A 57,671-nucleotide genomic window follows, 5' to 3' on the forward strand; every position below is an offset into this window, starting at 1 on the left:
TGCCATCCTGCGTCTGATTGAACCAACAGATGGTGAAGTATTCTTCGAAGGCAAGGATGTACGGAAGCTGCCGCCAGAAGAGCTGCGTCGTTTCCGAACGGATATGCAGATGGTGTTCCAGGACCCATACGCCTCCCTTGATCCTCGATGGACAGTACAGCGTACACTGGAGGAGCCGCTGCTTACCCACCACAATCTGGGCAAAAACGAGTTAAAGAGCCGAATCGAAGAACTGATGGAAGTGGTCGGATTATCCCCCTACCAGGCACATCGCTTTCCGCACGAGTTCTCGGGTGGACAACGCCAACGGATCGGGATTGCCCGTGCTCTCGCTTTGAATCCCAAATTCATTGTGTGTGACGAGCCTGTGTCAGCGCTGGATGTGTCCATTCAGGCACAGGTGCTGAACCTGATGCAGGATCTGCAGGAACAATTCGGGCTGACGTATATGTTCATCTCTCATGACTTGTCTGTCGTTAAGTTCATCAGTGATCGTGTGGCTGTCATGTATCTGGGCAAAGTGGTCGAGCTTGCGCCAACATCCGAACTGTTTACCGAGGCGCTGCATCCATATACCAAAGCATTAATGTCCGCTGTTCCGGTTCCTGATCCGAATGTGCAAAAGGAACGGATCGTCCTGGGCGGCGATGTGCCCAATCCGGAAAATCCACCGTCCGGCTGCACCTTCCATACCCGCTGTCCGTATGTGAAGGACGAATGCCGCTCCGTCATCCCGGAGCTGCGGGAGATTTCACCAGGGCGTCAGGTGGCGTGCCATTTGTATTAGAGTGATCATTCGAACTGAAAAATACGTTCAGAAATTGCAAACAAACTCCCGGTTTACTTGGAGCTCTGTTTGCATTTTTCTTTTTATATCTGCTCTGCTGCCTTTATTTTCTGACGATAGAATCTTCATATTAAGAAATGGGTAAAAATTTATCTCGCTTTAACCGATATAAACACAGAGAAAGCAACATGAAATGTAATGATTCATGATCAAGATGACTATAAAAAGCTTCTATTGAAACTGAAAACAAGAAGGGTATGAAAACATCTATGGATGAGGAAGTTCAAATTCAATACATCAATTTCTCGGTCGGAAATCAGATTTGTGCGCTTCGAATTGATGAAGTTCATGAAATTATTAAAATGCTCCCGGTAACCACCGTTCCTTTTGGCAGTCCTGAGATCAAGGGTTTCACACCCTTGTACGGCAAAGTGGTCTCTGTTGTGAGTGTCCGCGTCCTGCTCGGCATGCCTGACGAGGAGCCTACACCTTCGACGCGTATCATTGTTGTACCTTACCACGACGATTATGTACCGCTCGTCGTCGATTCCGTGGATTCCGTGGTGATGTATGATCGGTTTGAAGAGCCTACGGAAGAATATCGACGTTACACAACGGGCATATTCAAGGAAATCGCACACAATGACGATCATGAGGCGGGCATTCTTAATTTGGATGTATTGCTCGGTAATTTAACCAAATCGCAGTAAACGCAACGTTGAAATGTTATATACAAAGCACATATCCGCTTGATTTAGATAATGCTCCTTATCCCTTTTTGGGAACGAGGGGCATTTTTTAGTGTGATCACCTAATCGTTGAATGCAATGACGTGGTGTGTTTCACCTTTTAACAGCCATACATAATATAGTACGAAGTGGTTTGAAGATGGTTTTTCGAAGTGATGTAGCACTTTTTATGCGTAAACGTTTTTAAATCCGAGCATTTTCGTATATGATGGAGAGTAACAATGCGAAGGGATGACGGGAGACTGTAATGATGCAATCGCTGTATGGAGTATGGCTTGGTGACGTATTTTTTTGTTTTTCCGGTGAAACATCGGAGCCACGTGTGGATGCGTGGAGCCACGTGGTACGGAAGCTGAATTTTGGCGACGGGGGTCGTCTGTTTCAGCCTGCCGCTCTGCGCCTTGCGGAGCTTCGTTGGCCCAATCCGATGCGTAATGCCGCGGAAGCGAAGGGTACGAAGCGGCGTCAATTGCTCGGACGGACGTTGGAAGGGCTGGCAATCTCGCCTAAAGATACATTCAAGCTGCTGCTCCATTGGGACGAAAGTATATTGAATGCGGCAGGAATTCAGGCCGGAGAAGAGATTCGCTATTGGGTGAAAGCAGCACAGTTTACACAGGAACTGCTGCTGCGTGGAGAATTTGCTCCATCCGCTGAGTTTGCGGCCAAGACGGGTGCGCGTCGGCGCACCGGACAGGAAACACTGACAGGTGTATGGCGTCCGCGTCTGCTGCAGGAAGCGGATGTGGAACGATTCCGGGAGTTGGCGGAATCCATGCCGCCGATCGGATTGTCTGCACCTGGAGCATACGCATCTTCTGAACCGGAATCACGGGAGGAAGCGGGAGCAGCCGTATTATTTTCATTTATGAGCGGAATGATTCATGCGGTTGTCACGAGTGAGATGGAAAGCATGGACAGTGAGCTGTCTCGTTACCGCACGCCATTCCGGCGTGGGTCCTCTCCGGTAGCAGAGCTGTGGTGGAATAGTCTGATCTCGATGTTCCGCCCGGTGACGGTGCAGGGACCTACGGAAGAAATGGCAGAACTCATTGGAACGCTGCAAGAAGCTGGCGGTACGGCGAGACCCGTGGTAGGCAGTGAAGAAACGGCTCCCACGGAAGGGGAGCTGAAGCTGGTACTGCGGCTGGAACCGCCCCTTGGTGATCATGAATCATTGTGGGGGATTACCTTCTGGGCAGACAGTGTGCAGGAATCTGGGCTGAGATTGCCTGCGCGCACAATCTGGGCACATCCGGAACGAGATCTGGACCGAGGTAAAGTGCGTTATATTTCAGCTGCAGAACAGTTCCTGATGGCGTTGGGGCATGCATCAGAACTGGCACCGGAGCTGGAAACGGCGCTTCTTCATGCACGACCGGAAGGAATGAAGCTGGAACAGCAAGCCTTTTTTGAATTTTTGACCTATGCTGTGCCTCGTCTGCAGAAGGCGGGAGTAACCGTGTTAATGCCTTCCCGCTGGAGCCGAGCAGGGAAACGCCGCGCTGGGCTACGTCTGCAAATGCTCAATCGTGGCATAGAAAGACCGGTCGGGGCCCCGTCTGCACTGGGCATGGAGCAGCTGGTTGCCTTCAAGGCAGAACCGATGCTGGACGGCAAACCGGTTACGGCGGAGGAGCTGGCTGCCCTTGCAGAAGCAACGGTGCCTTATGTGATGTTCCGCGGCGAATGGATTGAAGTGGATACAAAAGAGATTCGCCAGGTTCTGCGTTATATGAAAAAAGAAGAAGAACAATATATGCCTCTATCCGAATGGCTGCATCTGGCAGCGGAAGAAGGCGAAGATACCGCATGGAAGGGACTTTCCGTCTTTGGTGCGGAATCCGAGGGGCTGCTGTCCTTTTTGCTCGACGGGCAGGTGCTCCGCAGTATTGAGCCTCGTCAAGTTCCGGCAGAGCTGCACGGCGAGCTGAGACCCTATCAAGAGCGGGGATACCAATGGTTATCCGCCATGCGTGAGCTTGGGTTCGGAGTATGTCTTGCCGATGATATGGGACTGGGAAAAACGATTCAGGTTATCACCTGCTTGCTGGACTTGAAACAGGAGGAACAGCAAGCCGCGGCAGATGAAGCGCGTGAGCACGAAGCGTTTATGGGGATGGAAGAAGAGTTCGGGAACAGTGAACAACCGCATGTGCATGATGCGCATCTGCCTGCACTTATTGTGTGTCCTACCTCGTTGCTCGGGAACTGGCAGCGTGAGCTGAAGCGTTTTGCTCCGAATCTGTCGTTATATATTCATCATGGCGGACAACGGTTGCACGGCAATGCCTTCCAGGCGGAAGCACAGTCCCATGATATTGTGCTGACGACCTATCATCTGGCTGGCCGGGATGGCCCGGATCTGGCTTCATTGCACTGGTCTACCGTTGTGCTGGATGAGGCGCAATATATTAAAAATTACCGTACAAAGCAAGCGCAAAGCGTCATGCGTCTGTCTACGCCGCATCGCATTGCGATGACGGGTACGCCAGTGGAGAATCGACTAAGCGAGCTGTGGTCCATTTTCCAATTCCTCAATCCGGGGTATCTGGGCACGGCTTCTACATTCCGCCAGCGCTATACCGGACTGGGCCCATCCGAAGAAAATGCAGCCTCTTTGCGTGAGCTTCATCGGCTTGTATCGCCCTTTATGCTGCGCAGGCTGAAAAGTGATCCGGATATCCGCAAGGACCTGCCGGAGAAGCTGGAACTGAAATCCTATTGTTCCCTGACACCAGAACAGACCGTTCTGTATCAGCGGGTGGTGGATGATCTGATGGGCGGATTGGATGGACGAAACGGTATCGCTCGTAAGGGAATTGTGTTGTCATCACTGACCAAGCTGAAGCAGATCTGTGACCATCCGGTGCTGGCGGACAGCAGCCGGAAGGAACATGGCAAGGCTGAGGCATCCGGCAAAATGGAACGTTTGCTGGAATTGCTGGATGCAATCCGTGACAACGGGGAGTCGGCGCTGATTTTCACTCAGTATGTGGCGATGGGGGAACTGCTCGTATCCCGGCTTAAACAGCGCTATGAGGAAGAACCTTACTTCCTGCATGGCGGCGTATCGAAGTCGCAAAGAGATGATATGGTGGAAACCTTCCAAAAAGGGGAGGGGCCATCCTTGTTTGTCCTGTCTCTTCGTGCCGGAGGTGTGGGCCTGAATCTGACGCGTGCCAGTCATGTCGTTCACTACGATCGGTGGTGGAATCCTGCGGTGGAGAATCAGGCGACAGACCGGGTATTCCGGATTGGGCAGAATCGAAACGTACAGGTGCATAAGCTGATCTGTCAGGGTACCCTGGAGGAACGGATTGATGAGCTGATTGAGAGTAAAAAGGCACTTTCTGAGCAAGTGGTCGGTTCCGGTGAGAACTGGCTGACCGAGATGTCGGACGATGAGCTGCGTGGCCTGATCTCGCTTCAGGGCGAGACATGGCTGTAAGTTGCTAGGATAAATAGTACATGCAAAATATTGTGACAGGAAGGGGGATTGTTGTGAGCGAAAAATGGAATGTAGAGCTGCATATGTCCCCCGGTGGATGGACAGCAGAAGTTAGTGCGGCTGCTAATTCAGGCAAAGAGGCATTAGCAGCCGCAGGCAAGACCGAATCAGCCGAAGGCTTGTTTACGGTAACAGGCACGCTGCCGCAGCTCAGTGAAGCTGAACGCGAGGCTGTGCTGGAACAGCTGCGCAAGCGCCCGCTGGCGCTGTACGCGCTGCTGCGCGGCGGCCCTGCCCCGGCGGAGCAGGGCGGGCTGCTGCCGCGGTATGCGCCAAGCGAGGCTGAGCACGGCACAGCCGCTGGCAGCTCGCTAAGCGCGGGCGGCGCAGCGACGTGCACCTGCGGCCGCCCGGGCTGCGCGCATGCCGCGGCCGCTGAGCGCGCCGTTGCCGCGCGCTTCGCGGCCGAGCCGCTGCTGCAGCTGGCGCACGCCGGCTTGCCGCGCGAAGCGTTGCTCGCCGGCGTGCTGGGATCATGGGCGGAAGAACTCGCCCGGGATCCCAGCGGCCCCGGCCGCGCAGCCGAAACGGCCGGCCGCCCGCAGGCGCGGGGCGGCGAAGGCGGCGCAGCCGTCGGCGAGTGGATCGCCGAGGCAGCCGCGGACGGCGCCATGCACCAGCCGGGGCCTGGCTTCGGCGCCGTGAAGGTGCGGCTGGCGCAGCCGGGCAAGCCCCCGGCAACGCCAGAGCTGGCGGCCCTGCTGCCAGGCGTGCCTGCCACCGCAGGGCTGGCATTGATCCGCGAGCGCGTAGCTGCGCGGATGTGGGAGGCTGTCCAAAAGAAGAAGAAGGACAGCCCGGCAACCAAATGATGCACCATTACGAGCGGGGGGAGATCTTAGATCATCCCCGCTTGTTTGTGCTGTGCATCGGCGTAATCCTTTTGATCCAAAATGGATATATACATTTCTAATTCGCTTCTATGGCGTTGAACCTTGGGATAGGGCTCTAAAAGTCCAAAAAACGACCGTACAAGCTGTACACCCGGCATATCTTTAGGGTGACCTCCTCTCAAGGAGGTCTTTACCGGTGGAGCTTCGCAGCAATTTGAGGTATACTGTCGCAGGGGAAGACAAGCCCACATGCACGAATACGGCAATTATTATTACTATGCGATAGGAGTTTTTACATGAAATTACGTACAGGACGACAGCGCCACATTGCGGTTATGCTGTCCTCACTTATGATATGCGCCGCTTTGTTATCTGCTTGCCAGGACGGCTCAGGCTCGGAGGAGAACCAGAATCTGAACGCAGCAGGAAGCGCACAGCAAGAGTCGGACGGTACCACGGTTCATTTGACGGAGGATACTGGCAAGGATGGCAGCAACACAGGTGGGGCTGACAGCTCATCTTCGGACAATAACAATGAAGGTACAGATAGTGGTTCCGGCAATGCATCAACTGGGGGAGCGGGTTCTTCTGACGCAGGCAATGGAGCCACCACAGCAGAGAATTCCCTTATGGAGAAACGCAGCATTAGCGCGCTGCAAACGACGATTGATGCACAAGCGGTAGTGACCAATTCAGAAGCGATGACCGTGATCGTTAACAAACAGCGCAGCTTGCCAGAAGGATACGAGCCGGATGATCTGGTGGAGCCTAACGTACCGTTCTCCTTCGACGGGCCGCATGAAAAGCGTCATATGCGCAAGGAAGCTGCCGAAGCGTTGGAGAAGCTGTTTGCCGGTGCCAAAGCGGACGACATTGAGCTTCGTGCGGTATCTGGATATCGTTCTTATCAGCGCCAGGTGTCGATCTATAACAACAATGTCAAAACCAAAGGTCAAGAATACACGGATCGTGTAAGCTCTGTGCCAGGCCACAGCGAACATCAGACCGGACTAGCGATTGACGTTTCCAGTCCAAGTGTAGGCAATGCCATAGAAGAGGTGTTTGGCACATCGAAAGAAGGCCAGTGGTTGGCTGAGCATGCAGCAGAATATGGGTTCATCATCCGTTATCCAAAAGGTGAGGAAGCGATAACCGGCTATGTGTACGAGCCATGGCATATTCGCTATGTTGGCACTGATTTGGCTCCTGATATTGTGAAAAGTGGACTGACACTTGAAGAATACTTTGACGAAGCTAATATCAAGCTGTAAGCCTGATGCTTCATCTTTTGATTGAGGAATAGGATCTCAATCTCCAAAGCCGCTGAATGATTCAGCCCCTGTCCAAGGCACGGGAAATCACTCAGGGGCTTTTTGATTTGAGCTAAGTTCAGCTAATATCCTATTTATTTGCTTGTTCAGCAAGTCGGCAGGCTGATATAATTCATGTTTAATCAGGAATCGAAATCACAGTTAAAGCGAGGGGAAGCAGAATGAACAGACAGCAGGTGTTTACCGGTTCTCCTTGGGAGCCGCTTGTAGGATATTGCCGTGCCATTCGTGTTGGCAACCGAATTGAGGTTGCGGGTACTACAGCCATGCAGGATGGTGTTGTGGTTGGAGCAGGAGATCCATATGCACAGACGAGATTTATTTTGCAGACCATCGAAAATGCACTGAAAGAATTGGGAGCAGACATGTCTCATGTCGTGAGAACCCGCATGTTTGTTACTGACATTTCCCGGTGGGAAGAAGTGGGCAAGGCCCATGGTGAATTTTTTGGTCAGATCCAGCCTGTCGCCACGATGGTGGAGGTCAGTGCACTCATTGATCCTTTGCTGATGGTAGAGATTGAGGCAGAAGCGATTGTTGAAGCACAAGCTGAAGTTAAAGCCGAAATAACAATAACGGAGTAGAGCTATTGCGTACATATATACGAAATGCAGGATCGAGAAATAACCTTACCCCAACCTCCATGAAGGAGGAAGCAAGGGATAAGGTTATTTTTGCATTGATATAGTGTAATCTAGCTCTACTGAGCCCTACGCCTAAATTAGGGTAGGCTTCTTTACTGAGAGCTTATTTCGCTTCAGGTTGATCCGCTGGTGTTTCGATGACCACTTTCCAAGCCGTTCCGATTGGTGGCAGGCTGCGAGTCAGGACCGGGCTATAGAATCCAATCACTTTAGCACCTTTGGTCAGTTCCTCTGGTTTGATCGTTTCCCCTTGATGATTCACAAGTTTTGTATCTTTGCTAATGTTAAGGATAACATGGTCAGGTGCTGTCTCTGTCAGGCGGGAGCCAGAAATCTCGATCTGAGTACCATTATTTTCTGTTGTTTTTACATTTTCAATTGTGCCTGCTGTACCCAGAACTTCTTTGGGTTGTGCTTCGGATTCAGAAGCAGCAGTATCCAGTACAGTGACTTTGTAAGTAGGGGTTTGCGGCGGTAAACTGAGAGTTGCAATCTCTGAATGCTCAGCTTCCACGTTCATGCCAATGGTCAGATCAGTCAGCTTGATATCCTTGCCATCCGCGGATTTGAACACGGTATCCTCACTAACATTAAGTACAATACCGTCTGTAACGGCACCGCCGATATGGATGGATTGATACTTGCCTTTACTGTTAATTCCCGTAATGACCCCACGCTCAGTAACGGTTTTCACTTCCTCTTCACTGGAAATGGTTACTTGGTTACCTGTTGTATTCACTTGTGCGTGCAGTACTTTATCTGCAAAAGAAGCGGGTACAAACAATGTGCCATTTGTGATTTCAGGTGCTGTTCCCAGCTTAAGCAGCATTTTATTGACTGAATACTGGTCTTTGCCTGTGGTTACAAGTGTCCAGAGGGTACCTTTGGTCAGCTCCGCAGATTTGTTTTCCTTGTTCCATTTCAGTTCAATGCCAAGTGCTTCGGTGAGATCACGCAGTGCGATCATGGGTACTTGACCATCCTTGTTCCAATAACCGTCTGTCATCGGAGCACCGTTCACAGATACTTTTACAGCTTCAGTTGCTTTGCTATCGGCTGATACGGAAGTTGAATTAACAGGCTGAATGCTGTCCAGGTTTGCTGCGTATGCGGCTCCCCCGCCCAGGGCCAAGGACAGGACCATCAGGGCACTAACTTTTTTCATGTTGTTGTTCATCGTTGATTTCATCCCTTCTCATCTTGGTTATGACGCGGTAAACTCCTATTAAGGCCACGTTCCATCCTTATAGACGGGACAACTTCGTCCAGTGTTGCACTTTAAGGTAATTAATGTGAGCAGCATGGTAGTCTATTATTTGAAAAACATGCCAGATTCCCGGTTATAAGAAGCAGGATGCGGTTAAGGATCAATGAGTGGAAAACGTGTGATTCAGACGTGGAATTAACCCTGGATTACATGGGGGTGGGGAGCACCCAGATAAGAGGAGGGGGAAGTCACATGAGTGATATGTTAGTGGCGCTTTACCATTTGCCAGAGCAAGAGAGTGGACTGAAAAAGTTGGAGGAGTCCTCTATTGTTATCCGTAGAGCCATTGCACCAGAGAAGCAGGTTGTGCTGGATTGGGTGAAATCCCATTTTAGCCAGCCCTGGGTGGATGAATGTGATGTAGCTTTTGCACGTCAACCTGTGACTTGTTATATTGCACTTGAGCATGGGAAGATGATCGGCTTCGCTTGTTATGAAGCAACATGTCGTAATTTCTTTGGTCCAACAGGTGTGGGTCAGGAGGCACGGGGCAAAGGTGTCGGTACAGCGCTGCTGTTGGCCTGTATGCATGCCATGAAGGCAGATGGTTACGCTTACGCGATTATTGGATCGGCGGGACCCGTGGATTTCTATGCTCAGACCCTGGGGGCCGTGAAGATCGAAAATTCAACACCAGGGATTTACAAAGGCATGCTCCGGGCAGACTAGACGATATTCATGTTCTGGAAAAGGAAGGGAGGAAGAAGATGACCACGAGCAAAATGCTGCATATTGGCATGATCGGCACAGGCTCCATCTCGGATCTTCATATGAGGTGTTATGCCAAGAACGAGAATGCAGTCATTTACGCCATCTGTGACCTGAACGAACAGCGTGCAGCCGCGGCTGCTGAGAAGTATGATGCACAATCTGTGTACACCGATTATCGGGAGATGCTGAAGGACCCGCATGTGGATGCCGTTAGTATCTGTACATGGAATAATACACATGCCGAATTTGCGATCGCTGCCCTGGAGGCAGGTAAACATGTGCTGCTGGAAAAACCGGTAGCAACCAATGTGGAAGATGCGCTGCGGATTGAAGAGGCTGTGAAGAGAAGCGGATGTACCTTTGTCGTGGGCTTTGTGCGTCGTTATGACAACAATATGCAGATGATGCGCGGTTTCATTGATGCCGGTGAGTTTGGTGAGTTGTACTATGCCAAAGCTTCTATCCTGCGTCGCTTGGGAAATCCCGGAGGCTGGTTTGCGGACAAAAACCGTTCCGGCGGTGGCCCGCTCATTGATCTTGGCGTACATATTATCGACCAATGCTGGTATCTGATGGGCAAACCGAAACCTGTTTCGGTGAGTGGCAATACGTATCGAAAACTGGGCAATCGTGCCCATATCGAGCATCTTTCTTTTTACAAAGCCGCAGATTACAGTTCTGCTGTCAACAATGTGGAGGATATGGCGAATGCACTGATTCGCTTCGAGAACGGGGCTTCTTTGGCCGTAGATGTGAGCTTTACCCTGCATGCACGTGGGGAAGAATCTTCAGTCCGATTGTACGGCGAGCGCGGTGGGTTTGAGCTGGAGCCGGAGACGTTAATCGTCACCGAGAAACACAATACCATCCTTAACATTGAACCCCAGACAGACTATAAAGGTCTCGATATTCATGGTGCCTTCCAGAATCAGATTGATCACTTTGTGGATTGCTGTCTGAATGGTACCGAGCCCATTAGTCCCATTGCGGATGGTGTGGCTTCGACAAGGATGCTGTGCGGAATTTACGAGTCAGCCGAAAAGGGTCAGGAGATTCGTCTGGACTGATATAGAGGTAGAATTTAATGTGGTATTAAAGGGTGTTGTTTCTCCATCTTATCTTTGGAGAGACAACACCCTTTGGTGGATTCACTGATCGTGATCAGACAAAACGGATGTACGTTTATTTTTCGAACCCTTCCAACACGATTTTGCCAATCGCAGTGCCCGATTTACTTTTTCGGTAGGCTTCCAGCAGGTTAGCTGCATTAATGGGTTCAATCCGTTCTGCCATCGTTGTATGAATCTTGCCAGCCTCCACCAGATCTGCGATTTCATTAAGCAGAAGATGCTGTTCAATCATATCATCAGTCTGGAACATCGGGCGGGTGAACATCATTTCCCAGACGAGCGTTACGCTTTTTGAGAATAACTTTTGAAGTTCGGGTGGTTTTTCGAAGGGTAGAATGGAGCAAATTTTCCCCTGAGGCAAAATAACGTCTGCCATCTGTTCCATATGCTCATCTATATGATTTAGCACGAAAATGTATTGTACATCAGCGAGTCCAAGATCTTTAAGTTGTGGTCCAAATGGTTGATGATGGTTGATCACGTGGTCTGCTCCGTTTGATTTTGCCCAAGAGACGGATTCGGGACGAGAGGCAGTTGCTATAACTTGAAGTCCAGCGAGCTTGGCTAATTGAGTAGCGATCGAGCCGACGCCTCCCGCTGCCCCGATAATAAGCATGCTATTGCCTTCGTTATCCGATGCATTCCTGGAAATGCCCAAGCGCTCAAAAAAAGCTTCTCCTGCCGTAAGGCTTGTCAGAGGTAAAGCTGCTGCCTGGGCAAAATCCAGATTTTTCGGCTTTCTGCCGACAATGCGTTCATCTACTAAATGAAACTCACTGTGTCCGCCTGGGCGTATATTGCTCCCCGCATAATATACTTCGTCACCAACGTTGAACAAATGGCAATCGGAGCCGATGTCCACTACCACGCCCGCTACATCACGACCAGGCACGGTCAGGGATAAGTCGTTCGGTTGTTTGGAAAGATGCGACCTCCAATCCGTCGGATTGACAGACACCGCCTTCACCTCAACGAGTAAATCCTTTCCTGTAGGTTTGGGTTTCTCCAGTTCTACCTCCTGAAATGGCGGTATGTCAGTCTCTAGCCCGGGTTCGTAATATCCGAATGCTTTCATCATGATTGGGTTTTCCATCGCTATAGTTATCCTCCTCGCAGAAATAAGTGTATATATATAAACATATATCATAATATCAAAAATAAACAGTAGTATCATTTTTGGTTTATAGTATCAATAATGATACTATTGGAGTTAAATTTATAAAAAAGACTCCCACCTCTCCTGAAGCAGACAGGTCGTCTGGTTTCATCGGAGCGAGGAAGTCTTTGATAAAAAAGTTCATTTATTCAGCGGTGAGTTCTCATACCCTGGATCATCATAATCCGTATCTTGCAGCCGTGAAAGTACATTCATGCTCTCAATCGCCTGCCGGGTATCCGAAGTGCCATGGTCGTAAAGAAACGTGTACAGCAACGTCATGCCATCTGAGAATTGTTCTGTTGCTTCGTCATGATCCGCCGATTTGTAGGGTACCGGAGCTCGTTGCAGTGTATAGGCGTCTTCATCCTCCAGCACTTTCATCAGGTCTTTCAGCCGATTTAACTGTTCATCGTTCACCATGACTTCAAACGGAGTTGATTCGTTCTTGGTCTGTTCAATAAGATTATGGGTTACCGATACATAGTAATGCTTTTTGCCGTCCAGCATAATCCAACCTCCATTCTAAAATGGAAAAAAGACGCTTCTACTGTTAATAAACAGCAGGAAGCGTCCTGAAACGAATGGCTATCGTTTGCCTTCGTCTTACTCATCAATGTGCTCAGTTACAACCGACCATCCATTGCCTATGCCATCCAAACGACCTTGTTCAAAAAAATCAATTCCATTAACTGTGATACTCACTGCAACCATTTCCGGTTCATTTTCTACGGGATCTACAACAATAAATCCTTTGTTCAATAAATATGTGATCGTTCTCTGTCTCTCTATGTGTGCATCCGGATAGAATCTTTTTTTGGGGACGATACAAGAAGGGTTTTCAGTAAACCATATCGTATACAGTTCTTGTAATATATCGAATCTTTCTTGTATCCGCTCTTTAATTACAGCTTCCAGTTCCATAACTCACCTCTTCTAATTTGTGCAAAGGGGCTATCTCGAAAGGGATGCTCCTCTCGCTCCAAGCGTTAACGAACCTACCGCATACTAAAAGACTAATTCTCAAAGATTACATATTTTAACGAACTTCAGTGACCTTATTTAGGTAAAAACGGACGTGCGAACCTAAAAATCGGTCAACATTGAAGAAATAAGGTCACTATGATTCGTTACACCTCAGTTTTGCGCAAATCGGAGCAAATAGCGTGTGCTAGGTTCGTTAAACCTAACTCATCTTCCGAACCGGCTAGTTACCGGAACCTTCCGTGTACCGGCCTCCATCGTGCCTGAACATAGTGGACAGGGCGGAGGACCAGAGGTCGCTTTTTTGGATGAATTGGCAGAAGAACCATCCGGTTTCTGGCGCAGCCACGCTTTGCAGGTGGACGAGCTGCACTTCCAGATTGCCACGGTCTCCGTGCGTTCTGTCTTTCCTGAGGAATGCGACCCAGAACGGTTTGATGAAGACGAAGCGGCCTGACTTACACCCGTGGTGCTGAACGCCGTGTGATTGCGAATCACCCCGCTGCCGCGCCGCTCACTGAGACGATCCTCGTCTCGTTCATCGAGTACTTCCAAATCACGCCGATCACTTTGACGGATCGCGCTACGCTGACCTGCACTTCGTAGATCTGAACCACGCTGAACGGGACTCATTGCATCCCGTCCCTGCGGCCGCGATCCTGAACGGACGGATGCTGCATTTCCATTTCTAGTTCTACTCTCATTGCCGTTAGCTTTACCATTCGTGTTCCCGCTACCCTTCCAGCTGCTGCTACCACTGCCGTATGACGTGTGATTGCCAGTCTGGCCATCCTCGCGGTTTTTGCGTTTATCCGGTACCTCCATGCCGAAGGCTTCGAGCAGAAAGCGGGAAACGTCCGCCGGTTTTCCGTGATGACTGGCGGGAGAAGTGATGTATAAGTACTGTTTGGCCCGTGTGATTGCGACATAGGCGAGACGTCGCTCCTCTTCCAGAGCCATATCCAGTTCGGCATCTGTCTGCTGCACCGTAAGAGCAGCCTTCTGGTCTTCAGGGATATCCTGCCGCAGTGCCGTGCTGTGAGGCACGATTCCTTCGCTGGCGCCGATCCAGTATACACATGGGAATTCAAGTCCCTTGGCCCGGTGAATGGTCATCAGTTGGACTGCATCGCTGTCCTGTGAACGGCGCAGTGATTCCATCTCGCGGTGTCTGCGGGAGAGTTCATCGGCGAATTGGATGAACTCTTCAACGGTTTCGAATTTTTTGGCGGCAGCTTCGAATTCGTCCAGTGTCTCCAACATCGTTTCCTTATAATGGGTAAAGATGCTGGGATCACCGCTTTCCATATACTTGTCGTAAAACTGGCGGCGCATCTCCTGGATCGCGATCACCGGTTTCAGCTTCGTCAGTGATTTGATCAGCTTGATGCGTTCCTTGACCTGTTCCTGCTGAAAAGGCTTCAGCTTGTCCCATTTGGCCAGATGGATGAGCGGATATTTCTTCGCTTGCTGCTCTTCACTGCGCTGAATCCACTCCAGTCCGGCATCACGGGATACATAGAGAGGCCCCAGCGCACTCGGCAGAGCATCTACAGCACGTGGATTCAGAGACAAGCGCATATGATCCATCAACGGTCGAATCAATGACTGGTCATAGAAGACCGGGGAAGCGCCGTGTTGTACAAACGGCACATCTTTCAACACAAGCTGCTCGAATATAGCCCGACTGCTGCTGGCTGTCCTGTGCAGGATTGCGATATCCCGATACGTATGCAAACCTTCCTCAACTTGCTGACACAACTGGTTAACAACCCAAGCTGCTTCTTCCTCGGCATTGGAGGGGGTTGCGAACCGTGGCGCATCTCCGCGATGTCCGGCTGCGCGCAGCCGCTTGTCACGTCTTCGTTTGTTCCGGGCGACCAATTCACTGCCCAGTCCCAGAATACGCGCATCGCTGCGGTAGTTGATATCCAGCGTCACGATGCGTGCACCGGGGTAAACTTTATCGAATTCCAAAATGGATTCCTGCCGTGCCCCATTAAATGTATAGATCGTCTGGTCATCGTCTCCCACAACCATCAGGTTGCGGTGGGCAGCAGCCAGTTTTTGCACAATTTCATATTGCAGACTGTTCGTATCCTGGAACTCATCGACCATGATGTACTGAAAACGCTGCTGAAGCGGCCCCAGTACAGCAGGATCACGAAGCAGAGCGGCAGCTCGCAGCAAAATATCGTCAAAATCCATTTTGTTGCGATCCCGCTTCCAGGCTTCATAACCAAGGAGAACACGTTTGGCATCCCGTTCCTCCTGTGATTTTTCGGGAAGATCGCTCGTCTCTGAGCCTTGCATTTTCCAAGCAGACAGCATGGCCAACAGACTCTCAGGCTGAAACGCCTCACTCATGCCATTCTGGCGCAGAAGCATCTTGAGCACGGTATGCTGCGCACGGGACTCCCCAAAAATCTCTTCCTGCACGCCGTAATGACGCAGCAGCGTCAGCGCGAACGAGTGGAATGTACGGGCCTGCACTGCTCGTGCGGCTGCGGGACGAATACCAGGCAGCGATGCGATGCGGTCTTTCATCTCAGTGGCAGCTTTGTTCGTGAACGTCACCAGCAGGATGCTTCCCGCATGAGCACCACTAACCTCCATCAGGTAGCCGGCACGTGCAGCCAGTACGGTTGTTTTGCCGCAGCCAGCTCCTGCGAGAGTCAGCAGGGGTCCTTTGCCGTGGCGAACCGCTGAGATCTGGGGTCCGTTCAGACGGATGCCTACCTCTTCCAGAGAGCGGAAATAAGGCGCATCCCGATCATCGCTGCCCACGAGCTGCCTACTGGTCTCCAGCGGAGCTGAAGGGGACTGGGGCAGGGATGCCGCCGGGGTAACCCCGAGCGGACGGGGGTAAAACGTTGAGTTCGGACTTAACATCATTCATCCACCTCTGTATGCATTCAGGGATAGGACTATCCCGGCTTAAAAGTAATTCATTTGCCCTTTTCACAATCGCATTGTAAATTGGTATGATAGGGATAACCGCCCAAGTAGGCGGATCAACAGGGCCAAAGCTTCATTATACCCGAACGTATGGTCCTGGCGAAAGCCCCCGAATTCATCCAGCATCGGCAGAAAACGGGCATTCACGCGAGATTTCGCAACTTTTTGGTATGATATCGTATAAGTTATATACTATAAAAAATCAAATGAAAATGGGTTTTGGAACAAATGGTGTTGAATCAAAAGGTTCAACTCTGACGGGACAGAGGAGGAGAAGTCATGAAACTGCTTCAGCGAATTAAGAACGGAGCAAACAAAGCAACAGAGCGTGCCCAGCACGCCGTTGAAATCGGTAAAATTAATAATCAGATTGTGGGCTTGCAGCAGGAACAGGAAGTCCATTTTACAGATATGGGTCGTATCTTCTATGAAGGTTATCGCGCACAGGACATGACGCGTGCCGAAAAAGAGATGGTGGATCTATCGGGGCTGTGCGATGAATTGCAGGATGAGATTGATGGACTGCGCAACAAGATTGCACAACTGAAAAATGAGCGGTTATGCGAGTGTGGACACGTCGCTACACTGGATGCCAACTTCTGTCCGAAATGCGGACGCAAGTTGGGTGAGTTCAAACCCGCAGCAGCATCTGTAGGGGGAACAAGCCCTGCGAGACAGGAAGCAGCCGTGGCCCACAGCCCGGAGCGACCGATCTACGATGCGCCAGTTGAAGAGGAACTGGAGGAAGCTGAGCCGTATCACACGGTGATTCCGTCCATTGCGGACCTGGAGACCGAATCCGAGTATAACAGTACGGAGTTTACCCAAGAGGAAAAGGAAGCGTTCGATGCCGAGTGGGAACGCCGTCGGGATGAAGAAATGCAACGGGAGCGTGAGCGCCAGCAGGAGCTGGATGAGCGTATTCGGTACTGGAAAGAAAATAATCCAATCGTGAACACCGTGGACGTACAGACCGAAGTGCCACGCGAAATGGTGAACTGTCAGATTTGTGCAGCAGAGCTGCCCAAAGGCTCGAAATGGTGCCCACGCTGCGGAGCAGAACAGATCTGATTTGATGCAGTAGACGCGCAGCTGAATCATTGTGGGGCAGCGCTGGTTGCTTACAGCATGGGGGGACGGGAATATGGACCAACTGCTGCATCATTTGCGTCATCTGGGGTTTACCGAGATGGAATCTAAAATTATGGTGGAACTCGCTCGCCAAGGTTCGGCCTCGGGATATGAGGTTGCAAAAAGGCTGGGTGTGTCCCGTTCCAATGTATATGCCACCCTGCAACGGCTGGAACAGCGGGGATTCCTGCGCTGCAGCGCTGGTGAGCCTGCGAAGTACAGTGTCTTGAAGCCTGAAGAGATGACAAGCATGATCTCAAGTCAGATGCGTGCATCTCTTGAATATGTGCAGAGCAGTATGCCGCAGCATGAGCCGGAGAAGCCGGTCTTTTACAACATTGAAGGCGACAAAAATGTATTTGAGAATCTAAGCCGTGAACTGGCTGAGGCCAAACATGAGATTGTGGTGGACGTGTGGCGTGAGGAAGCGGAGTTGTTGCGTGCAGACTTGCAGCGTGCTGAAGATCGAGGTGTGCGCCTTTTATGGTCATGTGATGGCGGAGAGGGTATTATGGATCAGCCAGCTCCTTGGCCTGGTTTGCCCTCATACGGAGCAGATAATGGCCGAAAGTTCTCTTTAGTGGTCGATCGTCGTTGGTGTATGTTAGGGATGCGCGGGGAATCTTGCGCCACTCAAGCGATGGTAACAGAACATCCGGTCATGACCGGACTGCTGCTGAATCATTTTGCTCAGGAATTGGTGTTGTATGAACTGGAGCAAGACATGGGGGATGAACTGGAGTCTCGTTACGGGACTCGATACGAAAACCTCTCAGCACGTTATTGGTCCGTACCTTCAGAGTGAGTATGAACTCCAAAATACATGCTTAAAGGAAGCAGGCGCTGCCATGTGGCAGACGCCTCTTCATGCTAGTTAACAGAAGCAGTGATGTTCATCACAGCAAATGTTCCCTGTTGAGCTAATGTAATAGGGTATGAATTCATGCTATTTTTGAGAAAATGAAGCTATGAACGTAACTTTGTTATAGGCAAAATTGGTTAGTTTTTGCGCAAGTGAACTAACGCTTCAAGTACATCGATATAATATTCCGTACCGTGTGGCACGAACTCGGCTGCTCTAATCTCGCGCATGTGACGTGTTTGAACGGGGAGAGGAACAGAGTTTCGATTTGCCTGATCCATCTGATTGGACACTGACTGCACGGCTTGCACTCCTGCGGCTTGAATCACATGGATATCGCCACGGAACAAGGCAATCAAGTCTTCCAAAGGCACTTCGTAGAGGCTGTCGACCTCGCTTGCCTGCAAGGTATAGGCTTCGAGAGGCTGGTTCAAGCACAGTCCAAAGACAGAGCTGAATTCCCGATCAATAAAAGGTACGCCGCGAACCTGCCCTTCAAGTTGCTGTCTTGCCGTCAACAGGTAGGTCAGCGTTTCAAAAGGTGCTTGCACGCCCAGTTCTTCCTCAAGCTCACGACTGGCTTCATGCAGCTGTTCTCCGGCTGTGAGATGCCCTGCTGCGGTAATGTCGTAACATCCGGGGAAGGTATCCTTGATATCCCGTCTTCGCTGAAATAGAACCAACCGCTGTGAACCTTCGTCCCGCACGATCCAGCAGTGGAATGAACGGTGCCAGAATCCCTCGGCATGGACCACGCTGCGCAGCTCTGTACCTATCCAATTTTGCTGATCGTCGTAAATGTCGAAACGTTCTGGGGTCATGATACGTATCTCCTTATATAGCAAGTTTTAAAGTTCAAAATTTCACAAAGTGTGTTTTAAACGAAAGGGGAACCACCTTATGGAATGCATTGTACACTTTCAGGTCATTTATCCGCAACCTCAGGAACGTAAAAGTCTTAGAGGGTTGATTATGGTAGGGCAAGGTCAGGAACCGGCAAATAGCCAGCTAACAACGATGTTTAAGGATATGGGATTCAACGTACGTTTGGAAGACGAGAGCCAATTGTTGTTCAAACCTGTGGATGCGTCGATGAATTTTGATTATATCCGGGTAACGGAGCTCGATACCGGGGAAGAGGTTTATAAGGAAGATCGGGATTTGAAGTCGATTTTGGAGCACTTGCTGCCGCGTCGATTCTAGTTTGTACATTTGGTGAGTGTAAGGATAGTAATGAGAGTAAAGCAACATACCCTGCTTGTGAGATTAAGAAAGGCCCCACCATTACGGTGAGACCTTTCATGTGGAAGCCGATTGAATTCCACCCGCCCCGTGCGGGATTGCAACAACACGGATGAAGAAGAATGACGGACAGATCAAGCAGGATTTTTTTTACATAAACCTTTATATATTAACAATTATCCTCTACTATTCGCTATATAGAGTTTTGGGTACACTTTAAATTCTAATGAACTCAAAGCATGGAATCGATTAAACCGTTGCGCCGTTACCTTCAGCTTCCAGCTCTGAAGTACAGTGCGAACAGCGAGTAGCCGCAGCCGGAATTTCAGAGAGACAGTATTTGCAAGCCTTGGTCGTTTTTTGCGGCTCGGGCTTTTTGTGTTCTTTGCTTTTGATGTAATTGATACCCTTCACCAGCATGAAAATACAGAATGCAACGATGAGGAAATCAATCATCACGTTGATGAACTGCCCATATGCAATCACCGTAGCGCCAGCCTCATTGGCTTGAGCGAGTGTTGTGATCTCCTGTCCACTGGCAGTTCGCATATCCCAATCCAGATTAAAAATTTTCTGACTGAAATCAACTCCTCCAAGCAACTTACCTACAGGTGGCATGATAATGTCATTCACGAGGGACGTGACAATTTTACCAAAAGCAGCCCCGATAATGACACCGACCGCCAGATCGATGACGTTGCCACGTACAGCAAATTCTTTAAATTCCTTCAGTACGCCTTTCATGTCTGCAAATCTCCTTTACCCAATAAATTCATAATACAGGCGGCGTTTCCATCGATTCTCCGTTCAGACACGCGCTTCCGTTCTCATATTGTACATAAAAACACCGCAGCAATCATCCCTTTATTGCAAATTAAGACAAGTTTCCGCAACTTCCATGAAAATACTTCTTTATTTCACGGCGCCGATTCGGTATACTTCTAACATTATCAGTTCCGTTCACACTTTTACATTCAGGTTCGCGATCATACATTGTAACGAATCATGGAGCTTAAAATTAAATATGCCGACTCGTATATGTGCAGGAATAGGCCTGCATGTTTCTACCCGATCACCGGAATGATCGGACTACGGGAAAGATCTGCAACGTTTTAAGGTATGGAGAGAGAGGATTCTCGGGCAGCGTGTCTGAAAAAGCATGTTCAGGCCCTTTCATATCCCTTCTTGGATAGGGAGTTTTGAGGTTTGCTCGGAGTTAACCAGTTATCAAGCTCGTCCATTACACTACACTTGCAGTACCTATGCGGCTTGTCCACATACGTACAAGTCCGTCTTTTCCCGTCTCCGGTTCTTCCGCAGCGTGTAAAAAGGCGGGCTTTTTGTTTTTTTACAGCGGGGATCGGGTCATGCAGGCTTCTGTACGAGAGGGCGCACAGGGGGAAGAATGACGATGCAATTGTTAAAAGACAAGGTAATACAGGAAGGCATTGTCCTGTCCGAGCAGGTACTCAAAGTGGATTCATTCCTGAACCACCAGATGGACCCGGTTCTGATGAAGGAAGTGGGCAAGGAGTTCATCCGCCGTTTTGACGGGGAGAACATTACACGTGTACTGACGATTGAATCCTCAGGGATCGCACCAGGCATCATGACTGCGCTGGAACTCAACGTTCCGCTTATTTTTGCACGGAAGCAGAAGTCACTTACACTCACGGAAGACATTCTGGTTGAGAAAGTTTACTCCTTTACGAAGCAGGAGACCAATGAAATTACAGTTGCGAAGAAGTTCATGCAGCCTGGTGACCGTGTACTGATCATTGATGACTTTCTAGCCAATGGCGAGGCAGCATTTGGTCTGGCCCGCATTGTGGAGCAAGTAGGTGCTGAAGTAGTGGGGATTGGCATCGTGATTGAAAAGGCGTTCCAACCGGGAGGCCGCTTGCTGAAAGAAGCAGGATACCGTGTGGAATCACTGGTTCGCATTGGGGCGTTGTCAGACGGGAAAGTTACGTTTGCGGACGAGGAGGTCACGATCTAATATGGCACGCGAACGTATTTTCCAGCGGCATCGGCATCCGATCAAAACGTTCTCGCTAGGTCTCCAGCACGTACTGGCGATGTATGCAGGAGCTGTCGTTGTACCGATTATTGTCAGCAAAGCCCTTGGTTTTACAACGGAGCAGTTAACCTATCTGATTGCCATTGACCTGCTCGCCTGTGGTGTGGCAACTCTGCTTCAGGTATGGGGCAATCGGTTCTTCGGAGTGGGGCTGCCCGTCATGCTTGGCTGTGCATTCCAGGCTGTATCACCGATGATTTTAATTGGGATGAAGAGCGGCGTGTCTGCCATTTATGGTGCGATTATTGCATCAGGGATATTCGTTGTATTGTTCTCGGGCATTTTTGGCAAATTGATTCGGCTCTTCCCGCCAGTCGTCACCGGATCAGTAGTAACCATTATTGGTCTGACCCTGATTCCAGTTGCGTTCAACGATCTCGGCGGCGGTCAGGGCGCAGAAGATTTTGGCAGTGGTGTTCATCTTCTGCTCGGTTTCGGCGTATTGGTGTTCATCATTCTGATGACACGGTTCACGACGGGATTCGTTCGTTCCATCTCGGTGCTGATCGGCCTTCTCGTGGGCACAGTGGCAGCAGGGCTTATGGGTGAAGTGAACTTCGCTCCAATTCGTGAAGCAAGCTGGTTCCATGTCGTGCAGCCATTCTACTTTGGTACGCCGACGTTTGAGATTGTACCGATTCTGACCATGATCCTGGTGGCGATTGTCAGCGTGGCTGAATCCACGGGTGTATTTATGGCTCTTGGCAAAATTTTGGATAAAGACCTGTCTTCCAAAGATCTGGCCCGTGGCTATCGTGCAGAAGGTTTGGCGATTGTGCTGGGTGGTATCTTCAACTCATTCCCGTACACGACCTATTCACAAAACGTAGGGCTTGTACAGATGACTCGTGTCAAAACGCGCGATGTTATCGTTGTAGCGGGTGGACTGCTTGTGGTTATCGGCTTTGTACCGAAGATTGCTGCATTGGCACAGCTAGTTCCAGGTTCTGTTCTTGGCGGGGCCATGGTTGCATTGTTCGGTATGGTAGTATCGTCTGGTATTCGTATTCTGGGCAGCCAGGTTGATCTGAACCGTCATGAGAACCTGTTCATCATCGCCTGCTCTGTAGGGATGGGGCTGGGTGTAACGGTTGTACCTCAATTGTTCGCAGGTGCACCGGACTGGGCACAGATTATGCTGGGTAACGGAATTATTGCAGGTAGCTTTACTGCCATTTTCATGAATTTGCTCTTTAATGGTCTGGGTACTCAAGCAACGGCGGCCAAAATGGCTGAGCGTCAAGCAGATGTGATCCTTGGAGATAATGGCAAGTCGGCGTAAAAAGTAAAGAGCTGAAATCTTCGTTGCCATTACCGGACGCCTTCAACATGTATATTATGTTAACTTTAAATTCCTCATGGATTGAATAATAAATGTTGTGAATCAAAAAGTTAAACGGCCTGAACGATTCAGGGGATGAATCATCTATCCTGTGAATCGTTATTGAAGTCATAATGAATGAAATAAACGGAACACCGGAGACCTTGCTCATTAGAGAGCAGGAGATCCGGTGTTTTTTCTTTTTTGCCCAAAACAAGATGGATTATTATGTAGACTCACGGGATGAATTACTTTGGGAGGAAGCCGATAGAGCGTTACATACTACAGATGGCGCAGCTGTTTCTCTGCAAAGTCTCCGACCCATGGCAGCTTCAGCCATTTGCCTTGCAAACTGGTGACTACCATGAGAAGCCAGACCACCACACCAAGCATGGACAATAGCGATGCCAGCAGTGGCCCAAAAAGTGGGAGAAATGCACACAACACATGACCGACCATAATGAGGCCAAATACCGTGACGGATTGAAGTGCATGAAACAGAACGAATCGGCTTCGTTTCTCAACAGCCAGAAAGACGATTCCGCCTATAAAAGTGAACAGATAACAGAGCATGCCGGCAATATTTTCATCCAGACCGCTTGATGATTTCATGGGGGACATTCGGTCCAGCCTCCTTTGTCCTTTTTAACTAGGTTATGAGGGAGTGGGACAGAACTGAACCGGTTTGATCAAGGAATGTTCCAGATGGACAAAGAAAATGTAACACTCAATATAGGTAAACACCACGTGAGACTATAGATTCATTTGAAAATAGAAGTGCGTATATATACATCCAATTTGAGACTTTCTACATATTCAAAATATTCCATAAAATTCCGAATTATATAAATACAATTATAAAGGGTAAACCATTAATTAATTTGAGATACAAGGAGGCTTATTATGAATATATCCGCAACAACATACGGTCAGGTTCGGGTAACACCTTACGAAATCGTTCGTCTTCAGACCCTTGAAGTGAATAAAACGATGAACGGACATGCGCGAATGAGAATGACGGCAGTGATCCCGGAATCTCGAAAAGACAGCTATGTGCAAGCAACAACATCCCAAACCGATATTAAAGTGAAAATTGCCGATGACGATGGACATGAGAAAGTGTTTTTCTCCGGTGTGGTGCTGCACGTAAAAGTGAACGTTATTAACGATGTACATACACTTATGGTTGAAGCGGTGTCCCATACCTACTTATTGGATGTAAAACTGCACAAGCGCTCCTTCCAAAACCCTAATCTGTCCTACAAGAATTTGGTGCGCAAGATTATTTCTCCCTATGAAGGTTCAGATGTTATTGACTTTGCTACAGATGGCCGTAAAATCGGAGATTTTGTGATGCAGTATGAGGAAACAGATTGGCAATTTATCAAAAGGATGGCTTCCCATTTCTACACTGGAGTTGTTCCGGATACATCTTCAGGAAAACCCAAGTTTTATTTTGGCTTACCCGAAGGCCAGTATAAGGGTGAATTGCAAGCATCCCATTACACAGCAACCAAACGAATTGCCGACTATCGATCTGCCAAGGAAAATAAAGTACCGGGTGTCAAAGATCCGGATTATATCGTATACGAAGCGGACAGCAGGCAATGGTTCGAAGTAGGGAATGAAGTAGAGTTTAAATCCAAAAAGTGGATTGTAGGTGAGGCGAAGACCCGATTCATCGATAGTTTGCTAAATCATACATACTCCTTATTTCCAGCGGAGGGGCTTCGTTATAAGAAGAGCTACAATACTTCCATTATTGGCGCTTCCATTCAGGCTTCGGTTCTTCAAGTCAAGGGGGACAAAGTTCGTGCGAAGCTCGATATGGATGAGCAGCAGGATGAGAGCACAGCCTATTTCTTTCCCTATTCAACGATTTATGCTTCCGAGAACAATACGGGCTGGTATTGCATGCCTGAAGTGAACGACAGCATCCGTATTTATTTTCCAAGCAAAAAAGAGGAAGACGGCATTGCCATAAGCTCTGTAAAAAGGCAAGATCCTGAGATTGTGCCAGCTGCACCGAAACAGACTTCAACCGCATCATCAGCGGTTGGAAAGGGTGGGGCTTCGGGACAGTCTGGGGGAAGTCCAAGCGGGAGCAATCGTAATAGTTCAGGCGCGGCTGGAGGTGGAAGTAAATCTAGCCCGGCCAGCAGAGTAGCCCCGCCCCCAGTGCCCGAAGATCGAATGGGTAATCCGGACATCAAGACATTCCGGACCAAGTATGGGAAAGAGATCATGCTGGCTCCAGACAAAATTGTGATCTCGGCGGGTGGAATGTATATCACGGTCAGTGACGAGAATGGCATCGAGATTGTAAGCGATCAGAATGTCAGCATTACAGCGGGTCAGGATGTCGTCATGTCCGGACAAACGATTCGGATCGCAGGCGAGAAGGTTGAGTTAACCGGAAAGGGCAATACCATCACGTTGGAAGAAGAGTTGAAGATGCACGGGGCGGAGATCAAGATGAATTAGCCAAGAGTGGTAGAAAGGAAGAGAAATGAACAAAGCGGAAGCGATTGCACATTTACAGCAGGAAATATTGGAGCCCGCACTTCAGGAACATCTCTCGTCACTTAGGGTGTACATCATGCAACATCAGAACTCGTTAATCCAATCGTTCGTAGAGTCTATGCGGCAACTCTGTGTAAAAGCAGAATGGGCCCAACAGGAACTCGGGAAACAACCAGTCTCAATCCTTCATTGTTCCATGTTGAGAACATCTATATTGGAGGGGAGTTACACCTGCTTAATGGAAGCCTACTCCGATCAATGGTATTGGGATGAAGTGGAGTGTATGCACACATATGATGCGACGTGGGCATTCCAGCCGTTGTCTTCGTTACAACAGCTGCTTCATATCGAAATGAGACGTTATGGAGGTGTACTGAATGCTTCTGATGTTGAACGGATGATGTTGCAGTCCGCGGGGAGATTCAACGCCTACGTCATTGCGCTTGCACGTCTGGCCGTTCCTCATGTTGTGAATTTGAAAGAGATGGAACACATCGACCGTGCAGATCAGTTTCAGATCAGGGTAGGTGAATATAAGGACTGGAGTGAACCCGTGTATATCAGGGACTTTGGGTATAGGGACATGCAGAATATCCGCAAGAAATTATCAGTAGCGGAAGGGCTGGAATGTGCTTATGGAGACTATACGTCACTATCCTTGGCAGAAGGATTATATGACCACGTTGATATCAGGTATTCCGATTTCAGTCTTGCCGATCTGAACAAGAGTAACTTAAGAGGTGCTGTGATGATTGGGACCAAATGGGAACAGAGTGATCTGAGTGGAGCTGACCTCAGAGGGGCGCTACTTATGGATGCTGTGTTCCGGGAATGCAGTCTGCGTGGAGCCAACCTGTCTGATGTCAGTGACGGAGCGAGTATGGAATTCGAGGAAAGTGTTCTTGGTCTTCAGGGAATCTGTTTTGCCGGGGCCAATCTGGAAGGCGCCGACCTTCGGGGAGCACAGTTATTCCATGCTGATTTCCAGGGGGCTAGGCTGAGTCAGGCACAGATATGGATTCATGACCGTGAGAGGTATACACATGTTTTGAATGAAGAGCAGATTGAATCGATACGCTGGGTTGTATCCCATGAGGAAGAGGAGGAGGAGCTATGGTCCCACGATTTTATGAACTGACCGAAGATCATCGGATATTGAATCCGTTCAGGCCTCCCATATTACAAACCAGTTTTGATGAGTTGCCCATTTCATCTGTCATGATGATTGAACGCAGACTGAATGAAGAGCCGACCGATTGGATAAGTAGGCCTTCATATTTTGTTAGTGATCGCATGAAGCGGCTGATGGAATTGGTCGATGAAGCAATGTTGTTCAAATCCGTCACCTTCATTGATCAGGGGAGTGGGGAACAGTTGAGCTACTGGGCGAGTCATATCCCTGCTGTGCTGGCTTCGTCTGACCATAGCCTGTTTTATCCGAATGGTTCAATACAGCAGCTTGTATTGCAGGGTGAGGCGGTTAAAGATCAACGCATATTTACATTGGAGGGTGTAAGAGGGAGTGGTGTAATCGTGCGTCTTGATGTAGCAGAGAGCATGCTTCGCAGAGGGTTAAGTGGCTTTGTTTTACGAAAGGTGGACCTGGAATGAACCGATATGGTGATGAGATGCTGCTGAAAATGGATCGGGATTTGCGTTTGGCAAAGCGCATTCAGGAAGCTGAAGCGGCAAGTGGGGAGCTGATGACGCAGGAAGAGGTTACATTCGGAGTACGCCAGGGTCTGATCGAGACCGAAGCAGATATCATCACGTTGAACAATCACCAAATCTGGGAGGGGATAATAACCCTTCCTTTACCGGATCGTCTGGTCCGGGTTCCCCGAGGCAAACTACAGGAGGGCAGAAACAGCCATGGACGAGATGAGGTCATGTGGATTGATGAGCAAAAGGGTATCAGCTTAAGCCTATCTAGATCATCTCATCCATTGCACGTAAGCCAGATTGAGGGAATGGGCAGGATCATCACAGATCAGATGCGAACGCTCAAAAAGGATGCGCAATGGTTACATGAGGAGACGGTACAAGGAGATAGACTGATTGTCTTCTATGGAGAATCCATTCAGCCCTCAACCTTGGGAATGGCTTACGATATTGTGATCGTTACATCGGTAAAAGGAAGAGCGGTCACAGGGAATGTCCGTTTTCCGGTTGAACAGCTTCATCTATGGCGACTTCTAACAAGGGCGATATTCACATGTGCCCGGATGAGTGAAAACGGAAATGGACCAATCCATTAATTAACATAGGGGGGACTAGAATGCTGCTACCCATGCTGTTCAAAGCTTTGATGTCAGGAGGGTTCGGTGGTGAATTTACCTATGTGGTCAGAGGTGCCGAGATTTCCTGCAGTCAGGGATCAGATCCGGGTGTGCTGAACCTGCCTCTTTCCCACGGCATCTATATCAAGGAACAGCCTGTATTAAACGTTGCGGACGTGATTCCACTGGCTAACGTTGGACGATGCGGGTTTTGCAAAATGGACGGAGCATTGTGTGAACCAGATACGTTCTTTAACAAATGGAGCCAGGGCAAGGAGGATGTGCTGGTGGAAGGTGAGGCTGCTCTACTCAGTCGATCTGAACTGATATGCCGAAAAGGCGGGATTATCAAGATTGAGGTCGATGGTCAGTTGTAAGATGCAGACGGATAAGAAAGGGGGAACACTGTGCAGACCTTGGAAAAATCAACGCTAACCTATGGGGATATCCATGTCCATTGGCCGTATGGCAAGATACGCCTGGATAAGCTGGAATTGATCCAGCAAGCAGGAGCACATGGTCGGTTATCCTTCAGTGGATGGGTAGATGAAGAATGGGAAGAAACCATTATCCAGAAAGCTGGGAGTCACGATCGAGTCGGATTCATCCAGATAGATGAATCCGGAAGGGAGTTACCCCTGTTCAAGGGACAACTCCATGAGATCAAAGTCGAAGCAACCAGAGGGATCGTATATGTGATGGCTGTAGTCATCTCACATACCTATGAACTGGATGCCTTACAGAGAACGAAATCCTATCAGAACGAGAATCTACGTTATCTGGACATTGTTAATCGTGTTATGAAGGGGTATCATGAAGGAGACTATATTGATTTTGCCTTTGATGAGACGAAGACGGGCGCTTTTATCATGCAGTACCAGGAGACTGATTGGAGCTTTCTGAAACGGCTCGCTTCTCATCTGGGAGCAGATCTGGTGCCGGATGTGACTGCACACAAGCCCAGGTTCTGGATTGGTTATCCCGAAGGCAGAGGGGCATTTGAGCTGAAAGCCATCCCTTTCGAGAAGAGTCGTAATATTGAGCGTTTTTTACATACCGAAGCCCAGGGAAAACATGCGGTAACGGAGGCGGAGTATACAACGTATACCTTCGATCTGGGGCAGGAGCTTCAATTGGGGGATGAAGTATCCTCTGATGGCCGTATCTACAACATAACCTCTCGCCAGGCGATGCTGGAACGGAGCTTGCTACAGTGGAAGTATACATGTGCATTGCCAGCATCGCATCCACTGCCCAGACAGCTTCAAACGATGATCACGGGTGCGGCTATCGAAGGAAAAATCATTGATGTGAAACGTAACCAGGTGAAGGTTCATCTGGATATGGATGAGGGTCAGCAGGCTGGGGAGGCACGCTGGTTCCCGTATGCCGCGGAAGGCAGTCAAGTATGGTACATGATGCCCGAACCCGGCGCGAAGGTGAAACTGTATTTCCCAAGTGCGGAAGAAGACGAAGCCATGGTGATGCAGTCGGTTCGTCAGGAACCAACGGAAGCGGGACATGTGGAGAAGAGCGGCAAAGTGATGCAAGACCCGGGTGTAAAGTCTTTCGGTAACCCACAGGGGAAATCGTTCACCCTTGGCGACAGCGAACTTGTCATGAACGCCCAAGAGGGCGCCTTGTATATCTCGATGGCTGCGGGTAACGGGGTTACATTGAACAGCACAACCCACGTGCAGATCCAATGCATGGGTGACCTGAACATCAGCGGAGCCAGCGTCAGTCTGGAGGGTACAGAGGGCTTGTATATTCAGACGATGACAGATTATGTGGAGCTTGTGGAAGAGGTCAACGGCAAGAGTGAGAATGTAGTCCTGGAAGCCGAGATCCATCGGTCCTTTGACATGATTCAGTCAGCGTTCGACCAGAGTCTGGCCAGTATGGGAGAGAGCGCGTTGAAGGAAGCGCGGCTGAAACGAAACTGGGAAGCACGTGAAAAGGGCAAATTGGACGGTGTGATCGAAGAGGGGAAAAGCCTGCTCAGTATGGTCGGTGATGTGGCTGACCTTGCATTTACAGGGATCGTCGGGGGTGACAATGCCCAGGGATTATACAGCTGGGTAAAGGGAAAAGAAGTAGGGTCATTAACGGAGCGGAATGCCACGGTACAAGGAACGATTACGGGCGTAAATAACGTCATTGATTATACAGGAGACTTGGTCACGGGTCAGAAATCAGGGAAAGAGATCTGGCAGGATGTATCCAGTGCGGGAGAAGCGTATGCCAAGCCGTTCATGGACCTGAAAGGCGAAGACTACCGTACCATGCTGACCCTGACGGAACAGGAGAGCCACGACGCAGGGTTAAACGATGTTGGTGCTACGATGCGAGTCGTGGATACAGCGGGGGCCATATTTGGCGGGGCATCCTTGGTCAAAAATGGCGTCAAGGTGCTCAAGGGTGGTGGTAAGAAGTCTGGCCATGCAGATGGAGATGGAGCCAAGGGCGGCGTTCCACATGGTCATGGAGATGGACCAGATGGAACCTCAGGTGGTGCCATGAAGGATGGCAAGCTCAAGACCAATGCAGCATTAATGCCTTCATCTCTCGCAGAGCTGGGAGAACGAATCAACCAGGCCCTGGGTAAAATGACCGCAGGCGCAGCAGCCAGTGTTCCATGGCGAGTTCAGCGGGTGAGGCTGAGCAACGGCCAGACCGTGCCGGTGATTGTGAAGAATGACAGTCACATGTTCTCCGATACAGGTGGAAATCATGGGAAAGGCAGTGATTCTGGAAGTTCGAAGGGTTCGCCGAGCACTTCTCATGTGGATTCGAGAGAAAGTAGTACGCCATCGAAAGGAACCATTTCTAAAGAATCGTCTAAGACGTCTCCAAACGTTCCGCCAGTTAAGCCGAAGGAAGCTCCTAAACCTAAAGAAGCCCCATCATCGAAAGATGGAACTAAGGTTAGGGATGGGAATACTGAGGGGACGGGGAAAATTAGTGAGGTTGGTAGCCAGGCTGATGATATTTTACGAGATGGAAGCCATATAGTAGATGGGGAGCTAAAGCCAAATGTAACATATAAAACAGGTGAATATGAATATATCTACAAAACTGATAGTAAGGGAAGGCTTGAAAAATTTACTGCTGACGATTTAAAATTAACTGAGAGGGATAGCAGATTACCTCATGATCCAGATACTCCAGGCAAAGAGCCAGGCGACCATGCAGGGCATTTGGCAGGGGATAGATTTGGTGGTTCACCAGAAATTGACAACCTTGTTTCACAACTAAGCAATGTGAATTTAAGCCAATATAAGAAAATTGAGAATCAATGGGCTAATGCGATTAAAGAAGGGAAAAAAGTAAAAGTAAATGTTGAAGTGAAATATGACGGAGACAGTATACGCCCATCTAAATTTAATGTACAGTATGAAATTGATGGAGAAGCTTTCTCAAAGAGTATATTAAATTAAGAAAGGCAGGTTACTATGAGCAAAGTATTTGAAGATATTTTTAGTGAACTTCAAGCTGACATGGTCTCCATTTGTTTAGAGTATGTTCACAAAAGAGCCGAAAAAATATATATTTATTGTTCATTTGAAGAAAGAGTTATTTCTAGTGATTTTTTCTATTTTATTAATGGTAGGCTTGTAAAGAAACACAAACTTAACGATGCATTAGATGATAGTTATGGTCTTCTATATGACATATCAGTCGAAAGACAAAAAGGCGTTCTGAATATTATTAACGATGATATTGAAAAGATATATAGATTATGCGACGAACACAAAAGAGAAATGCCAACCGAAATAAAATTGGTATATGATGTTACAAAAAATAGCCTTAAAGCAGAATATAAATATGAGTTGGTTTATTCAAATGACCCTGTAAAAACCGCAGACGACATTGCGAAGGAATGGTTCGAGCAAATTAAAGAGGAACATAGCGCGTAAGGTGATTTTCCATTCACTGTAAATTAAGGATAAATATGAGTATCTTTTGAAATAGTGAGAATGGCGGGCCTATAGAGATCTTTCATTTCGGTTGTACGCCCATCAAATACTTTAATTTTAAAACTTAAATATCGCTATTCCGATACATCAAACAGGTTGATTATGGTCAGATACCACCATGATTGACCTGTTTTTTTGGAGCCAAGGGCGGCGTTCCACATGGTCATGGAGATGGGCCAGATGGAACCTCATGCGGTGCCATGAACGATGGCAAGCTCAAGACCAATGCGGCTTTAATGCCTTCATCTCTAGCGGAACTGGGAGAACCAATCAGGTAGGCTATGGGTAAAATGACCGCAGGCGCAGCAGCCAGTGTTCCATGGCGAGTTCAGCGGGTGAGGCTGAGCAACGGCCAGACCGTGCCGGTGATTGTGAAGAATGACAGTCACATGTTCTCGGATGCAGGTGGAAATCGTGGGAAAGGCAGTGGTTCTGGAAATTCGAAGGGATCGCCGAACACTTCTCATGTGGATTCGAGAGAGAGTAGTGCGCCATCGAAAGGAACCGTTTCTAAAGAATCGTCTAATTCTTCAAGCGTTACGCCGGTTAAGCCGAAGGATCCACCAATACCTAAAGAAGCTCCATCATCGAAAGATGGAACTAAGGCCAGGGATGGGAAAACTGAGGAGACGGGTAAAGGTGTTATAGAACAAGGTTTCACACCATATGAAAACAGGTATGCTCTCGATCCTAAAACCGGACAATTAATAGATTTCAACTGGGTAACTACAAGAAAAGTTGATCTAGTAGCTGATGCATATATTGTTGAAAGAGTGAGTGAGCTAAAAAGTCGTTTATCAAATACAGTATTAAAAAAGGGTGGGAACTTTGGATATGCAGAAGTAGACATTCCTACATTAAATCAAAAAGAATTTTATTCTTCTAGTCAAGTTGATCAGTCATCTGGGAATCCCAATTTGAATGGTTTTTCTTTCAAACCAGATAAACCAGTATTTAAGGCTACAAAAGCACCTGATATTAAGGGAGATGTTTTTATAAGGGATACAGATACGGAATACAAAATATTGAATGATTTAGCTGAAAAGATAGGTGATGATCCTACTGCTACAGGAAAAGTGAAGTTATTTACTGAAAAGGATACCTGCGGAAGCTGTAATAATATAATTACTCAATTTAAAGAGAAATATCCTAAAATAGAGGTTGAAGTGATTCATAATAGTGGTGATTTAGTCCCCCCTAAAAAAACTGATTTATAAAAGGTGGTAATTATAGTATGGATCTAAAATGGGAATATGATGAATTATTCGAGTCTTTTGTGGAAGATTATAATTCTTATAAAAATAATAATATGAGTGATAGGGAATCTTTAGCAAGGACATTCGGTGAGTATGAAACAGTACTGAATGAAGGAGAGATGGAAAAAGCAGTTATCCATGTTTTGTATGGAGAGTTATTGTTGAGGCAATCGAAAGTTCTAGTTACTGCAAAACAAAGAACTAAAGAGGATTTACTTTCAATTAATTTGAATAAACTTAAAATGGAAATTACAGATGATCAATTTAAGGATATACTGGTCCGTAGAGATGAAGTCTTACAGGAATTAGATATGAAAAAATTAGATTATTGTCCTGAAGTAAGGTGGTATTATTTTGAAATTATAGACAAAGTAAAAGAGTATTTCCTCAGTCAAAATCTTGAAGTGCTTAGTCAAGTTGAGATAGTTAATAATATTTTGGAACGATTTAAAAGAGATTGCATGAATACTTTAAGTGAAAATATTACTATTAAAACAACCTTACTTGAAATGTTATTATTAAATGACATACCTTTAAGTGAAAATATCAGAATTTTAAAGAGTGAGTTAGAGAATTTTGATTTTAATGAAGTTGGAGAGCAATTGTCAGAAGATGAAAAGTTAGACTTATCTATCCGGATTAAGGAAGTACTGCGTAAACTCTAAAAGTAGTCCCTATATGACTCAAATTAATTACTTGAACTTTGATATTATTACCAGTAAAGGGTAAAAATTGTTTCAATTTCAGCGTGACAATAAGATCTTACAATACAATTAATAAAGCCATAATGTGAGATTCTATCCGCATTGTGGCCTTTTTTTTGCCCTTGTCCCTATGTCGATGTAACCAAAGAAAATAATACATGGTGAATTTACCCATAGTGAGGGAATATCTAAAGTTAATGGGAAAGATAGTGAATAAATTAATAAAGGTGTGTAACTATGGTGCAAATAGATGGATCACATGAACCAATTACTTTAGAGGAAATTAATAAATTTCAGCGCAAGTTTAATTTAAATTTTACTGAGCAATATATAAAATTCTTATTAGAATCAAATGGCGGAGATCCTTCACCAAGCATGTTTAAAATTTCTGATGAACAAGGAGCGGGTGTACTTAATATTTTTTATGGTATTGGTGATATGTACAGTAATTTAGAAGAATATATAGATATTTATGAATATAGGCTTCCAACAGGCTTTATTCCTATTGGAAACGATCCATCAGGAAATATGATTTGTTTGGGATTAAATGAAAAGTACTACAATAACATATATTTTTGGGATCACGAACAAGAATCGGAGAATCCAGATGATATGAAAAATATGTACTTCCTTGCAAATGATCTTAATGAATTTTTAGATTCACTGTATGATGACGAAGAAGAATAAGTTAGAAACATTTTATTCTTAAGTATTTTAAAGGGTAATTGAGTGATTTAGATCTTCAACATATTGAATGAGTAGTATAATATTACTTACTTGTTAAATAGGCAGGCTACCCAGTACCGATTAAACAATTATCCAACCAGTAGCATACTTAACCCTTGTAATACTACAATAAAGATTTCTTCAATTTGCATACATTGAACAGGTTAATTATGCTTAGACACCGCCATGATTGACTTGTTTTTTGTTGTAAACGATGACAGATCTTTTATGATACAAGGTAGAGTATTTGACTGTTATGCTCCTCAAGGGGAGTTTTCAAAAAATAAGATTAAAGAAATACAAGGTTAAACGAAAAAACAAGCAACAAGAATTATTTTGAACCTTGATGACTTTAATCCTAGTGACATAGATATTTTAAAACAAGAGATATTGAGAAAGGCTAACCCTAATGGTGATTTGAAATACTTACAAAGTTGCTTGTTGTAAAAGACGGTAAAATCACTAGATGGTTTTGGAAAGGTAATTAGCATGGAAATGACATATTATTTCTTCAATAACTTTCATGGAAGTGAAGAGGTTGAAGATTTTCTTCTGCATCATGTAGAAAATCTTATTGGAAATAAAAGTGCTCTTAGGTTTGCAAAACAAGAAGAAAGTGAGGAAGGTGAAGGAGATACATTATATGTTAAATGCGATTTTTTCAGCTTCACCACTACATTATTCGATGTAAAGAATATATCCAGGGACTATGATGTCAATGTGAATTATGGATTGGAGTTTAATATATACGAAAATGGTAATAGGAAATTCATTGAGTTTTTAGGTAATCTACTAAAAAGCAATGACGGAGGGGCGTTACTTTTAAAAGATTCTGAATATAAAATATTAGAGAGAAGAAAAAACAATATACTCGTAGATAGTCACTTTTTAATGCTGATTATGAAGCATTAAATCTTCCTTACATTCAGGGGACATACAAAAAAATTTGTCTACGGATTGAAGGTAACTTTACTACAAACGAAATCAAACTTGAAGGTGTGAAAATAGTTGAGGACCATGAGAATCATTATAAGGTTAAAGTGGTGGAAGACCCCGACTACTCTTCAGAATTTACTATCAACTGGGGGGATTTACAGCTTCATATTAGTAATGTTGGAACAGCAATAAATTTAATCTGTAATCAAATTTTTGGCCCTAATGATACTTCAAGATTGAAGAGGTTATTGTGTTTCTTTGAGCAATTCACAATTAAATTTACTGGCGACTATCAATTAATGATGATACAAGGGTATTGGGAGCAAAGAAAAAGCGTTTTATTAGCAAGAAAAAATGGAAGAGTAACGGTTAATAACCAGGCTGAGGAGGCATGCCTACTATCCGAGATCAATTTTAAAGATGGATAGTTTGATAATTCTCAATTTGAACGAGAATTAAGTTTTGTCAGAGCGAATTTCCAATTATCAAAACCGATGTATCAAATTCAAAAACTGTATTGAACGATGATTCACATCGGATAATACCCAGTGCCGAACGAACTCATTATTGAACTAATAACACGTTTAACCCATGTAATACCCGTCTAAAGGTTTCTCGATTTGGGTTGTACGCACATCAAATGCTTTTTATAACTTAAATAGTGCTATTCCGATACATCAAACAGGTTGATTATGGTCAGATACCACCATGATTGACCTGTTTTTTTGTTTTGCCCGAACCCGGAGCGAAAGTGAAACTGTATTTCCCAAGTGCGGAAGAAGACGAAGCCATGGTGATGCAGTCGGTTCGTCAGGAACCAACGGAAGCGGGACATGTGGAGAAGAGCGGTAAAATGATGCAAGACCCGGGTGTAAAGTCTTTCGGTAACCCACAGGGGAAATCGTTCACCCTTGGCGACAGCGAACTTGTCATGAACGCCCAAGAGGGCGCCTTGTATATCTCGATGGCTGCGGGTAACGGGGTTACATTGAACAGCACAACCCACGTGCAGATCCAATGCATGGGTGACCTGAACATCAGCGGAGCTAGCATCAGTCTTGAGGGTACAGAAGGTCTGTATATTCAGACGATGACAGATCATGTGGAACTTGTAGAAGAGGTTAATGGAAAGAGTGAGAATGTAGTCCTGGAAGCCGAGATCCATCGTTCCTTTGACATGATTCAGTCTGCGTTCGACCAGAGTCTGGCCAGTATGGGAGAGAGCGCGCTGAAGGAAGCGCGGCTGAAACGAAACTGGGAAGCACGTGAAAAGGGCAAATTGGACGGTGTGATCGAAGAGGGAAAAAGCCTGCTCAGTATGGTCGGTGATGTGGCTGACCTTGCATTTACAGGGATCGTCGGGGGTGACAATGCCCAGGGATTATACAGCTGGGTCAAGGGAGAAGAAGTAGGGTCATTAACGGAGCGGAATGCCACGGTACAAGGAACGATTACGGGCGTAAATAACGTCATTGATTATACGGGAGACTTGGTCACGGGCCAGAAATCAGGGAAAGAGATCTGGCAGGATGTATCCAGTGCGGGAGAAGCGTATGCCAAGCCGTTCATGGACCTGAAAGGCGAAGACTACCGTACCATGCTGACCCTGAAGGAACAAGAGAGTTACGACGCTGGTCGGAACGATGTCAACGCTGCGGTACGGGTTGTTGATACGGTAACGGCTGTAGCTGGCGGAGCATCCTTGGTCAAAAATGGCGTCAAGGTGCTCAAGGGTGGTGGTAAGAAGTCTGGTCATGCAGATGGAGATGGAGCCAAGGGCGGCGTTCCGCATGGTCATGGAGATGGGCCAGATGGAACCTCAGGTGGTGCCATGAAGGATGGCAAGCTCAAGACCAATGCAGCATTAATGCCTTCATCCCTTGCGGAACTGGGGGAACGAATCAACCAGGCCTTGGGTAAGATGACCGCAGGCGCAGCAGCCAGTGTTCCATGGCGAGTTCAGCGGGTGAGGCTGAGCAACGGCCAGACCGTGCCGGTGATTGTGAAAAATGACAGTCACATGTTCTCCGATACAGGTGGAAATCGTGGGAAAGGCAGTGATTCTGATAGCTCGAAGGGATCGCCGAGCACTTCTCATGTGGATTCGAAGAAGACAGGGAAATTAGAGCTCTCTGATTTTACGAAGGAACTCATGGAGACGAAGCCTATGAATTCTCCTAGACCTGAGAAATGGTACAAGAAAGGAGGCACTATCTCAATTAATGAAAACGGAACTTGGACTTATACTAACAAAGAGGGAAAGTCAGTAAGCTATCCAGAAGGGTATCCTGATTTTTCGGATTACTACCATCCTACTGTTAAACCAGTTAAGATAAAGGTAGCATCTCCCAAAAATCCTAAAAAAGATTTTGAAGAGGCTAACTTAGCATCAGGCTTGAATAAAAATTCTGATCCTTCGGTGCCGAGTAAAAATGAACCCCCAGATGGGTATACTTGGCATCATCACGAGGATGGTGAAACCATGATCCTAGTAGAATCTGATATTCATGATGAATTCAAACATATTGGAGGACAATCTACAGTTAATGGAAAAAACAAGTACAGATATAAGAAGGGTGAGGGAGAATAAGTATGGCTAAAATTATAAGAGTACATGATACGATATCATTAGAACAAATTGAAGCTTTTGAAGATAGAACCAATGTAAAATTTCCAGTACAATATAAAAAATTTTTGACAGAGTTTAATGGTGGGCGTGTGGAGCCGAACGTCTTTAAAATTTCACCAGAAGAAGGTGAAAGTGTAGTAAATATTTTCTATGGAATCGGAAGTATGAAAGGTAATTTGGAAAAAAAGTTTGATTTTTTTGATGAAATATTAGAGATTGGATTTATCCCTATTGCAAGTGATCCAGGTGGAAACCAAGTTTGTTTGGGCGTAACAGCAGATTTTTATGAAGAAATTTATTTTTGGGTTCATGATGAAGAGTATGATGATGTAATGGATAATATGCACTTCCTAGCGAAGAATATTGAAGAGTTTCTTGATAATTTATATGATGACTAATAAATTGAATACTGTTCAACTTAAAATAACGATAAAATAAAAAAAGGCTTATTCCTACTGTTATTAAATAGCAGGGATAAGCCTTTTTTGTATCCTTCCCTTTGAAGATGATTGAACCTGTGATGACTGCCACCTATCCTCAAGAAAGGATTAAGGGTGCAAATAATACCATCGATTATACGGGAGACCTGGTCACGGGTCAGAAATCAGGGGAAGAGATCTGGCAGGATGTATCCAGTGCGGGAGAAGCGTATGCCAAGCCATTCATGGACCTGAAAGGCGAAGACAACCGCACGATGCTGACCCTGAAGGAACAAGAGAGTTACGACGCTGGTCGGAACGATGTCAACGCTGCGGTACGGGTTGTTGATGCGGAAACGGCTGTAGCTGGCGGAGCATCCTTGGTCAAAAATGGCGTCAAGGTGCTCAAGGGTGGTGGTAAGAAGTCTGGTCATGCAGATGGAGATGGAGCCAAGGGCGGCGTTCCACATGGTCATGGAGATGGACCAGATGGAACCTCAGGTGGTGCCATGAAGGATGGCAAGCTCAAGACCAATGCAGCATTAATGCCTTCATCTCTCGCAGAGCTGGGAGAACGAATCAACCAGGCCTTGGATAAAATGACCGCAGGCGCAGCAGCGAGTGTTCCATGGCGAGTTCAGCGGGTGAGACTGAGCAACGGCCAGACCGTGCCGGTGATTGTGAAGAATGACAGTCACATGTTCTCCGATACAGGTGGAAATCGTGGGAAAGGCAGTGATTCTGGAAGTTCGAAGGGATCGCCGAACACTTCTCATGTGGATTCGAGAGAGAGTAGTGTGCCGAAAGGAATCGTATCTAAAGAGTCAGCTACGTCTTCAAACGTTACACCAACTAAGCCGAAGGATGCATCTAAACCTAAAGATGCTCCGTCATCGAAAGATGGAACTAAGGCCAGGGATGGGAAAACTGAGGGGACGGGTGATACCGTACCAGTAATAAAGAATAATTTCGAGTATTTAGATGGTTTTGACGATCACTTAATTAATGCACAAAGTATTGTAAGAAAAGGGAACAAAGGAGTTGTGGGAGGTCACAATTTAGAAAGTTTCGAAAAAATATTAACAGATCAAGGCTGGAGTCTTGAAGACCTTATCGTTTCCAAAACCCCACATCCTACAACCCCTGGAATCTATCAAATCCAATATAGACTTCCAGCCCTTGATAGGGAATTGAAAGTAATACCCGGTCAGTATAAAAATATTTCACATCCAAAAACTGTATATGATCCAAAAGTAATCTCGAATGATCAAATTATACAGTGGGGAAAAGAAGCGATGGCGAATGGCGAAATTGTAGGTAGGGAAGTTCGAGGGACAGCATCGAATGGTTTGAAGTTCACGGGATACCTTGATGAAAATGGAAAGGTGACGAACTTCTTTCCGACCATATCAGAATAATTTCTAGGAGGATGATTTGATGAGTGTCAAATTAACAGAGAAAGAATTATTGGAAATGTATTATCGACACCTTGAAGGGAAATATTTTTTAGATGCACTTAAAAACTATTGCAATGGAAATGGGTTTGGCGGTAGTGAGAGTGTTTGGTGTGTTTTTGCAGGTGAGTTAGATGAGTGGGAGGAAGGTTATTTCGGAGATGCGGGAGTTTGCTATTTTTTTGACTACCCCGCAGTAGAAGAAGATCAAAAAATTGTATTGGATTATTCCACTTTCTATCAGTATCTAAATGAAGCAAGTAAGGACTATTTAATACGGAATCCAAATGTTAAGGGTGAGGTTGAAGCTCGATTAGAGGAAATCAAACAAAAGTTCAATATTGGATAATGATTTTTAACAAGAAAGTCAAAAGGGTTTATTTATTCTGATATTGAGTAGAGTGCATAAGTTAGTAAGCGAATTTGGAGCAAATCTATTTTTGGGTTTGTCACGATTTATGTGTATCCATCGTTCTGTATAGGGCCATAATGCGAGCTAACCGCCGTGTTGTGGTCTTCTTTGTTTCGGTCACTGTCTCAGTGGCTGATGAATAGAACCTACCCAGTGCGGGTGGTAAAACCGCCCTTGCCTTTTGAGAGAAGTATCCTCACCGCATTAGACGTTGACGGTGGGGGTGGATAAACTGGCAAAGTATTTACGTGAAGAGAGTCATAATACGGGAGGGTTAGGTATCACCATGCGGATATCTATGTGGAAATACTGGAAGGTCCCGTATACCAAGTAGTAGCCTAAGTCAGTACGAATCAAGAGAAATTAGTAGTGAAGTGCTTGATATAATGGATAACGCTTGGTACTACAAGCAGATCGATATGAGTGTTTTTTTTGATATCTTAAATACTAAAGAACAATGTGCTGGAGCGGAATGCCACGGTACAAGGAACGATTACGGGCGTAAATAACGTCATCGATTATACAGGAGACTTGGTCACGGGCCAGAAATCAGGGCAAGAGATCTGGCAGGATGTATCCGGTGCGGGAAAGGCGTATGCCAAACCGTTCATGGATCTGAAAGGCGAAGACAACCGCACGATGCTGACCCTGAAGGAACAAGAGAGTTACGACGCTGGTCGGAACGATGTCAACGCTGCGGTACGGGTTGTTGATACGGTAACGGCTGTAGCTGGCGGGGCATCCTTGGTCAAAAATGGTGTCAAAGTGCTCAAGGGTGGTGGTAAGAAGTCTGGTCATGCAGATGGAGATGGAGCCAAGGGCGGCGTTCCGCATGGTCATGGAGATGGGCCAGATAGAGCCTCAGGCGGTGCCATGAAGGATGGCAAGCTCAAGACCAATGCGGCTTTAATGCCTTCATCTCTTGCAGAGCTGGGAGAACGAATCAACCAGGCTATGGGTAAAATGACTGCAGGTGCAGCAGCCAGTGTTCCATGGCGAGTTCAACGAGTGAGGCTGAGCAACGGCCAGACCGTGCCTGTGATTGTGAAGAATGACAGTCACATGTTCTCCGATACAGGTGGAAATCATGGGAAAGGCAGTGATTCTGGTAGCTCGAAGGGATCGCCGAGCACTTCTCATGTGGATTCGAAGAAGACAGGGAAGTCACAAAATGTGGAGTCTAGTCCTTCATTCATTTCACCGAAGGTTGAGGCATCCAAACCCCAAAATACATGGATTCCCAAAGATAGTCCATCTGAAAGTACCAAGCCGAGGACTAGAAATCACCAGGAATACTATGATCCACATCTGAATCAACAGAGTATTTCCAAACTAAATGCAGCAGCAGATGAAGGAATCATTACTCCCAACCAATGGACCGGGAAATTGGAATGTAAGAGTGGGGATCTGGAACATCTAACACAACGTGAGTTACAAGAGATTAATAAGCTGCTCATCGCTGGGAAAAATGTGGATGCAGATCGGATTATGACATTACGCAATCAGTCTTCGAAGCTTGCAGAAGATTATTCTGATAAAGTTAAGGAAAGTAACGGATGGGAGCTCAGCAAGGAATATCCTGCATCCAGGCAGGATTCCGTAGTACTTGGAAAGGAACTAGAAGAAGCAGGTATTACCCGTCCGCCGGATTCTCAAGCGCATCACCTCGTGCCTGTAAAAGGGGGGCTCCGAGAGCTAATCTAGAAGTATGGAATTAACATCAATTCCTCGGCAAACGGAGTCTTTCTTCCTCAGAAAGCAATGTCGGACTGGCCGGGGCAAGTGACGCATTTCCCGTTCAACAACATAGATAAAAAAGGGAATCCTATGTTCAGACATGGTCAGGAGTATATTGATTACATGAAAGAGAATTTACGAGATATAGATACATCTAATTTAAGTCCAGAAGTAAAGAAAGAGCGTATTTTATCTTTTTTAGAGGAAACAAGGGAAGGTTTGTTAACCGGTAAGTTGGAAATTCTATATCAAGATTAGTGAAATGAGGAGATATAAATGAAAGTTTGGAAGCTGTCTGAGGACTCTGTTAATCAATTACTTGATTTTACAGAAGTACGAGGAGTGAACGAGGGTATTAATAAAGGGAACTCACTCGCTAAATTATGGAATGAAGTAGAGATGATTACGTATAGTGAAGGAGAATCTGCTGATATTTACAGCATCGCAAGTCAAGTAACAGATTTAGTTTTGAAAGAGCGTGCTGCGAATATATTAAGTGATTTACTAGAAGACAAGGTTGAACTTTTGCCAGTACATCATAATAAAGAGAAATACTACGTAATGAATATATTGAATATTTTAGATTGTGTTGATATAGATCAGTCTATACCTAGTAAATATGGTGGATTTAAGAATTTTGTATTTGAGGAAAATGAAATTCAAAACCAGCACATTTTCAAGACGTTGTCTTACAACTACGAAATCCAGAATGAGCCGTTTATTTCGAGTCAAACGTTTGTTTCCGATGAGTTCAAACAACGCGTCGAAGAGGCAGGGTTACAGGGATTTCGCTTCCGTTTAGCTTGGTCAAGTGAACCCGAAGTCTACGTGGAACGTAATCCACAGATTCGAGTAACGGATCGTCAGGATGCGGAAGCACATATCGGCACATTCTATGGACCTATTCATAATATGATTCCCGCAGATTCGAACGATGCAGGCGACCCGGAAATCTATATAACCGAACCGACTCCTGCCGTACCGTATCAAACGCTCGTTTCTTTTGGAAACAGTTACTTCCGGGGTGTGACACCAGCTTCGCTGGACACCGGATATGCAGAAATTGTTATGCATCTACCAGCGGATGCGCAGTTGACGAAAGAAAACTGGGAGAATCGTCCGCTTGGCTGGGTCTTACCTATGATGCGGCATTTTGTAAAAGAAATCATGCAGCGTGGATATTTTATAGGGCAGTGGCTTGTCTTTCCCAACCAAAGTGAAGAGGATTTGGCGGACACGTATCGGGAAATGTTTAGTGAGACAGGAGTACCTGCGCATACACAAATCCTGCCGTACGACGATAGTACCTCCTACTGTGGAGTCATGATTGTCCCACCGCTTCCACAATGCGCAGAAGCGTTGAATATGCCGTACCGGGATGAGGGGAAGGAGATGGAGGGCGAATGGCCGATCTATTTCCATACGTTGCTGCCCTTGTACCGGGAGGAGATTATACACTTTTTTGAGAAAGGCCGGGATTCCCTGATCAGCAAGTTGATGGCCAATGGCGTTGAGGCAGTATATCAGTGGGATCGGAAGAATAGTTGTCTGTAGGTAATTGAAATACTTGAAGATATAGAATAAGAAGCTTTTAAATAAAACAGATTGATCTCGGTCAAAGGGGATCAATCTGTTTTTTGTTGAAAACTTTAGTGATAAGAACATATTTGAAAAATAGAAGTGCGTATATACACATTCAATTTGAGACTTTCTACATATTCAAAATATTCCATAAACTTCCGATTTAAATTTAGATAAAAGGGAGGGGATAGCAAGCTTCATTCGGAATTTAACATTACATAGTGTAGTTGAGGAGTGAAAGGAATTTTGCATTACACAGAGCAAGAGACTTGTCCGGAATGTGCAAACAAGATGAAAGTGAATCCGGGGTATAGCACCTGGTGTGAGAAGTGTAATTGGAATGTTTATGAGGATGAAAGAGGACAAGGAACTGATAAGGGGGTAAACGGAACGGACGGGAATGGTAATGAACGATCATCAGACCGATTGTTAGAGGAGCTTAAGTATAACGTCAATCGGGAACTTCCCTTCACTAAACAGAGGTTTTACACCTATTTGGTTGCTCTAATCGTGCATCTGTCAACGTTATCCATTTTAGGCGTAGCAATCTTTTTCTTTTCAACCAATTCAACATGGCTGGGTATATTTGGTATTTCGTTGCTTTTCCTCTGGATCACAATTATATTGCCATACCGGAAGCGGCTTCCAGGCAGGGTGATCTCTAGAGACGATTATCCAGAACTGTATGGAATGATTGACGAGATTGGGGAGCGATTGAATGTTCCACCTGTGGATATGGTCATCATTAGTGAAGAATATAACGCATACAACCTGCATCTCAAAAGAAAAAAGAGAGCACTTGTCCTGGGCATTCCCTTTTTTGCAGCCCTAACGTTACAGGAGAAGATAGCCGCCATCAGTCACCATATGAGTCAATTTGCACATCCGAACATTTCCAACAGCTCATTGGTCGAGAGAGCCATGCATGTACTGAATTCTTGGATTGACACCGTTGATCCACAAGATAGCGGCCTGTTATATTGGGTGGTGTTTCCACTTATAATACTACGCTTATTGTTATTTGCTGCTATAGGCGGTATCTATGTATTGTTAATCAAAAGCATGCGGAATGAGATGCAGCGAGTATTCTACATCGCAGATAATGAAGCATCGGAGACAGCTGGCAGTGAGGCAGTGTTATCTCTATTATTGAAGGCCGAGATGGAAGGTCTTTTTGCACAAACGGCTGAACAGGTTGCGGAATATCAATATAACAAAGAGCTGTATGAGGAGTTTAGAAAACGGATTTCTGCCGTTCCAACTCAGGAAATTCTTCGTATTCAGCGGATACAGGAAATGAATGATACTCAAAACCGTACCTACCATCCTCCAATGAAGAATCGCATCGAATTGATACGTGAGCACTGGGCGATGATTCCTGCGTATCAGCCGGATGCTGCTAAAGAACGAAGAATCAATGAGGAGTTTCGACAGCTGGAACAGCGTTCCCAGAAAATTCTTCTTAACGATCTAAGGGATGCAAGTTAACTCTCTGTATTCTCAATTGCATATAGTATAGAAAACAGGGCAGCACCAACCAATGATTGGTATGATGCGCCCTAGTTTTAAAGTGATTTATTGCGTTTAGAACTTAACGGTCGCCACGCTGAAAATGTCTACGTGGATGTGTGGTCTTGCCAATCTTATCGGTGTCATTCTCTTTAGGAACCAAACGCTCGTCAGTACGACCATCGTGATGGTTGTCAAAAGCGAATTCCGTCAGTTCCCATTCTGTCTTGCCGAGAACGGGATCGGCCGGGAAGTGTTGTCCGCGATGCAGATGTTCTTCTTGTCCGGCTTCGTTGGTATATATTCCGTCCACTTCCACCTTTTCATGCGAAAGGGGCAGCATTTCTTTATCCTTTTGATCCATAAAACAACGCCTCCTTGATCCCAGTGTTTTAACTGTATGGGTTGTCCGTGATAATATCCCCCGAATAGTTCAGTGTTATGCTGGATATATTAGTTCCGTATAGAAGTATCGTATTTGTAAAAATAATTCGGAATTAAACTTTTTGGGCATAGAAACCGTTATAAATATTAGGTAAGATTGTCAAGTCGTAAGATACTTCCGAATATGCTACAATAAGATTATGATTCAAACCGAATCATATCGGGTATTTATAGTGTCAGGTACTTGCTTAAGCAAGGGTTCCCGACCTAAAGCTTGCTTTGAGCCGCGCACACAACTTCATGAATGGCATTTAAGACTTATTCGGCATTCTCTAAACGGAGCATTCACTTTCAACGTTTTGGGAGGGAATTACAATGGCAACGAAAGGTCACAATGAGGTCAAAGAAAGTTTGAGGGAAATGACTCGGATTTTCCGTCCTAAAGATCCAAAAAAATTCGTGAAGGAGTACGTGAGAAAATACCGGATTACGGGTGGATACGAGGAAGAATTGACTTCTGTGGTTGAGCATGAGCTTGTCAAGATGGATTCTTCCGTGTCCTGAAACACACACAACTCTGATTATACTGTTCCGATATGAATAGAACCGTCTCCCGGGCTTTAAGCTCCGGCAGACGGTTTTTTTTGTTCTGAAAATAATATGTACATACTTGCAATGGGTCACCCGCTTACCTAAAAGAAAACCGAATAAGCAGCATAAGCTTTGTTCCATTTTTGGGGGCTTTGTTCCTTGCCTGCTGCATATACATGGAAGTACACATATGGCAGGAAGGATGAATGCATGTGGACCCTATTTTAAAAACGAAAGAAGAGATCGGCTACATGCGGGAAGCGGGACGAATCCTGCGAAGCTGTCACGAGCAGATTGAAAAATGGCTTGCCCCCGGAGTGACGACAGGAGATATTGACGAGCGGGTGGAGGCTTTTCTGGCTGAGAGAGGAGCTACACCTGAGCAAAAGGGGTATAGAGGTTATCCTTACGCTACATGCGCTTCAGTTAATGAAGTGGTTTGCCACGGCTTCCCTGATGACCGGAAATTGGCCCAAGGGGATGTAGTGACTATTGATATGGTGGTGAACAAAGACGGCTGGCTTGCCGATTCTGCATGGACGTATGGGATCGGTGAGCAACGAAGGTCCATCAGCAAGCTAATGCATCGAACGGAAAGGGCACTTCATAAGGCGATAGCACAGGCCGTGCCAGGAAATACGCTGGGGGATATTGGAAACGCGATTGAACGGACAGCAAGGCTGTATCGTTACGGGATTGTGAAGCCTCTTATTGGTCATGGGATCGGTCAATATATCCATGAACCACCAAACGTCCTCCCTTACGGGAAACGTAGAACAGGTATGATGCTGACAGAAGGCATGGTCATTACAATTGAACCCATATTTACAAAAGGCAGCTCTGGAGCGGTTGTATGGGATGAGGATGGCTGGACGGTGAGAACGGTGGATGGAAGCTGGGGCGTTCAGTATGAGCATACGGTAGCCATAACAAATGATGGTCCCCTTATATTAACTGACGGGACTTAGATGCTGTATCTATGGGAAGCTGGTAAGAGCGTGTGTAATGGTGTCCGGGATGTTCAATAGGTTCAGGCTCCATGCCGTTTGGTTCTAAAAGGGAGCGGTATGGAGCTTTACTGCGGCTTCCAGTAGTTGTAAGAGAGACAACCTGGTGCATGCTTTTCTGTTTTGCATAATACTGCATGTTTTCAATGTGAGAAATATCGGCAAAAAAATCAATTTCATCACCGAAATTTGGCAAAAATTTTCAAAAGTAGAGAGTAATATTTTTAAGTGAAATCGGTTACAAATCAAGTTGTGGTGCGGTTTTTTACATATAGTGAACAATTTGTGAACATGTGTCCAAAGATTGACAAAATCATACCCTCAACTTATATTTAATAAGTGATTGAACCATATAGAATGAATTGGAAGAATGCGCAGACATGCCCTTAGCAGGAAATGACGGGAGTGGTGGAAGCGTTATTTTTGTAAGCGTTCTGTATGTCGGACAGGATTACGTGTATCGTGCTGAAATGGGTTAAATTGAGTTTATTTCGGGCGACCACGGCAATCTACGAAAATGTTAAAAAAGTGGGGTAGATCAATGATGAAACAGTGGCAGGTTGCAAAGCGAATTCTCCCCTTGCTGGCGGTGTTCTCTTTGCTGCTATCCGCATGCGGGCGGGAAGACTTGTCGGTAATGAAACCTCAGGGTCCTGTGGCGCAAGGCCAATATGATCTGATGAAGCTGTCCATTACGATTATGATCGTGGTGCTCATCATTGTATTTGCTATTGCTGCGTATGTGTTGATCCGGTTTCGCAGACGAGCCGGGCAGAATGAAGTGCCCGAACAGGTTGAAGGCAATTTCAAGCTGGAAGTAATATGGACAGCCATTCCGTTGCTGCTCGTTATTGTTCTGGCAGTACCGACGGTCAAAACGATTTTTGCCCAAGGCGAAGATCTGTCCAACGACAAAAATGCAGTTCAGGTCAAAGTCACCTCGCATCAGTACTGGTGGGAATTCACTTATCCTCAATATGACGTAACCACCGCTCAAGACCTCATCATCCCGACCGGAAAGAAAATCGCATTCGAATTGAAAACCGCTGACGTGCTTCACTCCTTCTGGGTGCCGTCACTTGCGGGTAAAATGGACACAAACCCGGATGGAACGCTTAACAAGTTCAGTTTCTCGGCGCCAAATGAAGGCGTTTACCGAGGGAAATGTGCTGAATTATGCGGCAGATCGCATGCCTTCATGGAATTTAAGGTAAAAGCGGTCAGTCAGGAATCCTTTGACAAATGGGTCAATGAAATGAAAGCGCCGGCGGTACTTCCGGAAGATACCCAATTGGCTGAGAAGTTCAAAACAAACTGCCTTTCTTGCCATGCAGTTGGGGATCAGGGCGGGCCAGTTGCGCCTAACCTTACAGGTATCGGTGGCAAGCAATCCGTGGCAGGTATTCTGCTGAACCAGGGCGAAGGCCAGGAAGACGGTAATCCGGTGCTGGACAACATGAAAGAATGGCTCCATGATCCACAATCCGTGAAGCCGGGCAATACGATGCCTAATCCGAAAGACCTTGGACTCACAGATGAAGAAATCGACGGAATTGCCGAATATCTCGCCAACTACAAATTGGACTATGAATAGAACAGCAAGGACGAAGAAGGGGGTACACAACCTTGGCTCATGCTCATAGCGTCAAGCGTTACAGGGGCTTGATGGATTGGATTACCACCGTCGATCACAAAAAAATCGCCGTTCTCTACTTAATTGCGGGTGGATTTTTCTTTGGAATCGGCGGCATTGAAGCCATTTTGATTCGGATTCAGCTCATGAAACCGATGAATAATTTTGTGTCGGCGCAGGTCTTCAACGAATTGATTACGATGCACGGAACAACGATGATTTTCCTTGGTGTCATGCCTATTATTTTTGCCGTAATGAATGCCGTTGTGCCTTTGCAGATTGGGGCACGGGACGTTGCTTTCCCTTTTGTTAACGCGCTGGGTTTCTGGACATTCCTGTTTGGCGGACTGCTCTTGAACCTGAGCTGGTTGATGGGAGGGGCACCGGATGCCGGATGGACTTCGTATACGCCTCTCTCTGGCAGCGAGTACAGTGGGACGCACGGTGTGGATTTCTACACTATAGGACTCCAGATCGCCGGTCTAGGGACACTCATCGGGGGCATTAACTTTCTCGCCACCATCATTACGATGCGTGCGCCGGGAATGTCCTATATGCGGATGCCGATGTTCACCTGGACCACATTTATTACATCAGCCATCATCCTTTTTGCATTCCCTGCCATAACGGTAGGACTTGTATTGTTAACGTTTGACCGTATACTGGGAGCCAATTTCTTCGATGTTGCAGGTGGCGGTAACCCGGTACTCTGGCAGCATATCTTCTGGATCTTCGGGCACCCGGAAGTATACATTCTCATTTTGCCAGCATTTGGTATTATTTCTGAGGTTATTCCAACCTTTGCACGTAAAAGATTGTTTGGTTACAGCTCCATGGTGTTTGCAACCATTCTGATTGCCTTTCTGGGATTCATGGTATGGGCGCATCACATGTTTACGACAGGTCTGGGAACCGTCGCTAATGCATTGTTCTCGATCTCAACCATGCTGATTGCTGTACCAACAGGGATCAAAATATTTAACTGGCTCTTTACGATGTGGGGCGGACAGATCCGTTTTACGGCAGCAAACCTGTTTGCTGTTGGATTCGTTCCAACCTTCGTTATGGGCGGGGTAACTGGTGTCATGCTGGCCTCTGCGCCTGCGGATTTCCAGTTCCATGATACGTACTTTGTTGTCGCTCACTTCCATTACGTTATCGTTGGTGGATTGGTGCTAGGTTTGTTCTCGGGGCTACATTACTGGTGGCCGAAGATGTTCGGTCGTGTTCTGAGCGAAACGCTCGGAAAGTGGACGTTCTGGACGTTCATGATCGGTTTTCAATTAACGTTCTTCGTACAGCATTTCCTTGGATTGATGGGGATGCAGCGCCGGATCGTTACATACTTGCCGAATCAGGATTTTGACCTGCTTAACCTGGTCAGCTCCGTTGGTGCATTCCTCATGGGTGTTGGGGTTATCATGTTCCTCGTGAACATCGTGATCACAACGAGAAAACCAGCAGACGCACCGAATGATCCGTGGGAAGATGGCCGTACGTTGGAATGGTCGATTCCATCTCCACCGCCGGAATACAACTTCAAGCAGACGCCTCTGGTACGTGGAATCGATGCGTATTGGAAGGAAAAGATGGCAGGACATACGGAGATGACACCAGCTGAACCTGTAGGTTCGATCCATATGCCGTCAGCGACGCCGCTGCCGTTTGTTATGTCCGTCGGTATATTCATTGCCGGACTTGGTCTCATGTTCAGCAAGGATGATTTTGGCAATGCGTTTATGAATGGATTGTTCAACAATTATATTGTGGTCATTATTGGCCTTCTGATTACATTTGGTGCGATGGCGCTGCGGTCACTTTACGACGATCATGGCTGGCATATTGAACCGGAGGATCAGGATGAGAAGGGGGTTAGAACATGACAACTTCACATGCCGAACCGGTAAACGGCAAATTGCCGCATGAGCCGGAGAAAGCAACGCTGGAAGGACGCAACAAGCTTGTCGGCTTCTGGTTGTTCCTTGGCGGCGAGACCGTATTGTTCGGAACCCTCTTCGCAACCTTTTTGGCCCTTCGTGGGCAAACGAATGACGGACCGACGGCAAATGAATTGTTTCATCTGCCCCTCGTGGCTGCCGCAACCTTTATTCTCTTGGTCAGCAGTTTGACAAGTGTATTTGCCATCCAGGCTATGCATAAGGGCAAGCGCAATGCTCTTGCTCTCTGGCTTGGCATCACCGTTGTACTGGGTCTCGGATTCCTCGGTCTGGAAATCTACGAGTTCTATGAATATGTGAAACATAAAGAGTTCGGCATGACCACAAGTGCATTCAGTTCAGCGTTCTATACGCTGGTCGGGTTCCACGGAGCTCACGTTGCATTCGGTATTATGTGGATCGGGCTCATTATCGGTCAACTGTTCAGAAAAGGATTAACGGTCGTAACTGCACCTAAAGTATACGTCTCCGCAATGTACTGGCACTTTATTGACGTGGTCTGGGTGTTTATCTTTACGGTCGTGTACCTGCTCGGAAAGGTGGGGTAACACATGTCGGTACAGGATAAGAGTGATCAGCAGCCTGTGAAGCATCGTCACCGGGCGGAAGGTCCACAGAAACACGTCGTTGTTTTTATCTTCTCGATCGTCCTGACGCTCATTGCGTTCGCGGCTGCCGCCGCGGGAGGAGTTAATACGACCTTTACCATTATTATATTGGTCGTTATGGCGATCCTGCAGGTGTTTGTACAGCTCGGTTACTGGATGCATTTGAAGGATAAAGGGCATTTGATGCCGATCCTGTTCATGTGCTTCGGATTTTTCGTAGCTTTTACGTGCATCATTATGGCACTCTATTGGGTTTGGTGGTAAAAGAGATGGCGGCGGCGCAGTGTCGCCGTCTTTTCCCCTTTTAGGCGAACCGATCGGTCAATGAATTCAGGCAATAACCAAAACAGGTCACGGGGAGGTTTCCCGTATGCTCGGGTTGCAATATTTTAGTTTCAACGATTTATGGAGTCCACTTATTATGGCATTGTTTCTGCTCATTGCCGCAGCTTATCTGGTGCTCGTTGGTCCGTTCAGTGAGCGAATCAAGGGGGCAGATCAGGCCACAACTGCACAGAAAATGATGTTCATCACAGGGCTTACGGTGCTGTATCTTGCACAAGCAGGGCCATTCAATCTGCTGGGTCATGTGATGTTCAGTTTCCATATGGTGAGTATGGCTCTGTCCTATCTGGTTGCGCCACCGCTACTGATGAAGGGATTGCCCCTTTGGGTATGGCGCGGAATCATAAGGTGGCTGCCGACACGGCAGTTATCTTTTTTGGCACATCCAATCGTGGCGGCTGTGCTGTTTAACGGGTTGTTCTCGTTATATCACCTGCCCGTAGTACATGATTACGTGATGTTAAACTTTACGGTTCATCGTTTGTATTACATTGTACTTTTCATTACTTCCATGCTGATGTGGTGGACGCTGCTCAATCCGTTGCCGGAAGGCAGACAAGCGTCGGGGCTGTCCAAGATTGGATTTATTTTTCTGAACATGGTGCTTCTGACACCAGCCTGTGGACTGATTATCTTTGCTTCCGAACCCTTGTATGCGACCTATAGCAATCCCGCCGTATGGGCTGAGGCGATGCGGTATTGTGTGTCCGGGGATTCTACGGCGTTGCTGCGATCGTTCGGTGGACCGGCGTTCTTCAACTTCCTGTCCTCTGCCAAGGAGGATCAGCAGGTGGGCGGTATTTTGATGAAATTTATACAGGAAGGCATCTTTGTCTCCATGCTGGCGTATGTCTTTTTCCAATGGTACCGCAAGGAAAAACGGGAAGATGATGATGATCCATACCCTGTAGAGAAAACGGGAGAACCGCTTAATCCTGCAGCGAAATAACACAAGTTTTGTTTGGACAAGAGGGGGAAACACACGATGGATATGTATTTTCTGCTACCCACGATCAGTACTTCTTTCATTGTGATTAGCGCGGTGCTGGTTGGAATTGGCTGGGTGCTAATTATCCGTGGCAAACGGGAGGCGCACCAAACCGCGATGATTGCAGGGGCCATTGCTGCCCTTCTGTTCTTTGTCATTTATATGTCTCGTACCATCTTTGTCGGGAATACGGCTTGGGGCGGGGATCCGGAGATGGAGATCTTCTATCGAATATTTCTGATCTTTCATATTATCCTTGCCACGGTGGCAGCGGTCTTCGGGATTTCCACTTTAGTGCTTGGTTTCAAAAAGAAATTCAAGACACATCGCCGCTGGGGGAGATTCACATCCATGATCTGGTTTAGCAGTGCGATCACAGGCGTTATTGTATACGTTCTGTTGTACTTGCTTTATCCTGGTGGGCACACACGCCCGGTATGGGAAGTCATCTTGGGTGTTTAATGCGATGAATTAAATTCTTTGAAAATATGAAAATGGATGAATCCATCCGTTGATTGGTCCAAACTTCCTCTCGCATTCATTCATAGAATGAGTTCGAGAGGGGGGAAACAAATGAAAAAAACAGTCCATGTAAGTCAAACGTATCCACGCCTTACGGTGTATTCAGAAGAGGCTTATCGCGGAAGAAGCAGGGTATATCGTGGTAACACGGGTCTCCGTAATCTGGACAACATCCTGGGTGGGGTAGAGAGCCTGCGTTTTTTCTCGACAAGTTTGAATGCAACGTTGGTTGTGTTTACGCGACCTAACTTTCAAGGTGGGTTCCGCGTCTTTCGTGGGAATACCAATTTGAGAGATTTGGATGATCTGATCCGTGGCAATGATGTGGAATCCCTGATCTCCACCAATCAGCGATTGACTCTGGAGGAGATTCGTGAAATCCGTAGAAATCGGACTCTGCCGAGTGGCTACGATCTCGTTTAAGGATTAGACCTCTTCTGTATTTCAGGTGCCGGGAAACAGGAAAGAGCTGTTCCGAATTGTGTTCGCACAATATCGGATACAGCTCTTTTTTTGGTTTGAGGAGTTAAATTCAATCTCCACCACCGCCGCCACTGTCCCCACTATCTCCACTGCTGTCGTTGCTGCTTCCGCTATCGCTGCTGTGATGGTGATTAGATCCCGAAAAAGGATCGCTGTCATGATGCTTGTGATCGTGAAAATGTTTGGAATGATGAGTGTAGGAGTCATCATTGGTCATGACCGGGTATGCCGGAGAAGAGTCGGTGTAGCCGCTGTTACGCTGTACACGATGTCTGCCTTTTTTGGTAGTGTGCCGTTTGGGTTCGTCTCGAACAATGAGCCAGATAACCACGATAAGGAAGAGGAGCACAAACCCGATCTCAACTAGCCAATCCATGAGTGAATCCATCCTTTCTATTTATCTCTGTAGTATCTCTATAAGTTGAACAAATGAAATCACAATAAATCACTGTACGTTCAGAATCAAGTTTTATTTTATCTTATCTCTAACCTGAATCCTATCCAAACTTCCTGATTCAGGAAAATAAGGGGTTGACGGGAATGAGGAACGGTCTGTATACTGTGTATATTGATATATACAGTAGATACAGTGAGCAAGGTGTTCCAATGACTGATGGAAAGGCAGGCAATGATATGAACGAATGGAAGCAGGCTTGGTGGCTGACCCGCAGCGAGATGAACAAGGATAAGCTCCAATGGCTGTGGACCGCAATTTTTATGATATACACGGGTAGCATGAGCGGTGTGTTGTTATTAGGACAACAGAAGACAGATTTCATTAATCCTGTTGTAGATACTTTCTTTTTGATCATGGTGCCATTTCAGGGATTTGTGTTCAGCAGGCGTTCCTTCCGTTACATACATGAGGATTCCTATACACAGATGTTAGCCTACTATCGCAGACTTCCCATTCCGAACGAAACCGTGATGTGGTCGAGACTTCAGCAGTCTCTGATGGCGTTTACGTATAATGGTATCTTTTTCTATGGATCACTGTATGTGGTTGGGTTGCACGAGGAAGGATTCCGGTGGGATCAGTACCTGGCCTTTGGCCTAACTTGTACAGGTTACGGACTTCTCATGACAGGCTTATATATTTACGGAGAGTTTCTGTATAGTGGTAAAAAATATTTGCTTCTCAGTTCGCTGTTCTTGCCGCTTACGATCATCATATCTTTGCTGATCCGAACGTCGGGCAGTTACGGATTTTCGATTGTAATTGATATGAGTAAATCATGGGGGCTGCTTTCCCCGATTATGTGGGTTGCTTTGGTGGCTGGCATAGCAGGATTATGGCTTTTCAGCCGATTGACGCTTAAGAAACTTTCCACTCGGGATTTGAGTTAAGGGTATGAGGGATGAACACAAAAATGAATACAGGATGAAACCGGCACGGACAGGTAACAGGCTGGAGTGTACCGGAGGGCGAGGTGCAAGATGTGAAAATACCCATTCAAATTAATGAAAATAGCGCTGAACCTTTATACCACCAAATTGAAAATCAGTTGAGATCGTTAATTGTTACGGGTCAGTTGGGGGAGGGAACACATTTGCCATCCATTCGCGAATTCGCCGGATCACTGAATTGCAGTGTTATAACGGTTAGACGGGTCTATCAGGATCTGGAGAATGAAGGGCTGCTTCGTACGAAGCAGGGGACGGGTACATTTGTGGCCCAGGTAGAAGCCGGCGACAGAGAAAATTATAGATTGAAGGCCGCACAGGAAGCGATGCAGGCAGCGGTGCAGTCCGGAAAATCGGTAGGATGTACGGAAGAAGAACTGGAGAGTCTGTTCCGGGAAGTCCTGAAGGCTGTTTACTCGAAGTGAAGTGAGGGAGTGATTCATACATGGAGCCCATAGCAGTTCAGTTGAACGGCGTATCCAAAATGCGAAAACGCAGAGTTATTGGTCCAATCGATCTGACCATCCCGGAAGGGTATGTAGTTGCTATTCTCGGTCATAACGGTTCAGGTAAAAGCACACTTCTTAACATGCTACAACAAGTGGTACTGCCAGATGCAGGACAGATTATATGGTTTGGGAAGGAACATGGGGGGCCTCTTCCCATTGAACTGAGACAACAGATCGGTTTTGTGGCTGACAACGCTGGGCTCGAAGAGAACCGGATAACTGCACAGGAAGCAGCTAATTTTCGGGCCTACTGGTACCCGCGTTGGGATATGAAGTTGTTCGACCAACTGATTCACGATATGGAAGTACCTGTTGATGTGAAGCTGAACAAGATGTCCAAGGGTGAACGGCGGAAATTCGAGATCGCTGCTGCAATCGCAGCTCGCCCAAGACTATTGCTTTTGGATGAGCCTTCATCAGGGCTGGACCCCTTTGCCTGGAAAGTGATGATTGAGCAGTTCCGTACCTTCATGGCGGAGGGAGACACCACGATTCTGATTGCCACACATATTGCGGATGAAGTCAAAAGGCTTGCAGATTACATCGTATTGATGCACCGGGGTCAGTCGCTGGGGATAGCCGAGAAAGATATGGTGCTCGATCAGTGGAAAGAAGTCTGGTATGAAGGAGACTTGCGACCAGAGAGTATCCCCGGTGTTGTGGAATCTTCTTTGGAAGAGAGGGGTCTGGTCCGCGTCATTACAACCCGGGTCAGCGAAGCGCAGGAAAGGCTGGAGCTGGCAAATAACCGGGTATTGAAAATCCGCAACTTGGAATTGGATGAAGTCTTGGCATTCTGGATTGCCGGGTATGCACCCGTACAGTGGAAATAACCGAAGGGAGACGATAAATGATGAACCGATTGGAATTGAAGCAGGTAGTCAAGCAATACGCAGACAAAACGGCAGTTAATGGTGTGACGCTTAATGTACAAGAAGGGGAGATTTACGGTCTGCTCGGAGCCAACGGGGCTGGTAAAACAACAACGATGCGTATGGTGCTCGGATTGATCCATCCGGACGGAGGGAATATCCTGTACAACGGCAAGCCCTACAACACGGAGTTGCAGCAGATTATGGGCTATCTTCCGGAAGAGCGCGGTTTGTATCCGAAGGTGAAGGTCAGTGAGCAGATCAACTATCTGGCCCGTCTGCGCGGCATGAATGGAAAGGATGCGGATCAGAGCCTGAAGTATTGGTTGGACCGATTCGAAGTGCCGGAGTATTACGACAAAAAGATTGAGGAACTATCCAAAGGGAATCAGCAAAAGATGGGCTTTATTGCCGCAGTGGTGCACAGACCGCAAATTCTCATTCTGGATGAAGCCTTTAGCGGACTCGATCCGGTCAACGTGGAATTGCTGAAATCCACGGTGAAGGAGCTGCGTGATGAAGGCACAGCCATTCTGTTCTCGACACACCGGATGGAGCACGTTGAAGAATTATGTCGTCAGATAACAATTCTGCATCGCTCCAATACCGTTGTGCAAGGAGAGATCAAGGAGATCAAGAGCCGTTATCCGCGTGAGCATGTATTCCTGAGCACCACGGGTAATGTAGGTGGTCTGGAACAGCTGCCGGGTGTGAAAAAGGTAGAGCAAAATGAGCGTGGATACCTGATCCATATTGGTCAGATGGAAGCAGCTCAGGAAATTCTGAGAGCAGCCATGGCTCAGACGACCGTTGAACATTTTGAAATCAAGGAACCAACGCTTAACCAAATCTTTATTCGTGAGGTAGGTGAGTCGAATGAATAAAATGGGGACAATTATCGGATTTACGTTCAAAAACAAAGTAAAAACGAAGTCTTTCATGGTAACGACTATTGTACTTGCACTTTTAATTACGATTGGACTCAATATTCCATATTTCATTACCCTATTTAATGGTGGTCCCATCGGTGGAGGCTCGAGCACAAATCCGGTGAAGATCGGTCTGCTGAGCACGGGACAAACGGAGGTAGCTGAGAAGCTGGAGACATACTCCTCCGCACAAGGAAATGAAGCATACCACTTTGTTTCGGACGCGAGTAAAGATGAAGCGGCCCTCAAAGCCGATGTGGAGTCGGAGCTTTTGGATGGGTACCTGAAGTTTGAACCTGTTGCTGGGCAAGACTTCCCACAACCTGTCTTGTATTCAAGCGAAGATATCTCCCCGCAGGTTATAGCACCTATTGAAGCTGCGCTGCAAATTGTGAAGCTTGATGTCGTGGTGAAGGATACACTCACGGCGGAGCAAAAACAGCTCATCAGCACGCCGGTAAAACTGACAGAGCAAAGCCTTGATTCTAGCCAAAGTGGAGCTGCTGCGGAGTCGGAAGGTACCATGAGTGGCATCAACTACATTGTGGTATATCTGCTCATTATCCTGTTGTTCACATCAACGATGATGACAGGGA

At 46.7% G+C, this 57,671-nt stretch carries 57 protein-coding genes and 1 riboswitch (2 of these 58 running past the window's edge); of the genes, 47 read left to right on the forward strand and 10 right to left on the reverse strand.

Annotated features, from left to right (window positions below; genetic code table 11):
• The 6 genes from MKY42_RS02985 to MKY42_RS03010 form a co-directional block, all read left to right on the forward strand.
• Window positions 1-787 carry the 3' portion of a dipeptide ABC transporter ATP-binding protein gene (locus MKY42_RS02985; RefSeq protein ID WP_090904209.1) on the forward strand. 176 nt of this gene lie to the left of the window's left edge, so the window shows 787 of its 963 coding nt (coding positions 177-963); its start codon lies beyond the left edge, outside the window; the stop codon is at window positions 785-787.
• A 257-nt stretch (window positions 788-1,044) separates the two neighbouring features.
• Window positions 1,045-1,497, forward strand: coding sequence for a chemotaxis protein CheW (locus tag MKY42_RS02990; RefSeq protein WP_090904210.1), 453 nt, complete (start codon window positions 1,045-1,047; stop codon window positions 1,495-1,497).
• Between the two features lie 286 nt (window positions 1,498-1,783).
• On the forward strand, window positions 1,784-4,987 hold the full coding sequence (locus MKY42_RS02995) for a DEAD/DEAH box helicase (RefSeq protein WP_339848440.1): 3,204 nt from the start codon (window positions 1,784-1,786) through the stop codon (window positions 4,985-4,987).
• A gap of 53 nt (window positions 4,988-5,040) precedes the next feature.
• Window positions 5,041-5,859 carry a hypothetical protein gene (locus tag MKY42_RS03000; protein WP_339848442.1) on the forward strand — a complete coding sequence of 273 codons (819 nt, stop codon included), beginning with the start codon at window positions 5,041-5,043 and terminating at the stop codon, window positions 5,857-5,859.
• Window positions 5,860-6,215: 356 nt separating this feature from the next.
• Window positions 6,216-7,151, forward strand: coding sequence for a D-alanyl-D-alanine carboxypeptidase family protein (locus tag MKY42_RS03005; RefSeq protein ID WP_256222441.1), 936 nt, complete (start codon window positions 6,216-6,218; stop codon window positions 7,149-7,151).
• Between the two features lie 221 nt (window positions 7,152-7,372).
• Window positions 7,373-7,795, forward strand: coding sequence for a RidA family protein (locus MKY42_RS03010; RefSeq protein WP_179261906.1), 423 nt, complete (start codon window positions 7,373-7,375; stop codon window positions 7,793-7,795).
• A 163-nt stretch (window positions 7,796-7,958) separates the two neighbouring features.
• Here the strand turns inward: MKY42_RS03010 and MKY42_RS03015 are convergent, their stop codons facing one another.
• Entirely contained in the window at window positions 7,959-9,032 is a 1,074-nt protein-coding gene (locus tag MKY42_RS03015; protein WP_339848445.1) for a copper amine oxidase N-terminal domain-containing protein, read from the reverse strand.
• Window positions 9,033-9,314: 282 nt separating this feature from the next.
• On the opposite strand from MKY42_RS03015, the gene MKY42_RS03020 reads away from it, so the two are divergent.
• Together MKY42_RS03020 and MKY42_RS03025 are read left to right on the forward strand one after the other, a co-directional pair.
• The gene (locus tag MKY42_RS03020; protein ID WP_090904216.1) at window positions 9,315-9,791 is read left to right on the forward strand and encodes a GNAT family N-acetyltransferase; all 477 of its coding nucleotides are present in this window, start codon (window positions 9,315-9,317) and stop codon (window positions 9,789-9,791) included.
• Window positions 9,792-9,829: 38 nt separating this feature from the next.
• Window positions 9,830-10,900 carry a Gfo/Idh/MocA family oxidoreductase gene (locus MKY42_RS03025; protein ID WP_179261904.1) on the forward strand — a complete coding sequence of 357 codons (1,071 nt, stop codon included), beginning with the start codon at window positions 9,830-9,832 and terminating at the stop codon, window positions 10,898-10,900.
• A 115-nt stretch (window positions 10,901-11,015) separates the two neighbouring features.
• On the opposite strand, the gene MKY42_RS03030 is transcribed toward MKY42_RS03025, so the two are convergent.
• The 4 genes from MKY42_RS03030 to MKY42_RS03045 form a co-directional block, all read right to left on the reverse strand.
• On the reverse strand, window positions 11,016-12,056 hold the full coding sequence (locus MKY42_RS03030) for a zinc-binding alcohol dehydrogenase family protein (RefSeq protein ID WP_339848448.1): 1,041 nt from the start codon (window positions 12,054-12,056) through the stop codon (window positions 11,016-11,018).
• Between the two features lie 204 nt (window positions 12,057-12,260).
• Complete coding sequence (locus tag MKY42_RS03035; RefSeq protein ID WP_339848450.1) at window positions 12,261-12,629, reverse strand: hypothetical protein; 369 nt, start codon at window positions 12,627-12,629, stop codon at window positions 12,261-12,263.
• A 96-nt stretch (window positions 12,630-12,725) separates the two neighbouring features.
• Window positions 12,726-13,043: a hypothetical protein gene (locus tag MKY42_RS03040; RefSeq protein WP_179261900.1), complete on the reverse strand. Its 318-nt coding sequence runs from the start codon at window positions 13,041-13,043 to the stop codon at window positions 12,726-12,728.
• 267 nt (window positions 13,044-13,310) lie between these two features.
• Window positions 13,311-15,995, reverse strand: a complete 2,685-nt coding sequence (locus tag MKY42_RS03045; protein WP_339852684.1) for a UvrD-helicase domain-containing protein — start codon at window positions 15,993-15,995, stop codon at window positions 13,311-13,313.
• A 345-nt stretch (window positions 15,996-16,340) separates the two neighbouring features.
• On the opposite strand from MKY42_RS03045, the gene MKY42_RS03050 reads away from it, so the two are divergent.
• Entirely contained in the window at window positions 16,341-17,132 is a 792-nt protein-coding gene (locus tag MKY42_RS03050; protein WP_179261898.1) for a zinc ribbon domain-containing protein, read from the forward strand.
• A 73-nt stretch (window positions 17,133-17,205) separates the two neighbouring features.
• Entirely contained in the window at window positions 17,206-17,997 is a 792-nt protein-coding gene (locus MKY42_RS03055) for a TrmB family transcriptional regulator (RefSeq protein ID WP_090904223.1), read from the forward strand.
• Window positions 17,998-18,191: 194 nt separating this feature from the next.
• On the opposite strand, the gene MKY42_RS03060 is transcribed toward MKY42_RS03055, so the two are convergent.
• Window positions 18,192-18,875 (reverse strand): NUDIX domain-containing protein, encoded by a 684-nt coding sequence (locus tag MKY42_RS03060; protein WP_090904224.1) that lies wholly within the window; start codon window positions 18,873-18,875, stop codon window positions 18,192-18,194.
• A 79-nt stretch (window positions 18,876-18,954) separates the two neighbouring features.
• On the opposite strand from MKY42_RS03060, the gene MKY42_RS03065 reads away from it, so the two are divergent.
• Window positions 18,955-19,257 carry a hypothetical protein gene (locus tag MKY42_RS03065; protein ID WP_063567890.1) on the forward strand — a complete coding sequence of 101 codons (303 nt, stop codon included), beginning with the start codon at window positions 18,955-18,957 and terminating at the stop codon, window positions 19,255-19,257.
• Window positions 19,258-19,545: 288 nt separating this feature from the next.
• Here the strand turns inward: MKY42_RS03065 and mscL are convergent, their stop codons facing one another.
• Window positions 19,546-20,040 carry a large conductance mechanosensitive channel protein MscL gene (gene mscL / locus MKY42_RS03070; protein WP_090904225.1) on the reverse strand — a complete coding sequence of 165 codons (495 nt, stop codon included), beginning with the start codon at window positions 20,038-20,040 and terminating at the stop codon, window positions 19,546-19,548.
• Window positions 20,041-20,308: 268 nt separating this feature from the next.
• Window positions 20,309-20,408: riboswitch (purine riboswitch) on the forward strand.
• Window positions 20,409-20,707: 299 nt separating this feature from the next.
• Between mscL and MKY42_RS03075 the strand changes: the two genes are divergently transcribed.
• Window positions 20,708-21,295: a xanthine phosphoribosyltransferase gene (locus MKY42_RS03075; protein ID WP_090904226.1), complete on the forward strand. Its 588-nt coding sequence runs from the start codon at window positions 20,708-20,710 to the stop codon at window positions 21,293-21,295.
• A 1-nt stretch (window position 21,296) separates the two neighbouring features.
• The gene (locus MKY42_RS03080) at window positions 21,297-22,658 is read left to right on the forward strand and encodes a nucleobase:cation symporter-2 family protein (protein WP_090810282.1); all 1,362 of its coding nucleotides are present in this window, start codon (window positions 21,297-21,299) and stop codon (window positions 22,656-22,658) included.
• 321 nt (window positions 22,659-22,979) lie between these two features.
• On the opposite strand, the gene MKY42_RS03085 is transcribed toward MKY42_RS03080, so the two are convergent.
• Window positions 22,980-23,318, reverse strand: a complete 339-nt coding sequence (locus tag MKY42_RS03085) for a hypothetical protein (protein WP_090904227.1) — start codon at window positions 23,316-23,318, stop codon at window positions 22,980-22,982.
• Window positions 23,319-23,600: 282 nt separating this feature from the next.
• Between MKY42_RS03085 and MKY42_RS03090 the strand changes: the two genes are divergently transcribed.
• The 20 genes from MKY42_RS03090 to MKY42_RS03185 all read left to right on the forward strand — a co-directional run bounded on the left by MKY42_RS03090 (window position 23,601) and on the right by MKY42_RS03185 (window position 44,821).
• Complete coding sequence (locus MKY42_RS03090) at window positions 23,601-25,181, forward strand: contractile injection system protein, VgrG/Pvc8 family (protein ID WP_179261894.1); 1,581 nt, start codon at window positions 23,601-23,603, stop codon at window positions 25,179-25,181.
• A gap of 277 nt (window positions 25,182-25,458) precedes the next feature.
• The gene (locus MKY42_RS03095; RefSeq protein ID WP_179261892.1) at window positions 25,459-26,358 is read left to right on the forward strand and encodes a pentapeptide repeat-containing protein; all 900 of its coding nucleotides are present in this window, start codon (window positions 25,459-25,461) and stop codon (window positions 26,356-26,358) included.
• Window positions 26,334-26,831: a DUF1629 domain-containing protein gene (locus MKY42_RS03100; protein WP_143067083.1), complete on the forward strand. Its 498-nt coding sequence runs from the start codon at window positions 26,334-26,336 to the stop codon at window positions 26,829-26,831. The genes MKY42_RS03095 and MKY42_RS03100 overlap by 25 nt, the downstream gene beginning before the upstream one ends.
• Window positions 26,828-27,478: a hypothetical protein gene (locus tag MKY42_RS03105; protein WP_179261890.1), complete on the forward strand. Its 651-nt coding sequence runs from the start codon at window positions 26,828-26,830 to the stop codon at window positions 27,476-27,478. Before MKY42_RS03100 ends, MKY42_RS03105 begins: the two co-directional genes overlap by 4 nt.
• Window positions 27,479-27,498: 20 nt before the next feature.
• Window positions 27,499-27,876 carry a DUF4280 domain-containing protein gene (locus MKY42_RS03110; RefSeq protein ID WP_090904232.1) on the forward strand — a complete coding sequence of 126 codons (378 nt, stop codon included), beginning with the start codon at window positions 27,499-27,501 and terminating at the stop codon, window positions 27,874-27,876.
• A gap of 30 nt (window positions 27,877-27,906) precedes the next feature.
• Entirely contained in the window at window positions 27,907-30,939 is a 3,033-nt protein-coding gene (locus MKY42_RS03115; protein WP_339848458.1) for a DNA/RNA non-specific endonuclease, read from the forward strand.
• 15 nt (window positions 30,940-30,954) lie between these two features.
• Window positions 30,955-31,419, forward strand: coding sequence for a DUF600 domain-containing protein (locus MKY42_RS03120; protein WP_179261886.1), 465 nt, complete (start codon window positions 30,955-30,957; stop codon window positions 31,417-31,419).
• A 341-nt stretch (window positions 31,420-31,760) separates the two neighbouring features.
• Complete coding sequence (locus MKY42_RS03125; protein ID WP_339848460.1) at window positions 31,761-32,696, forward strand: deaminase domain-containing protein; 936 nt, start codon at window positions 31,761-31,763, stop codon at window positions 32,694-32,696.
• Between the two features lie 17 nt (window positions 32,697-32,713).
• Window positions 32,714-33,400 (forward strand): Imm3 family immunity protein, encoded by a 687-nt coding sequence (locus MKY42_RS03130; RefSeq protein WP_339848462.1) that lies wholly within the window; start codon window positions 32,714-32,716, stop codon window positions 33,398-33,400.
• Between the two features lie 276 nt (window positions 33,401-33,676).
• Complete coding sequence (locus MKY42_RS03135; protein ID WP_339848464.1) at window positions 33,677-34,126, forward strand: SMI1/KNR4 family protein; 450 nt, start codon at window positions 33,677-33,679, stop codon at window positions 34,124-34,126.
• Between the two features lie 528 nt (window positions 34,127-34,654).
• Window positions 34,655-35,077 (forward strand): hypothetical protein, encoded by a 423-nt coding sequence (locus MKY42_RS03140; RefSeq protein ID WP_339848466.1) that lies wholly within the window; start codon window positions 34,655-34,657, stop codon window positions 35,075-35,077.
• A gap of 86 nt (window positions 35,078-35,163) precedes the next feature.
• Window positions 35,164-35,529: a hypothetical protein gene (locus MKY42_RS03145; RefSeq protein WP_339848468.1), complete on the forward strand. Its 366-nt coding sequence runs from the start codon at window positions 35,164-35,166 to the stop codon at window positions 35,527-35,529.
• A 302-nt stretch (window positions 35,530-35,831) separates the two neighbouring features.
• Window positions 35,832-37,691, forward strand: a complete 1,860-nt coding sequence (locus MKY42_RS03150) for an HNH endonuclease (RefSeq protein WP_339848470.1) — start codon at window positions 35,832-35,834, stop codon at window positions 37,689-37,691.
• A 2-nt stretch (window positions 37,692-37,693) separates the two neighbouring features.
• Window positions 37,694-38,128 carry an SMI1/KNR4 family protein gene (locus MKY42_RS03155; RefSeq protein WP_111621645.1) on the forward strand — a complete coding sequence of 145 codons (435 nt, stop codon included), beginning with the start codon at window positions 37,694-37,696 and terminating at the stop codon, window positions 38,126-38,128.
• Between the two features lie 107 nt (window positions 38,129-38,235).
• Window positions 38,236-39,567: a CdiA family toxin C-terminal domain-containing protein gene (locus tag MKY42_RS03160; RefSeq protein ID WP_339848475.1), complete on the forward strand. Its 1,332-nt coding sequence runs from the start codon at window positions 38,236-38,238 to the stop codon at window positions 39,565-39,567.
• A 19-nt stretch (window positions 39,568-39,586) separates the two neighbouring features.
• Window positions 39,587-39,952: a ribonuclease toxin immunity protein CdiI gene (cdiI, locus tag MKY42_RS03165; RefSeq protein WP_111621647.1), complete on the forward strand. Its 366-nt coding sequence runs from the start codon at window positions 39,587-39,589 to the stop codon at window positions 39,950-39,952.
• Window positions 39,953-40,474: 522 nt separating this feature from the next.
• Window positions 40,475-41,719: a hypothetical protein gene (locus tag MKY42_RS03170; protein WP_339848478.1), complete on the forward strand. Its 1,245-nt coding sequence runs from the start codon at window positions 40,475-40,477 to the stop codon at window positions 41,717-41,719.
• A gap of 9 nt (window positions 41,720-41,728) precedes the next feature.
• The gene (locus MKY42_RS03175) at window positions 41,729-42,010 is read left to right on the forward strand and encodes a hypothetical protein (RefSeq protein ID WP_339852687.1); all 282 of its coding nucleotides are present in this window, start codon (window positions 41,729-41,731) and stop codon (window positions 42,008-42,010) included.
• 18 nt (window positions 42,011-42,028) lie between these two features.
• Window positions 42,029-43,306: a suppressor of fused domain protein gene (locus tag MKY42_RS03180; protein ID WP_339848480.1), complete on the forward strand. Its 1,278-nt coding sequence runs from the start codon at window positions 42,029-42,031 to the stop codon at window positions 43,304-43,306.
• Between the two features lie 273 nt (window positions 43,307-43,579).
• Entirely contained in the window at window positions 43,580-44,821 is a 1,242-nt protein-coding gene (locus MKY42_RS03185) for a M48 family metallopeptidase (RefSeq protein ID WP_339848482.1), read from the forward strand.
• A 103-nt stretch (window positions 44,822-44,924) separates the two neighbouring features.
• Here MKY42_RS03185 and MKY42_RS03190 read toward each other — a convergent pair whose 3' ends face one another.
• A complete protein-coding gene (locus tag MKY42_RS03190; RefSeq protein WP_090904236.1) occupies window positions 44,925-45,206 on the reverse strand; it encodes a transposase in 282 nt (93 codons plus the stop codon).
• 395 nt (window positions 45,207-45,601) lie between these two features.
• On the opposite strand from MKY42_RS03190, the gene MKY42_RS03195 reads away from it, so the two are divergent.
• From MKY42_RS03195 to MKY42_RS03235, 9 genes are all read left to right on the forward strand, one after another.
• Window positions 45,602-45,790, forward strand: a complete 189-nt coding sequence (locus tag MKY42_RS03195; RefSeq protein WP_017690840.1) for a hypothetical protein — start codon at window positions 45,602-45,604, stop codon at window positions 45,788-45,790.
• A gap of 233 nt (window positions 45,791-46,023) precedes the next feature.
• The gene (map, locus tag MKY42_RS03200; RefSeq protein WP_339848484.1) at window positions 46,024-46,785 is read left to right on the forward strand and encodes a type I methionyl aminopeptidase; all 762 of its coding nucleotides are present in this window, start codon (window positions 46,024-46,026) and stop codon (window positions 46,783-46,785) included.
• A 580-nt stretch (window positions 46,786-47,365) separates the two neighbouring features.
• A complete protein-coding gene (coxB, locus tag MKY42_RS03205) occupies window positions 47,366-48,418 on the forward strand; it encodes a cytochrome c oxidase subunit II (RefSeq protein ID WP_090904238.1) in 1,053 nt (350 codons plus the stop codon).
• A gap of 32 nt (window positions 48,419-48,450) precedes the next feature.
• Window positions 48,451-50,340, forward strand: coding sequence for a cytochrome c oxidase subunit I (gene ctaD, locus MKY42_RS03210; protein ID WP_339848486.1), 1,890 nt, complete (start codon window positions 48,451-48,453; stop codon window positions 50,338-50,340).
• The gene (locus tag MKY42_RS03215; RefSeq protein ID WP_053779710.1) at window positions 50,337-50,963 is read left to right on the forward strand and encodes a cytochrome (ubi)quinol oxidase subunit III; all 627 of its coding nucleotides are present in this window, start codon (window positions 50,337-50,339) and stop codon (window positions 50,961-50,963) included. The genes ctaD and MKY42_RS03215 overlap by 4 nt, the downstream gene beginning before the upstream one ends.
• Window positions 50,964-50,966: 3 nt before the next feature.
• On the forward strand, window positions 50,967-51,287 hold the full coding sequence (locus MKY42_RS03220) for a cytochrome C oxidase subunit IV family protein (RefSeq protein WP_076290536.1): 321 nt from the start codon (window positions 50,967-50,969) through the stop codon (window positions 51,285-51,287).
• A 106-nt stretch (window positions 51,288-51,393) separates the two neighbouring features.
• Entirely contained in the window at window positions 51,394-52,317 is a 924-nt protein-coding gene (gene ctaG, locus MKY42_RS03225; protein WP_339848488.1) for a cytochrome c oxidase assembly factor CtaG, read from the forward strand.
• 36 nt (window positions 52,318-52,353) lie between these two features.
• Window positions 52,354-52,818: a DUF420 domain-containing protein gene (locus MKY42_RS03230; protein WP_024632131.1), complete on the forward strand. Its 465-nt coding sequence runs from the start codon at window positions 52,354-52,356 to the stop codon at window positions 52,816-52,818.
• A 111-nt stretch (window positions 52,819-52,929) separates the two neighbouring features.
• A complete protein-coding gene (locus MKY42_RS03235) occupies window positions 52,930-53,301 on the forward strand; it encodes a hypothetical protein (protein ID WP_090904242.1) in 372 nt (123 codons plus the stop codon).
• 109 nt (window positions 53,302-53,410) lie between these two features.
• Here the strand turns inward: MKY42_RS03235 and MKY42_RS03240 are convergent, their stop codons facing one another.
• Window positions 53,411-53,737 carry a hypothetical protein gene (locus MKY42_RS03240; protein ID WP_143067084.1) on the reverse strand — a complete coding sequence of 109 codons (327 nt, stop codon included), beginning with the start codon at window positions 53,735-53,737 and terminating at the stop codon, window positions 53,411-53,413.
• 164 nt (window positions 53,738-53,901) lie between these two features.
• On the opposite strand from MKY42_RS03240, the gene MKY42_RS03245 reads away from it, so the two are divergent.
• From MKY42_RS03245 to MKY42_RS03265, 5 genes are all read left to right on the forward strand, one after another.
• Window positions 53,902-54,708, forward strand: coding sequence for a hypothetical protein (locus tag MKY42_RS03245; protein WP_339848493.1), 807 nt, complete (start codon window positions 53,902-53,904; stop codon window positions 54,706-54,708).
• Window positions 54,709-54,800: 92 nt separating this feature from the next.
• Window positions 54,801-55,190: a GntR family transcriptional regulator gene (locus MKY42_RS03250; protein WP_179261870.1), complete on the forward strand. Its 390-nt coding sequence runs from the start codon at window positions 54,801-54,803 to the stop codon at window positions 55,188-55,190.
• A gap of 20 nt (window positions 55,191-55,210) precedes the next feature.
• Window positions 55,211-56,107 carry an ABC transporter ATP-binding protein gene (locus MKY42_RS03255; RefSeq protein ID WP_179261868.1) on the forward strand — a complete coding sequence of 299 codons (897 nt, stop codon included), beginning with the start codon at window positions 55,211-55,213 and terminating at the stop codon, window positions 56,105-56,107.
• A 20-nt stretch (window positions 56,108-56,127) separates the two neighbouring features.
• Window positions 56,128-57,030 (forward strand): ATP-binding cassette domain-containing protein, encoded by a 903-nt coding sequence (locus MKY42_RS03260; RefSeq protein WP_090904353.1) that lies wholly within the window; start codon window positions 56,128-56,130, stop codon window positions 57,028-57,030.
• Window positions 57,023-57,671, forward strand: the 5' portion of a protein-coding gene (locus MKY42_RS03265) for an ABC transporter permease (RefSeq protein ID WP_090904246.1). The gene runs 647 nt beyond the window's last position; 649 of the gene's 1,296 nt are visible here — the first part of the coding sequence; it begins with the start codon at window positions 57,023-57,025; its stop codon lies off the right edge, out of view. Before MKY42_RS03260 ends, MKY42_RS03265 begins: the two co-directional genes overlap by 8 nt.

Origin of the sequence: Paenibacillus sp. FSL W7-1088 (assembly GCF_037969855.1) — a bacterium.
GTDB lineage: Bacteria > Bacillota > Bacilli > Paenibacillales > Paenibacillaceae > Paenibacillus.

What these genes read in the sequence shown, in the direction of transcription:
- MKY42_RS03075 (WP_090904226.1), top strand. Translation starts at nt 20,708, where the DNA reads ATGCAATTGTTAAAAGACAAGGTAATACAGGAAGGCATTGTCCTGTCC.
- MKY42_RS03155 (WP_111621645.1), top strand. Translation starts at nt 37,694, where the DNA reads ATGGCTAAAATTATAAGAGTACATGATACGATATCATTAGAACAAATT.
- MKY42_RS03230 (WP_024632131.1), top strand. Translation starts at nt 52,354, where the DNA reads ATGGATATGTATTTTCTGCTACCCACGATCAGTACTTCTTTCATTGTG.
- MKY42_RS03065 (WP_063567890.1), top strand. Translation starts at nt 18,955, where the DNA reads ATGGAATGCATTGTACACTTTCAGGTCATTTATCCGCAACCTCAGGAA.
- MKY42_RS03035 (WP_339848450.1), bottom strand. Translation starts at nt 12,629, where the DNA reads ATGCTGGACGGCAAAAAGCATTACTATGTATCGGTAACCCATAATCTT.
- MKY42_RS03220 (WP_076290536.1), top strand. Translation starts at nt 50,967, where the DNA reads ATGTCGGTACAGGATAAGAGTGATCAGCAGCCTGTGAAGCATCGTCAC.
- mscL (WP_090904225.1), bottom strand. Translation starts at nt 20,040, where the DNA reads ATGAAAGGCGTACTGAAGGAATTTAAAGAATTTGCTGTACGTGGCAAC.
- MKY42_RS03100 (WP_143067083.1), top strand. Translation starts at nt 26,334, where the DNA reads ATGGTCCCACGATTTTATGAACTGACCGAAGATCATCGGATATTGAAT.
- MKY42_RS03080 (WP_090810282.1), top strand. Translation starts at nt 21,297, where the DNA reads ATGGCACGCGAACGTATTTTCCAGCGGCATCGGCATCCGATCAAAACG.
- MKY42_RS03005 (WP_256222441.1), top strand. Translation starts at nt 6,216, where the DNA reads ATGCTGTCCTCACTTATGATATGCGCCGCTTTGTTATCTGCTTGCCAG.
- MKY42_RS03235 (WP_090904242.1), top strand. Translation starts at nt 52,930, where the DNA reads ATGAAAAAAACAGTCCATGTAAGTCAAACGTATCCACGCCTTACGGTG.
- MKY42_RS03110 (WP_090904232.1), top strand. Translation starts at nt 27,499, where the DNA reads ATGCTGCTACCCATGCTGTTCAAAGCTTTGATGTCAGGAGGGTTCGGT.
- MKY42_RS03160 (WP_339848475.1), top strand. Translation starts at nt 38,236, where the DNA reads ATGATTGAACCTGTGATGACTGCCACCTATCCTCAAGAAAGGATTAAG.
- ctaG (WP_339848488.1), top strand. Translation starts at nt 51,394, where the DNA reads ATGCTCGGGTTGCAATATTTTAGTTTCAACGATTTATGGAGTCCACTT.
- MKY42_RS03045 (WP_339852684.1), bottom strand. Translation starts at nt 15,995, where the DNA reads ATGTTAAGTCCGAACTCAACGTTTTACCCCCGTCCGCTCGGGGTTACC.
- MKY42_RS03055 (WP_090904223.1), top strand. Translation starts at nt 17,206, where the DNA reads ATGGACCAACTGCTGCATCATTTGCGTCATCTGGGGTTTACCGAGATG.
- MKY42_RS03260 (WP_090904353.1), top strand. Translation starts at nt 56,128, where the DNA reads ATGAACCGATTGGAATTGAAGCAGGTAGTCAAGCAATACGCAGACAAA.
- MKY42_RS03060 (WP_090904224.1), bottom strand. Translation starts at nt 18,875, where the DNA reads ATGACCCCAGAACGTTTCGACATTTACGACGATCAGCAAAATTGGATA.
- MKY42_RS03140 (WP_339848466.1), top strand. Translation starts at nt 34,655, where the DNA reads ATGGAAATGACATATTATTTCTTCAATAACTTTCATGGAAGTGAAGAG.
- MKY42_RS03015 (WP_339848445.1), bottom strand. Translation starts at nt 9,032, where the DNA reads ATGAACAACAACATGAAAAAAGTTAGTGCCCTGATGGTCCTGTCCTTG.
- MKY42_RS03095 (WP_179261892.1), top strand. Translation starts at nt 25,459, where the DNA reads ATGGAAGCCTACTCCGATCAATGGTATTGGGATGAAGTGGAGTGTATG.
- MKY42_RS03190 (WP_090904236.1), bottom strand. Translation starts at nt 45,206, where the DNA reads ATGGATCAAAAGGATAAAGAAATGCTGCCCCTTTCGCATGAAAAGGTG.
- map (WP_339848484.1), top strand. Translation starts at nt 46,024, where the DNA reads ATGCATGTGGACCCTATTTTAAAAACGAAAGAAGAGATCGGCTACATG.
- MKY42_RS03130 (WP_339848462.1), top strand. Translation starts at nt 32,714, where the DNA reads ATGGATCTAAAATGGGAATATGATGAATTATTCGAGTCTTTTGTGGAA.
- MKY42_RS03025 (WP_179261904.1), top strand. Translation starts at nt 9,830, where the DNA reads ATGACCACGAGCAAAATGCTGCATATTGGCATGATCGGCACAGGCTCC.
- MKY42_RS03240 (WP_143067084.1), bottom strand. Translation starts at nt 53,737, where the DNA reads ATGGATTGGCTAGTTGAGATCGGGTTTGTGCTCCTCTTCCTTATCGTG.
- MKY42_RS03090 (WP_179261894.1), top strand. Translation starts at nt 23,601, where the DNA reads ATGAATATATCCGCAACAACATACGGTCAGGTTCGGGTAACACCTTAC.
- cdiI (WP_111621647.1), top strand. Translation starts at nt 39,587, where the DNA reads ATGAGTGTCAAATTAACAGAGAAAGAATTATTGGAAATGTATTATCGA.
- MKY42_RS03105 (WP_179261890.1), top strand. Translation starts at nt 26,828, where the DNA reads ATGAACCGATATGGTGATGAGATGCTGCTGAAAATGGATCGGGATTTG.
- MKY42_RS03215 (WP_053779710.1), top strand. Translation starts at nt 50,337, where the DNA reads ATGACAACTTCACATGCCGAACCGGTAAACGGCAAATTGCCGCATGAG.
- MKY42_RS02990 (WP_090904210.1), top strand. Translation starts at nt 1,045, where the DNA reads ATGAAAACATCTATGGATGAGGAAGTTCAAATTCAATACATCAATTTC.
- MKY42_RS03020 (WP_090904216.1), top strand. Translation starts at nt 9,315, where the DNA reads ATGAGTGATATGTTAGTGGCGCTTTACCATTTGCCAGAGCAAGAGAGT.
- MKY42_RS03255 (WP_179261868.1), top strand. Translation starts at nt 55,211, where the DNA reads ATGGAGCCCATAGCAGTTCAGTTGAACGGCGTATCCAAAATGCGAAAA.
- MKY42_RS03010 (WP_179261906.1), top strand. Translation starts at nt 7,373, where the DNA reads ATGAACAGACAGCAGGTGTTTACCGGTTCTCCTTGGGAGCCGCTTGTA.
- MKY42_RS03120 (WP_179261886.1), top strand. Translation starts at nt 30,955, where the DNA reads ATGAGCAAAGTATTTGAAGATATTTTTAGTGAACTTCAAGCTGACATG.
- MKY42_RS03085 (WP_090904227.1), bottom strand. Translation starts at nt 23,318, where the DNA reads ATGTCCCCCATGAAATCATCAAGCGGTCTGGATGAAAATATTGCCGGC.
- MKY42_RS03125 (WP_339848460.1), top strand. Translation starts at nt 31,761, where the DNA reads ATGGGTAAAATGACCGCAGGCGCAGCAGCCAGTGTTCCATGGCGAGTT.
- MKY42_RS03030 (WP_339848448.1), bottom strand. Translation starts at nt 12,056, where the DNA reads ATGGAAAACCCAATCATGATGAAAGCATTCGGATATTACGAACCCGGG.
- MKY42_RS03180 (WP_339848480.1), top strand. Translation starts at nt 42,029, where the DNA reads ATGAAAGTTTGGAAGCTGTCTGAGGACTCTGTTAATCAATTACTTGAT.
- MKY42_RS03040 (WP_179261900.1), bottom strand. Translation starts at nt 13,043, where the DNA reads ATGGAACTGGAAGCTGTAATTAAAGAGCGGATACAAGAAAGATTCGAT.
- MKY42_RS03195 (WP_017690840.1), top strand. Translation starts at nt 45,602, where the DNA reads ATGGCAACGAAAGGTCACAATGAGGTCAAAGAAAGTTTGAGGGAAATG.
- MKY42_RS03050 (WP_179261898.1), top strand. Translation starts at nt 16,341, where the DNA reads ATGAAACTGCTTCAGCGAATTAAGAACGGAGCAAACAAAGCAACAGAG.
- MKY42_RS02995 (WP_339848440.1), top strand. Translation starts at nt 1,784, where the DNA reads ATGATGCAATCGCTGTATGGAGTATGGCTTGGTGACGTATTTTTTTGT.
- coxB (WP_090904238.1), top strand. Translation starts at nt 47,366, where the DNA reads ATGATGAAACAGTGGCAGGTTGCAAAGCGAATTCTCCCCTTGCTGGCG.
- MKY42_RS03135 (WP_339848464.1), top strand. Translation starts at nt 33,677, where the DNA reads ATGGTGCAAATAGATGGATCACATGAACCAATTACTTTAGAGGAAATT.
- MKY42_RS03245 (WP_339848493.1), top strand. Translation starts at nt 53,902, where the DNA reads ATGAGGAACGGTCTGTATACTGTGTATATTGATATATACAGTAGATAC.